The following is a 41,526-nucleotide window of genomic DNA, read 5'->3' on the forward strand; positions in this document are numbered from 1 at the left end:
TCGGAGGCGCCGTCGTCGTGGAGTCGGTGTTCGCTCGCCCGGGCCTCGGCCGCGTGGCGCTCGCCGCGATCACCAACCGCGACCTGCCGGTGGTGATGGGCATCATCGTGTTCACGGCGATCGTCTTCGTGCTGGTCAATCTCGTCGTCGACCTGGCCTACCGGGCGATCGATCCGCGTATCAGCGCGCCGACCACCGCCATTCGGGGCGCGCGATGAGGGCTCTGTCGGGCCGCCGGGTCGGCCTGGTCGCTTCGGTGCTCCTTCTCGTCGTGGTCACGGTGATGGCCGTCGCCCCCTGGGTCTTCACTCCCCTCGATCCGTTGGCCACCGATACCTCCCGGGTGCTGCAGCCTCCGGGCTGGGGCCACCCGTTCGGCACCGACCAGACCGGGCGCGACGTGTTCACCCGCGTCGTCTACGGCGCCTCGTATTCGCTGGGCGTCGGCGCGGGCGCAACCGCGGCGGCCCTGGTTCTGGGCGTCGTGGTCGGCACACTCGTGGGGCTCGCTCCCCGGTTCGTCGACGGCATAGCGATGCGCGGCGTCGAGATCCTCCTCGCCTTCCCTGAGTTCCTCATCGCCCTCTTCGCCATCGCGGTTCTCGGCCCGGGTCCCGTGAACGTGGCCACGGCGGTCGGGGTCGCGGCGCTGCCCGCCTACATCCGGGTCGCGCGGGCCGAGACGCTCGTCGTGCGCCGATCGGGATACGTGGAGGCGGCCCGCGGCCTCGGAGTGCACCCCCTGCGGGTCGCCATCGCTCACGTCGCGCCGAATACGCTGCGGCCGCTGGGCGTCATCGCCACCATCGGCATCGGAACGACGATCGTCGCCGCGGCAGGCCTCAGCTTTCTCGGGTTGGGCCCGCAGGATCCGACTCCCGAGTGGGGGCTGCTGCTCTCGGGCGGACGCAACCTGCTGGCCCAGGCGTGGTGGGTGGCATTCTTTCCCGGCCTACTGATCACGGCGACAGTCGTCTCGGCGACCGTGGTCGGGCGACGCCTGCGCCGGGCAGGCGAGGGGAGGCGACCATGACGGATTCCCGGCAGGTCATACGCGTGGCGGGGCTGACCGTGCGCTTCGGCCAGGCGGTCGTCGTCGATTCCGTATCGCTCGCGGTCTCGGCGGGAGAATGCCTGGCCATCGTGGGGGAGTCGGGTTCGGGAAAGACGCTGACCGCCCGGGCGCTCGTCGGCCTGCTTCCCGACGGCGCAACCGTGAGTTCCGACGAATTGCTGATCGACGGCGTGGATGCCCGGCTCAACTCCGAGGCCGAGTGGCGGCGTCTCCGCGGTGCCCGCGTGGGCTTGGTCAGCCAGGATGCCCTGGTCTCACTCGACCCGCTGCGCCGGGTCGGGCGCGAGGTCGCCGAGGCGCTCGAGATCCACGGCGCACCGGGTTCGGGTGAGCGGATGCTGCGGGCCGGCCTAGACGAGACGGTCACCGCGCTGCTGGGCCGGGTCGCCGTGCCGGAGCCTTCAGAGCGGGCGCGGCAGTACCCGCACGAGCTGTCGGGTGGACTGCGGCAGCGCGCCCTGATCGCATCGGCGCTCGCCGGCGAGCCGGGCATCCTCATCGCCGACGAGCCGACGACGGCGCTCGACGTCACGGTGCAGGCCCAGGTGCTCGGTCTGTTGTCCGCGCTCCGCAGAGATGGGCTGGGGCTCATCGTGATCAGCCACGATCTGGCAGTCGTCGCCGGTATAGCCGACAGGGTAGCCGTGATGCGCAACGGGCGCATCGTGGAAGAAGGCACCACCGCCGAGGTGCTGTCGAATCCGCAGCATGAGTACACGAGAATGCTGCTGGCCGCGGCACCGAAGCTGCCCACCGCTTCATCGTCACCTGTCGATGTCGTCACGGCGGGTGCCGCGATGTCGACCGACCCTGCCGAGACCCGGGTCATCCTCGAGGCACGGGGGCTCGGACGCGACTTCCGTCGCCCCGCCGGGCGCATCCGCACTGCCGTCGACGACGTCTCATTCGAGGTGGGTGCCGGTGCGTCGATCGGTGTCGTCGGCGAATCCGGGTCGGGCAAGACGACCCTTGCCCGCCTGCTCCTCGGTTTCGACGAGCCCGACCGGGGTTCTGTGACCCTCGACGGGCTGCCGTGGAGCGGAGTGCCGGAACGGCGGCGTCGAGCCCGGCGCGGCGACGTCCAGTACATCAGTCAGGATCCGCTCGGCTCGTTCGATCCCCGGTACACGGTGTCGCGCATCGTGACCGAGGGGCTGCGCGGCGGCGCTCGCGGCATGTCTGCCGGCAACCGGGCCACGCGCATCCACAACCTGCTCGACAGCGTGGGCCTGGATGCGGCGCTCGAAGGCAGGCGCCCGCACGAGCTCTCGGGCGGTCAAAGGCAGCGCGTGGCGATCGCCCGGGCACTCGCATCCGAGCCGCGCATCCTGGTCTGCGACGAGCCGGTTTCTGCCTTGGACGTGTCGATCCAGGCGACGATCATCGAGCTTCTCGCAACCCTTCGCCGAGATCGTAAAGTCGCGCTGGTCTTCGTGTCGCACGACCTCGCCGTGGTCGCGCAGCTGTGCGACGAGGTGCTCGTGATGAAGGACGGCCGCATCGTCGAGCGCGGCGCGACAGGCGAGGTGTTCCGGCACCCGCAGCATCCGTTCACACGCACGCTGGTCGCAGCCGTGCCGCGCATGCCCTGAACGCGGCGCAGCGCGCCGAGCGTCGGGTAGAATCGAGCACAGCATGACAGTGATCCGGCAATCACCGGTGAGTCTTCGGAAGAAAGGCACGCGCGAGCGGGCCGAGTAGAGCCGAACGGGTCTGGCCCGTCACAGCCAAAGAACAAGCGGTCGGTCGAGGGGCACATCTTCGAGCGGCAAGCGAGGTGGTACCACGCGGGTCGGAGCGTTTCCGTACCAGGCGTCCTCGTGGAACAGGCAACGAGAAAGCCCGTCCAGGAGAACCATGTCGTACCCCAAAGCTTCCGAAGAGACCCCGTCACGCGACGCGCAGACGTCGAGCGCAGAACAGCAGCACCGCCACGCGGCGCCCGCCATCACGCCGAGCCCGAACTTTCCGGCGATCGAAGAAGAGGTACTCGGCTTCTGGAAGGCCGACGACACATTCCGCGCGTCGATCGAGAACCGAGCGGATGCCGACGAGTGGGTCTTCTACGACGGCCCGCCCTTCGCGAACGGCCTGCCCCACTACGGGCACCTGCTCACCGGCTACGCCAAAGACCTCTTCCCGCGCTTTCAGACCATGCGCGGCAAGAAAGTCGAGCGCCGCTTCGGTTGGGACACCCACGGACTGCCGGCCGAGCTCGAGGCGATGCGCCAGCTCGGCATCACCGAGAAGAGCCAGATCGAAGGCATGGGCATCGGGGTCTTCAACCAGGCGTCCCGCGATTCCGTGCTGCGCTACACCGGCGAATGGCAGCAGTATGTGACCCGGCAGGCGCGCTGGGTCGACTTCGAGAACGACTACAAGACACTCGACATCACGTTCATGGAGAGTGTCATCTGGGCGTTCAAGCAGCTGCACACGAAGGGCCTCGCCTACGAGGGCTTCCGGGTGCTGCCGTACTGCTGGCACGACGAGACGCCTCTGTCGAACCACGAGCTGCGCATGGACGACGACGTCTACACGATGCGCCAGGACCAGACGGTCACCGTCACGTTCCCGCTCACCGGCGTGAAGGCCGAGGCCCTCGGGCTCACGGCGGTTCGCGCACTGGCCTGGACCACGACGCCCTGGACCCTGCCGACCAACCTCGCGCTCGCGGTCGGCCCCAGCATCTCATACGCCGTTGTGCCCGGCGGCCCTCTCGGGGCGGCCGATGTGCACGAAGACAGGCTCGAGGGAGAGTCGCACGAGTACCTCATCGCGAGCGACCTGGTGGGCAACTACGCGAAAGACCTGGGCTACGAATCGGCCGACGAGGCCATCGCCGCCGTCTCCCGCACCCACCTGGGCGCCGAGCTCGAGGGCGTGACCTACGACCGGCTCTGGGACTACTACGCCGACACCGACACGTGGAAAACGCAGAACGCGTGGCGCATCCTCGTGGCCGACTACGTGTCGACCACCGACGGAACGGGCATCGTGCACCAGGCCCCCGCCTACGGTGAGGAGGACCAGAAGATCTGCGAGGCCGCGGGCATCCCTGTCGTGATCTCGGTCGATGAGGGCGCGCGTTTCCTGCCGAGCGTTCCCGACGTCGCGGGCCTGCAGGTCTTCGACGCGAACAAGCCGCTCACGCAGCTGCTGCGCGCCAACGGGCGCCTGCTGCGCCAGGCCAGCTACGAGCACTCCTACCCGCACTGCTGGCGCTGCCGCAACCCGCTGATCTACAAGGCGGTCTCGAGTTGGTTCGTGCGCGTCACCGAGTTCCGCGACCGCATGGAGACGCTGAACCAGGAGATCAACTGGATTCCCGAGAACGTGAAAGACGGACAGTTCGGCAAGTGGGTGTCGAACGCTCGCGACTGGTCGATTTCGCGCAACCGCTACTGGGGATCGCCCATCCCGGTCTGGAAGAGCGACAATCCCGAATACCCGCGGGTGGATGTCTACGGCTCGCTCGACGAGCTGGAGGCCGATTTCGGGGTGAGGCCCACCGACCTGCATCGCCCCTACATCGACGAGCTCACCCGCCCCAACCCCGACGACCCCACCGGGCGGTCCACGATGCGCCGCATCGACGACGTGCTCGACGTGTGGTTCGACTCGGGATCGATGCCGTTCGCCCAGGTGCACTATCCGTTCGAGAACCAGCAGTGGTTCGCCGACCACAACCCGGCCGACTTCATCGTGGAGTACATCGGGCAGACCCGCGGCTGGTTCTACACGCTGCACACCCTCTCGACCGCCCTGTTCGACCGCCCGGCCTTCCGCAACGTCGTGAGCCACGGCATCGTGCTCGGCAGCGACGGGCAGAAGATGTCGAAGAGCCTGCGCAACTACCCCGACGTCTCCGAGGTGCTCGACCGCGACGGCTCGGATGCGATGCGCTGGTTCCTCATGAGTTCGCCCGTTCTGCGCGGCGGCAACCTCGTCGTCACAGAGGAGGCCATCCGCGAGGCCACGAGGCAGGTGCTGCTGCCGCTCTGGAGCACGTATTACTTCTTCACCCTCTACGCCAACACCGCGGGCGAGTCGGGGTACGACGCCCAGCTGCGCACCGATTCCACCGACGTGCTCGATCGCTACCTGCTGGCCAAGACGCGCGAGCTCATCCACGACGTGGCCGCCGACCTCGATGCGTTCGATTCGACGCTCGCCACGGCCAAGCTGCGCGACTTCGCCGACGTGCTCACCAACTGGTACGTGCGTCGCAGCCGCGACCGCTTCTGGTCGGGCATCGACACCGCCGCCTTCGACACCCTCTTCACGGTGCTCGAGACGGTCACCCGGGTCGCCGCCCCGCTGCTGCCACTCATCTCCGAGCGCATCTGGAAGGGACTCACCGGAGAGCGCAGTGTGCATCTCACCGACTGGCCCGACGAGAACCTCTTTCCCGCCGACCCTGCGCTCGTGCACGCCATGGACCAGGTGCGCGAGATCTCATCGACCGTGCTGTCGCTGCGCAAGCAGAGCGGCCTCCGGGTGCGGCTTCCGCTCGCCAACCTCACCATCGTGAGTTCCAACGTCGAGGCGCTGCGCCCGTTCGAGGGCATCCTCGCCGACGAGCTCAACGTCAAGACCGTCACCCTGGTCGAGCAGCAGGCGAACAGCGCCCTCGAGTTCGGCATCACGTCGAAGCTCACGGTGAACGCCCGCGCGGCCGGCCCGCGCCTCGGCAAGCAGGTGCAGCAGGTCATCACGGCCGCCCGCCGAGGCGACTGGTCGGAGAGCAACGGGGTGGTGACCGCCGGAGGCATCGACCTGGTCGACGGCGAATACGAGCTCGTGCTCGAGACGCAGGATGCCGGCGACGGCTCCCACGCGGCCCTCGCGCTGCTGCCGGGCGGCGGATTCGCCCTGCTCGACACCGCGATGACTTCCGAGCTCGAGGCAGAGGGCCTGGCGCGGGACATGATCCGCGCCGTGCAGGATGCCCGCAAGTCGGCCGGCTTCGAGGTGAGCGACAGGATCGTGCTCGACCTCGTGTTCTTCGCCGACGCCGATGCCGACGCGCTGCGTCACGCCTCGACTGTCGATATCGCGGGGGAGACCCTCGCCACGGCGTTCACCATCTCGGGACCCCGTGACACCCCCGGCCTCGACGGGTACCGTGATGATCTGGTGGCCGAGTGGATCGGCAACGCGGTGGCCACCGCCCCCGAGCACGTCGTTCGCATCAACGGCGCCAAATACGCGAACACCGAAGACGTCATCGTCGCGGTGAGCCGACAGTCAGGAATCCGCAATGTCTGATTTTGAATCGCCCGATCCCGAGAAGTCGGGCTACATCGGCCCGCTCGACGATACCGATCCCGACGAGTTCGTCGCGGCGGGCGACGCCGTCTACGCCGCGTTGCTCGAGCGCCTCGGCGAGGCGGCCCCCCAGCCGCGGCTGTCGGCGACCCGTCGAGTCGTCGAGCTGCTCGGCGATCCCCAGCGCGCCTATCCCGTCATTCACATCACGGGCACGAACGGCAAGACCAGCACCAGCCGCATCACGGAAAGCATCCTCCGGGCATACGGCCTGCGCACCGGCCTCTTCACGAGCCCCCACCTCGAGCGTCTCAACGAGCGCATCGTCATCGACGGCGAGCCCATCAGCAACGAGGCGCTCGCGGCGAACTGGGCCGACATCGAGCCGTTCGTGCAGATCGTCGACGGCGAGCTCGAGACGGTGGGCGAGCCGCGCATCACCTTCTTCGAGGCCCTCTCGGTTCTGGCGTTCGCATCGTTCGCCGATGCCCCGGTCGATGTCGCGGTGATCGAGGTCGGCATGGGCGGCGAGTGGGATTCGACGAATGTCGCCGACGGCCAGGTGGCCGTCCTCACCCCGATCTCGCTCGATCACACCAACCGCCTCGGCAACACGGTGGAGGAGATAGCCCGCACGAAGTCGGGCATCATCAAACCCGTCTCGCACGTGGTCACCGCATTGCAGCCCGCCGGGGCGCTCGCCGAACTCCAGCGCGCGGTCGAGCTCACAGAGTCGAGCCTCGCCGTGCAGGGAGATGCGTTCCGCCTGCTCTCCAGCGCAGTCGGCGTCGGCGGTCAGGTCGTGTCGATCCAGGGACTCGCGGGCACCTACTCCGATCTCTTCCTGCCGCTCTACGGCGCGCACCAGGCGCAGAACGCGGCGGTGGCCGTGGCCGCGGTGGAGTCGTTCCTCGGCGGCGGAACGCACGAGCTCGCGGTCGACGTGGTGAATGAGGGCTTCGCCACCGTCACGTCGCCCGGTCGGCTGCAGCTGGTCGGCATCGAGCCCACCGTGCTGGTCGACGCCGCGCACAACCCCGGCGGCGCCGAGGCTCTCGCCGTGGCGATCACCGAATACTTCACCTTCGACAAGGTGGTCGCGGTGCTCGGCATCCTCGCCGACAAAGACGTCGAGGGCATCGTTCGTGCCCTCGAGCCGGTCGTCACCGACTTCGTCGTCACGGATGCGCCGAGCGAGCGGGCCATCGATGCGGATTCCCTGGCGGCGATCGTCGTCGGCATCGTCGGACGCGACCGTGTCGCCGTCGAACCCGAGTTCGAGCGCGCCATGGAGGTGGCCCGCGACAGCGCCGACGAGGCCCAACGCGGCGCCGTGCTGGTGACCGGGTCGATCACGCTCGTGGGCGAGGCCATCACCCTGGCCGCGGCCGAGAAATGGAAGCCGTGACCGACATCCAGAACCCGCAGGCCCAGCCGCCGCGACCGGCCAGGGTCTCGTCTGTGCGCCGCTCGCTGGGCTCGATCGTGCTCGGCTTCGAGAGCGTCGTGATGTTCCTCGCCGCACTCGTCGCGTTCGGGCTCAAGGCTCTGCCGCCTCTTCCCTCCCTCGGTGGGGGAGCGCTCTTGTGCGTCGCGCTGGTCGCCGGCGCGGGGCTGCTGCGCTTTCGCTGGGGCTACGCCTTCGGCTGGGTGCTGCAGGCGGCGATCATTGCATCCGCCTTCCTCGTGCCGGTGATGTGGATCGTCGGCGTGCTGTTCGTGGGCCTGTGGACGTACTGCATGGTCGTCGGAGCACGGATCGACCGCGAGAAAGCCGCTGCGGCGGCCGTTCAACCCTGATGCGTCATCGACGCTCGCTACAGTGAAACCGTACGTTTCCCCTGTCTGGAAGGACACCCCTGTGACCATCACGAGCGAAGAATCCCTCGTACTCATCAAGCCCGACGGCGTGGCCCGCAACCTCACGGGGGAGATCCTCTCCCGCATCGAAGGCAAGGGCTACCAGCTCGTCGACATCAAGCTCATCGAACCCGAGCGCAGCCTGCTCGCGGCCCACTACGCGGAGCACGAAGGCAAGCCGTTCTATGAGCCGCTCCTCGAGTTCATGGAGTCCGGCCCCATCGTCGCGATCCGCGTCGCGGGCAACCGCGTCATCGAAGGCTTCCGCTCACTCGCGGGCACGACCGACCCCACGACGGCCGCGCCGGGCACGATTCGCGGCGACCTCGGGCGCGACTGGGGGCTGAAGGTTCAGCAGAATCTCGTGCACGGCAGCGACTCGCCCGAGTCCGCGCAGCGCGAACTCGCCATCTGGTTCGGCTGATCAGCTGTAGAGAATGATCGTCGTGATGGCGTCGAGGCGCAATTGCGCCATCACGACGATGACGAGGTAGCCGAGCAGCACGAGAATCCAGGTGAACGGGTAAATGCGGGCAAAGATCTGCCGCGACGCGCCCGAGTTGCCGAAGTGGCCCTCTTTCAGATTGAAGACGGTCACATAGAAGAACATCGGGATCATGACGGTCCACACGACCATGCAGTAGGGACAGAGGGTTCCCAGAACGAAGATGCTCTGCGAGATGAGCCAGGCGACGAAGACGATACCGGCCAGGAGCCCCGCATTGAAGCCGATCCAGAACCAGGATGCGAAGCGGGCTCCGGCGAGGATCGCGACGCCGACGATGATCGGCGCGATGAACGCGGCGACGCCGATGATCGGGTTGGGAAACCCGAACAACGAGCCTTGCGCGCTATTCATGTTCGCGCCGCACTGCACGAGCGGCGAGATGTCGCAGCTCGGGTTGTAGTCGGGATTGGCAAGCGTCTCGATCTTCTCGCGGGTGAGGTCGAAGGCGGCGATCCATCCGACGACGCCGGCCACGATCAGGAAGATCGCGAAAATGAAGGGTCTTCTCGTCTTGACCGTCGTATCCACCACGGTCGGATTATCGCACAGCGCTAAATACGCATTCTGAGAATGCATGCGATAATTGGCGTCAGTGCTCCTGGCCGCGTCCGGGGGAACGCCACAGAAGGCTTGTCGGAACGAAAGCAGGTGCAACCACAGTGGGTGCATGCATCGTCCGAACACAGAAGTACAGTCACAGAAGAAGTACACGTAAAGGCAGCCAGAGCCAGAAGTCGCCGGCTGCCCGTGTAAAGGATTGGCGAGATCTTCGTTCACGCGAAGGGCTCGCTCTGGAGAGTACCGACGGGTGGCGCGGCCACCGGCTCGGCAAGGAGTGCACCAGCAATGGTGGAAGACAACAACAACACAGGTTCATCGAACACAGGATCAGGCCCACGCAAACGCCTCTTCGGGGGTCGCAAGTCGGCGAAGAAAGCCGTCGAGGTGCCCGCGGTCGACGACCCGACGGTCGCGCCTTCAGAGGCGGAGCCGCTGCGGCAGTCCCCGGCCGTCGCATCCACCGGCGTGGTGTCACCCGTCGTGTCACCCGCCGTCGTGTCGCCATTCGACGAGGAGCACCCGGGGCTCGCGCCCCTCGAGCCCACGACGCAGCCTGAGGCGCGCGTTCAGGCGCCACTGCTGCGGCCGACCACGTCGCTGATCTTCCAGGCCCCCGACATCCAGCCGCTGCCTCCTCGCGACGACGACGACGACGATGAGCGTGGCGACGACGACGAGCGCCCCGACACCTCTGTGCGGCGTCGTTCTCGTCGACGCTCGGGCGAAGACAGCCGGCCCGGCGACAACGACCCGGCCAATACGGTCGTCAAGGTGCGCACGCCGCGCCCCGAACCCGAACTCATCACCGAGCCCCAGCGAATCAAGGGCTCGACGCGCCTCGAAGCCAAGAAGCAGCGCCGTCGCGACGGTCGGGATGCGGGCCGCCGTCGCCCTGTCGTGACCGAGGCCGAGTTCCTCGCCCGCCGCGAATCCGTCGACCGCGTCATGGTCGTGCGTGCCAAAGACGACAAGATCCAGATCGGCGTGCTCGAAGACGGCGTGCTGGTCGAGCACTACGTCGCCAAGGCGCAGGACGCCTCGCTGATCGGCAACGTGTACCTGGGCAAGGTGCAGAACGTCCTCCCCAGCATGGAGGCGGCGTTCGTCGACATCGGGCGCGGTCGCAACGCGGTGCTGTACTCGGGCGAGGTCGACTAGGAGGCCGCAGCGGCGGAGAACCCGAACGGCGGCAACCAGGCACGCAAGATCGAGTTGGCGCTGAAGCCCGGTGCAACCGTCTTGGTGCAGGTCACGAAAGACCCCGTCGGTCACAAGGGCGCGCGCCTGACCAGCCAGATCTCGCTTCCCGGCCGCTACCTGGTCTACGTGCCGAACGGATCGATGAACGGCATCTCACGCAAGCTTCCCGACGTGGAGCGCTCGCGCCTCAAGAAGATCCTGAAAGAGGTGCTGCCCGAGAACGTCGGCGTGATCGTGCGCACGGCCTCGGAGGGCGCCACAGAAGAGCAGCTGACCCTCGATGTGAGCCGCCTCACCACTCAGTGGTCCGACATCTCGGCCGCCGTGCAGAAACAGCAGTCGCCCGCTCTTCTGCACTCCGAGCCCGACCTGCTCATCAAGATCGTGCGCGACGTCTTCAATGAAGACTTCCAGCGACTCGTCATCTCGGGCGACGACGCGCGCGCCACGATCGAGACCTACCTCGGCCAGGTCGCTCCCGATCTGCTCGACCGGGTCGAGCGATACGAGGGCGACCGCGATGCCTTCGACGAGTTCCGCGTCTCGGAGCAGATCGAGAAGGCTCTCGACCGCAAGGTCTGGCTGCCGTCGGGCGGATCCCTCGTGATCGACCGCACCGAGGCCATGACCGTCGTCGACGTCAACACCGGCAAGTTCGTGGGCTCGGGCGGAAACCTCGAGGAGACCGTCACGAAGAACAACCTCGAGGCCGCCGAGGAGATCGTGCGACAGCTGCGCCTGCGCGATATCGGCGGCATCATCGTGGTCGACTTCATCGACATGGTGCTCGAAACGAACCGCGACCTGGTTCTTCGCCGCATGGTCGAATGCCTCAGCCGCGACCGCACCAAGCACCAGGTCGCCGAGGTCACTTCGCTGGGCCTCGTGCAGATGACCCGCAAGAAGCTGGGTCTCGGTCTGCTCGAGTCGTTCAGCGAGCCCTGCGAGGTCTGCGCCGGCCGCGGCGTCATCGTGCACCACGACCCCGTCGTCAAGCACCGCGGAACCGGCAGTGCGCCCGCGTCGTCGAGCGCGCCGCAGCAGGAGCGTCGCCGCTCGGGCCGCAGCAACGGCACTGGCGGCAATGGCAATGGCGGCAACGGCAATGGAAGCGGCTCGTCGAGCAACGGCAACGGCTTCTCGAGCAGCGCCTCCTCGTCGCAGGGCGTCCCCGCCACCAAGCCCCACGGAATAACCGACGACGCGAAAAACGCACTCGCGAAGATCGCGGCGTCGACCATCGCGACCCACACGGGTGCGGTGAGCGTCATCACCGAGGAGCAGTCCGGCGCAGCCAAGGCCGCCTCACAGTCGATTGCCGAGACACCCGCCGAGACGGCTGCGGGCGTCGAAAGCACGCAGGCAGCACCGGATGCCGCGGCATCCGAGGCGCCCACTTCGACACGCGGCCGCAAGGGAAGCCGCCGTGCGCGTCAGGCCACGCCCGTGGTCGAGGTCGGCGACGCACCGAACGCGTCCGAGATTGTTGCAGCTCCGACGGTCGGTGCGCCGGCGGTCATCGAGCTGCCGGCCATCGAAATCCTCGACATCCCGGTCGCGAAGGCGCATGGCGCGCAGCGTCGCATCTCGAACCACGATGCCGAGGTGCTCCTCGATTCCGTGCTCGGTGCTCTGCCCGAGCCGAAGCAGCCGGGGCAGGGCCGCTCGCGCAGCCGACGGGTGAGCACGGCAGCACTGTCGGCTCCGACGCCCGAGCAGCAGTAGCCCAAGATCAGGGGCCGCTATCGCCCCGAACCGGGGCGGTCGCGGCCTTTGACGCGCAACCCGCTGCGCTCGAGCCTGCGCACGAGGTCGCGGTAGCTCACGGGAAGCGCTCCCGCGGCCACCAGGTCGGCGTGTTTCGACATGGGCACGTCGTAGTGGTCGAGATCGAAGCTGCGCCGGGGCAGACCGGCCGCGCGGGCGAAGTCGTGCAATTCGTCGAGCGACGAGTCGCTGACGAGGTGGCCCCAGACGGTGTCGTGGGCGGGCCAGCTGGGCCAGTCGATCAGCACGGTCATGATTGTGAGTGTACGGCTGCGCGGCGCTTCACAGCGTCGGCTGCTCGACAAGACTTGTACTCTTGTGTTCCGTGACTTCTCCCCGGCTCGACCACCAGAAGCACGCCGAGCACGAGAGTCACGACGCCCACGACGGGCACACCCATTCGGCGTCGGTGACGGGCCGTGGCCTGCTCGTGCGCATCGGTGCGGGCGTCGGCATCGTCGTCGCCCTCTTCGTCGTGCGTGCGCTGGTGCCGGGGCTCGGATGGAGCCTGCCGAACCGCATGCAGGATTTCATCACGCTCTCGATCAGCGTCATCGTCGAGTCGCTGCCCTTCGTTCTGCTGGGCATCGTGCTGGCGGTGATCGTGCAGGTCTGGCTCCCCGCGGGATTCTTCGATCGCATCCTGCCGAAGAGCCCCCTGGCTCGCCGGGCCTGCATCTCGCTCATCGGCATGCTTCTCCCGGTCTGCGAGTGCGGCAACGTGCCCCTGGCTCGCGGCCTCATCATTCGCGGCTTCACGGTGCCCGAGTCCCTGACCTTTCTGCTCGCGGCCCCCATCCTCAACCCGATCACGATCATCACGACCCAGCAGGCTTTCGCGGGCGACCCGATCGTCCTGGTCGCCCGACTCGTGGGCGGATTCGTCATCGCGAACACGATCGGCTGGCTCTACTCCCGGCACCCCAATCCGGATGCCCTGCTGACGCCGGGCTTCGCCCGGGAGTGCGCCGTGGCGCACCAGGAGACCGGCTCGCGCCCCGCGCGGAGCCTCGCGATGTTCGTGCGGGAGACCACGGGAATCATGCCCGCGTTGATCGTCGGCTCGCTCGTGGCCGGCGGCATCCAGACCATCGTGCCGCGCGACGTGCTTGTGGCGCTCGGAAGCAACCCCGTCTGGTCGGTGCTGGCGTTGATGGCCCTCGCCTTCGTAGTGTCGGTCTGCTCCAACGTCGACGCCTTCTTCATTTTGTCGTTCGGAGGAATCTTCTCCACGGGCGCCATCGTCTCGTTTTTGACGTTCGGTCCGATGATCGACGTGAAGATGCTGGCGCTGATGCGCACGACCTTCACGACGAAGACGCTCGTGCAGGTCTCCGTTCTCGTCGGGCTGATGGCCGCGGCACTGGGCCTGGCGGTGAACGTTCTTGTGTGACGGCGTGAGGCAGCGTTGGATCGGCGTGCTGCTCACCCTCGCCGCCTGCGTCGCCACCGTCTGGCTCTGGCTCGACGGCGGCCTGGGGCTCTACGTGCATCCGCGCTATTTCGCCTTCACCGTCGTCGCCGCAGTCGTGGGCATCGTGGTGGTCGTGGCCAGTTTCATCGTGCGTGTGCCGGCCGACGAGGTGGCCGACGGCGGAGTCGGTCGTCGTGCGTGGCGCCGTGCGCTGTCGATCGTCGTCGTCGTGCTCTGCGTGTTCGGTGCGGGTTCGCTGATCCTGCTGCCTCCCGCGACGCTCACTTCGGCCACGGCCGACCAACGCAGCGTGAACGGTGGCACGGTCGTGGGCGCGGGGGCGCAGCAGGCCACCGGCGACACGGCCGACTTCGGGGTCAAGGAGTGGGCGACGGCGCTGCGCCAGAGCACCGACCTGCAGGGCATCGCCGGCAGCCCGGCCACGCTCACGGGCTTCATCAGCGCCGACCCCGACGACCCGCAGAACGTGTTCTTCGTGACGCGCTTCTTCGTGACGTGCTGTGCGGCAGACGCACAGCCCGTGGGGGTCGCCGTGTACCAGCCGGACTGGAAACAGTCGCTGGCCCTCGACGACTGGGTCGAGGTGACCGGGGCGTTCGACCTGAACCCGAGCGTGAAGAGCCGCCAGCCGATGGTGCTCGTGCCCCAGCAGGTCTCCGAGGTCGACGAGCCGAACGATCCCTATGTCTACTGAGTCGCACGTGTCTACTGAGTCGCACGTCGAGGCGCCCGGCCGACGCGCGCCGTTCGGCCGCATCCTCGCGGTCATGATCACGGTGCTGGTGGTGGTCTGTGCGGGCCTCGCCGTTCTGACCCTCGGTCAGGGCCCCCGTCTCGCCCGCGCCGACATCGACACAGACAGCGTGGTGCAGCTCGCCCAGCAGAGGCTGCTGATGCACTCGAACGAAGCCCTGGCCGAGATCGATGCAGACCAGGTCAGCATCTCGCCGGGCGTTCCCCTGCGGGTGGCCACCGATGGCAGCACCCTCTCGGTCACGTTCGACCAACGGCTGCTCTACGACACCGACTACGTGGTGTCGGTGTCCCGGGTCACGAGCCCGTTCCAGGATGCCGACTCGACGTTTGAGTACGCCTTCACCACGGGCTCGCCGCCGGTCTACTACCTGCAGCCGGGCACACCGGATGCGACGGGCCGGGCCGACGACGCGATCGTGCGCACCACGGTCTCGGGCACGGCGCGCGACGTCGTGTACTCGGCCCCGAACATCCAGGATTTCGCCGTCGTGGGGTCGAGCCTCGCGGTCTCGTCAGCGGCCGACGATGGGATGTCTCAGCTCGTGCTGGTCGTGCCCGGCCAGACCGCGGTCGAGACTCTGCCGCTGCCGGCGCGGGGAACGATCACCCAGCTCGGGTCGTCGGTGAAACAGGCGATGCTCGGTTTTCGGTTCACCAGCGAAGACCCGGCGCTCGGCTACTCCGACACCCTGCTGCTGTTCGACCTGCTCGCCAAGCATGCCTCCTTCACCCTCCCCGGCACGGAGATCGGCGAGGCCCTGCGGGTCGAGCAGTGGGAATTCATTCCCGACAGCACGCTGATCGAGACCACCGCCGATGGCGTGCTGTCGATCTACGACTCCGCCCTGCAGCAGGGCGCGGTCATCGGCGACTTCGACAGTCTCGGCGAGGTCGCCCCCGCCGGAACGCAGTCCGTCATCGGCGAGCAGGGAGCGGCTTATGTGCTCGATCTCCTCTCGGGCGAGGTGACGCCGCTCGTGGCCGTCCTTCCCGCGGGGGCGACCTCGATCGGACTTCCCCTCCTCGGGCCCGACGGATCGTCGACCGTCTCGATCGCGACGCTCGACGACCCGGATGGCCCGCCACGGCAGGGGGTCGTGCGGGCAGCGAGCAGCGGGTCGACTGTCGTCTTCGACACGGGCTCTTCGGATGCGCGAATAGTCTCCCTTACCCAGTCTCCGAATGCGCAGTACCTGGCGATCGCGGTTGCCGCGCGCTCCGATGCCGAGACCGCGACCTCGATCGTCGACCGGTCGAGCGGCGCGGTCGTGCGCACGCTCGTGGGCTCTCACGTCACCTGGCCCTAGTCCGGGCCGCGGGCTGTTATGCTGTCGAAAGCGCAAAGACCCCGACCGAACCCTCGGGCAAAGGCGCTCATCACTGTGCTCCGAGTTTGACCGGTGCACGAGCTTGACGTAAAGTTGTCCGTTGGCGCGCGCTTGGCTCAGCCCGCGTGTCAATCGAGTTTTGTGGGCAATTCGCTCTCTAGAGAATAGGTACTGAAGTGGTTTACGCAGTTGTGCGCGCCGGTGGTCGGCAAGAAAAGGTAGAGGTCGGCACGATCGTCACCCTCGACCGCATCAAGGCCGACAAAGACGGCAACATCGAGTTGGCCGCCGTGCTGCTCGTCGACGGTGACAAGATCACCTCCGACGCCGCATCGCTCGCCCAGGTCACCGTCACCGCCGAGGTCCTCGAAGACCTCCGTGGCCCGAAGATTGTCATCCAGAAGTTCAAGAACAAGACCGGGTACAAGAAACGCCAGGGTCATCGTCAAGACCTGACCCGCGTCAAGGTCACCGGAATCAAGTAGGGCAGGAAGAGCTAATGGCACATAAAAAGGGCGCGAGTTCCACTCGCAACGGTCGTGACTCCAACGCACAGCGTCTGGGCGTCAAGCGCTTCGGTGGCCAGGTCGTCGGAGCGGGCGAGATCATCGTCCGCCAGCGCGGCACCCACTTCCACCCCGGCGTCAACGTCGGCCGTGGCGGCGACGACACCCTGTTCGCTCTCGCCGCAGGTTCGGTCGAGTTCGGGCACAAGGGCGGCCGCAAGGTCATCAACATCGTGGCAGGCGAGTAGCACTCTCCTCACGGACACAGATGGCAGGGGCGGGCTTCGGCCCGCTCCTGCCATTCTCATTTTCACTCAAAGAATTGTTTCAACGTTAGGAGAGCAGATGGCGACGTTTGTTGACCATGTGACACTCCACCTCCGCGCGGGCAACGGCGGCAACGGCTGCGTGTCGGTCAAGCGCGAGAAGTTCAAGCCCCTTGCCGGCCCCGACGGCGGAACGGGCGGCAACGGCGGCGACATCGTGCTCGTCGCCGACCCCGGCGTCACCACCCTTCTCGGCTTTCACCGCTCGCCGCACCGTCGCAGCGAGAACGGCGGCCCCGGCATGGGCGACCATCGCAGCGGCACCAATGCCGACGAACTCGTGCTGAGCGTTCCGATCGGAACGCTGGTCAAAGACATCGATGGCACCGAGCTCGCCGACATGACCGACCCCGGCATGCGCGTCGTCATCGCCGAAGCCGGCCAGGGCGGCCTCGGAAACGCCGCCCTGTCGAACACCAAACGCAAGGCTCCGGGCTTCGCGCTGCTCGGAACGCTGGGCTTCGAAGGCGACGTGCGCCTCGAGCTGAAGGTCGTGGCCGATGTCGCCCTCGTCGGCTACCCGTCTGCCGGCAAGTCGAGTCTCGTCGCCGCGCTCTCGGCCGCCAAGCCCAAGATCGCCGACTATCCGTTCACCACGCTGCACCCCAACCTCGGCGTCGTGCAGGCGGGGGAGACCCGCTACACGATCGCCGACGTTCCCGGTCTCATCGAGGGTGCGAGCGAAGGCAAGGGCCTGGGCCTCGAGTTTCTGCGCCACGTCGAACGCTGCACCGCACTGCTGCACGTGCTCGACTGCGCCACGCTCGAGCCCGGTCGCGATCCCATCTCCGACCTCGATATCATCCTCGCCGAACTCGCCGCCTATCCCGTTCCCGATGGGCAGATTCCGCTGCTAGAGCGCCCGCAATTGATCGCGCTGAACAAGATCGACGTGCCGGAGGGGCGCGAACTCGCCGACTTCGTCACGCCCGAGCTCGAGGCCCGCGGCTACCGGGTCTTCGAGATCTCGACCGCGAGCCACGAGGGCCTTCGGCCCCTCTCGTTCGCCCTGGGTCAGCTCGTCGAAGACGGCAGGCAGGCGCTCATCGACGCGCCGCCGAAGCCGCGTCTCGTCATGCGTCCCCGTGCCGTCGACGAGGCCGGGTTCACCGTGCGCGTCGAAGGCGGCTCGGGTGGAAACATCTACCGCGTGCTGGGCACGAAGCCCGAGCGCTGGGTGCAGCAGACAGACTTCACGAACGAAGAGGCCATCGGCTTTCTCGCCGACCGCCTGGCGAAGCTCGGTGTCGAAGACCAGCTGTTCAAGAAGGGCGCCCAGGCGGGTTCGACCGTCATCATCGGACTCGACAACGGCGTCGTGTTCGACTGGGAGCCCACGATGACCTCGACGGCCGAGCTCGTCACCGCCCCGCGCGGTCTCGATCCCCGACTGCTCAAAGACGGCCGCCGCACCAGCAACCAGCGCCGCGAAGAATACTTCGAGCGCATGGACGCCAAGGCCGAGGCCCGGGCCGAGCTCGTGCGCGAGAAAGAGGCGGGGCTCTGGCGCGAAGACAGCGCGGCCGAGGAGTGACCCGCGTCCGGCTCGCCGATCGCGGCGACATCGAGCGCGCGAGACGCATCGTCGTGAAAGTGGGTTCGTCGTCGATCTCCGGCGACAACGCCGGGCAGATCGCCCCGCTGGTCGACGCGCTCGCCACGGCCCACCGGCGCGGCGTCGAGATCATGCTCGTGTCGTCGGGCGCCATTGCCACGGGCATGCCCTACCTGCAGCTCGACTCGCGGCCCACCGACCTCGCGACCCAGCAGGCGGCTGCGGCAGTGGGCCAGAACGTGCTCATCTACCGCTATCAAGACAGCCTCGACCGCTTCGACATCGTCGCGGGGCAGGTGCTGCTCACCGCGGGAGACCTCGAGAACCCCACGCCGCGCTCGAACGCGCAACGCGCCATGGAGCGCCTGCTCGGCCTGCGCATCCTGCCGATCGTGAACGAGAACGATACGGTCGCCACGCACGAGATCCGGTTCGGCGACAACGACAGGCTCGCGTCGCTGGTGGCCGAACTGGTGCAGGCCGACCTGCTGGTGCTGCTCTCCGATGTCGACGCCCTCTACACGCGCCCGCCCCTCGAGCCCGGCGCCATCCTGATCTCGCACGTGCCTTACGGCGATGAGCTCGACGGCGTCGTCGTCGGCGACGTCGGAACGGGGCTCGGCACGGGAGGCGCGACGACGAAGGTGTCGGCCGCACGCTATGCCGCGAGCACCGGCACGGCGGTCATCCTGACCTCGACGCCGCAGGCCGCGCAGGCTCTCGCGGGCGAAGCGGTCGGAACCTGGTTCGACGCGGCCCCAGAGCCGTAAACTGGGCGCTATGCCCTCTTCGACACTGGCCGTCAGCACGTTCACCGACAGACTGGATGCCGCGCGCACGGCTGCGCGCAGCCTCGCCCGGGCGACGAGCGACGTGAAGAACGGCGCCCTGTCGGCCATCGCGCAGCAGTTGCGAGCGAACGCCGCGCGCATCGTCGAGGCCAACGACCTCGACCTGGCGAACGGGCGGGAGAACGGCCTGGCCGTGGGCCTCCTCGACCGGCTCACGCTCGATGTCGCGCGCATCGAGTCGCTTGCCTCGGCAACCCTCGACCTCGTCGTCCTGGTCGACCCCGTGGGCGAGACGGTGCGTGGTCGCTCTCTTCCCAACGGCGTTCGCATCGAGCAGGTGCGCGTGCCCTTCGGCGTCGTGGGTGCGATCTATGAGGCCCGGCCGAACGTCACGATCGACATCGCCGCCCTGGCCATCAAGAGCGGCAATGCGGTGGTGCTCCGGGGCGGATCCGCGGCAGAGAACACCAACCGGGTTCTCGTCGACCTCATCCAGCACGCGCTCGAATCGGTCGGACTGCCCGGTGACGCGGCGCAGACCATCGACGAATTCGGTCGTGAGGGCGCCACCGCGCTCATGACGGCCCGCGGATACATCGACGTGCTGATTCCCCGGGGCAGCGCGGCACTCATCAACAGCGTCGTCACGGAATCGACGGTTCCGGTCATCGAGACCGGGGCCGGCATCGTGCACATCTTCCTCGATGTCAGTGCAGACCTCGAGATGGCGACCTCCATCGTGCACAACTCCAAGGTTCAGCGTCCGAGCGTCTGCAACGCCCTCGAGACCCTGTTGGTGCACGAGGGAGCCGCCGAGCGACTGCTCCCCGGGGTGCTCGGTGCGCTGCGGGCATCCGGTGTCACGATTCACGCCGACGCGCGCACCTGCGCCCTGTTCTCCGACGCGGTCGAGGCGACCGACGACGACTGGGCCACGGAGTACATGACGCTCGACCTCGCCGTGCGGGTCGTCGCCGACGTCGACGAGGCGATGGATCACATCCGCCGGTATTCGACGCACCACACCGAGTCGATCATCACCAACGACCTGGCGAACGCCGAACGGTTTCTTCAGGAGGTCGACTCCGCCGCCGTGATGGTGAACGCCTCGACCCGCTTCACAGACGGCGGCGAGTTCGGGTTCGGGGCCGAGGTCGGCATCTCGACCCAGAAGTTGCACGCTCGCGGCCCGATGGGTCTTCCCGAACTCACGAGCACCAAGTGGCTGGTGCGGGGAGCCGGCCAGGTGCGCTCGTAGCGGTATCCTTGACCGACCGCGTTATTACCTGCGCGCCGCCGACGACGAAAGAGAACCATGTCAGTTGTGACCAGCCTGTTGGCCGAAGCTGAGGCCCACGTCGAGTTGCCGTTTCCGGCCATCGTCTTCGGACTGATCGCCATGGTCATCTTCGCCGCTCTCGCCGCGGTCATGTGGAGCTATCGCGACGTCGCCAATCGTCACCCGCGCAAGTCGGCAGCCTACGCGGCAACCCACGACCCGCACGGCCACGCAGACCGCACCGGCGCAGACCACTAGGCACCGAACAACGTGACCTCCTCGAACGTCCGGCGCGCCCGGATCGGTGTGATGGGTGGTACCTTCGACCCCATTCACCACGGGCACCTCGTGGCCGCCAGCGAGGTGGCCCAGTCGTTCGAACTCGACGAGGTGGTGTTCGTTCCCACCGGCCAGCCCTGGCAGAAGAAGGTGGTCACCCCGGCCGAGCATCGCTATCTGATGACGGTCATCGCAACCGCATCCAACCCGCGGTTCACCGTGAGCCGGGTCGACATCGACCGCGTCGGCGACACCTACACGATCGACACCCTTCGCGACCTGCACGAACAGCGACCCGACGCCGACCTGTTCTTCATCTCAGGCGCCGACGCCATCGCCCAGATTCTGGGGTGGAAGAACGCTCCTGAACTCTGGTCGCTGGCTCACTTCGTGGCGGTTTCGCGGCCCGGACACCCCCTGTCCATTTCCGCTTTGCCGCATGAAGACGTAAGCTATTTGGAAGTTCCGGCTCTAGCGATATCGTCCACTGACATACGCGGCCGGGTGGGCCGGGGATTTCCGGTGTGGTACTTGGTACCCGACGGTGTCGTACAGTACATCACCAAGCACCATCTATATCGGAGTATTGAATGACGTTGTCTCCCGACGAGCAGCCGCTGACTCGGCGCCAGTTGCGCGAACTCGAGCGCACCATGCCGAAGAAAGATCGGCAAGACCCGGCAAAGGTGCACGAAGAGGCCGCGCGTGTCGCTGCCGCGAATGCGGCGAGCGCGACTCCTGAGGCGGCCGCGGTCGACGAGGCCGTCGCGGTCGACGAGGCCGTCGCGGTCGACGAGTCCGTCGCGGTCGACGAGTCCGTCGCGGTCGACGAACCGGTTGCTGTCGACGAACCAGAAATCGACCCGACCCCGGCATCCGAAGCGAACCAGCCCGCTGAAGCGACCCAGGCATCCGATGCGACCGAGGTCGTCGAAGACGCCGTCGTCGTCGATGAGCCCGCCCAGACCCCTCCCGGTTTCGAGCGCGACGACTCGCAGCAGACCCCCTCGCCTGTGGGCGCGCGAGGCGCGTTCGATCCGATCTCGAGCTTCGCACCCGTTGCGGCCGAGTCCCAGCCGATCGTCGAAGAACTCGTCATCGACGACGTGCCGATCGACGACGATCCCGATGACGGCGACGCCGTCACCGAGATCACGGTCGAGTCCCTTCCGAGCGGCCCGATCCTCGCCCCGATTTTTCAGCCGCCGGCCGTCGTTCCCGATGAGCAGCCGCCCGCCACGGTCGACGACGCCGATGCCTCGTTCGACGACCTCATCTCGTCGCGCACGGTCGGATCGACCAACTCCTCGCAGACCAGCGCACTCGTGCTTCCCGCCGTTCCGAGCAGCATAGACATGGGCACGGCCCTCGATGAGACCGGAGAGGTCATCATCACCGGGTCGATCGACCTGCCCCCGAGCATGGGGTCCAACGGGGCGCCCGCGGCCGGCATCGAGTCGAAAGACCTCGACGCACTGCTTGAAATCGGCGAGACCGAGCAGAGCGGCGACGATGTCGCTCCGGTCAGCGCCAGCCGAGCGGTCAGCACGGGGGCGTCGAACAATGCCCTCGTTGCTCCTCCCAAGCGGGGCAGGGCCAATGTGCCCGTCGTCCTCGCGATCACCGCGGGTGTTCTCGCGATCGGTGTCGTGGGCCTTCTGCTCGCCGCCTTCGTCTTCAGGATTTTCTAAACTCAATTGACAGCTTCAGCACGCTCCATCGAGCTCACCCAGATCGCGGCCTCGGCCGCCGATTCGAAGCAGGCGACCGATCTCGTCGCCCTCGACGTGTCGGGCCCTCTTCCGCTTGCCGACGTCTTCTTCCTCGCCTCCGGCCGCAACGAACGCAACGTCGTGGCAATCGGTGAGGAGATCATCGACAGCCTCGCCGAGCAGGGGATCAAGATCCTGCGCCGCGAGGGGCTCTCCGAGGGCCGCTGGGCACTGCTTGACTTCGGAGACCTCGTGGTGCACGTGTTCCACGAAGAAGACCGCATGTACTACTCGCTCGAGCGCCTCTGGAAGGACTGCCCGGTCGTTCCGATCGAGGTCGCGTCGACAGAGGCCAGCGCCTGACGCCGAGGGCTGTCGAACCGCGTCCCGATTTTTCTTCGGCGGGATCCGTGTTGTAAGCTAGGCAAGTTGTTTCGGCCCGGTGCGAAAGCTCGGGCGGAGACATGATCGGGGCTGTGGCGCAGTTGGTAGCGCACCTGCATGGCATGCAGGGGGTCAGGGGTTCGAATCCCCTCAGCTCCACCATAAGAAGATCGCGAGAACCCTGTTCGGAGAGACACTCCAGACGGGGTTCTTCTTCGTTCCATGCTAAAGCGGCGTTTCGATCGAGAGAGGCCCGAGTCGAGGACTGGGGTCCTCGGCTGGCGGCGCCGGCGTCTAGCGGCCACTAATCGGTGCGCGACACATTCCGGGTGAGCAACCGTCCAAGCACGAACTCCCGAATGGCCAGCACGGCGGCTCCTCTGCACCACTCCGCGTTCCCTCCCGAGGCGATCAGCACGGGGGGCGTGTGGGTCAGCGGGTCTCGGTAGTTCGCAAGGGTGCGAACGATCGACTCGTAGGCGATCGTCGCCAGCTGAACCCCTTCGCCACCCAGGATGATCCGTTCTGGGAGGGTGAGGTTGCACACCGCGGCGAGAAGCATGCCCAGGGCTTCTCCGGCTGCCTGAACAATCGGCTCGACGTGTTCATCGTGGGCCGACGCGAGGTCTAGCGCTTCCCCGAAGCTCACCGGACGACCGACAGCCATTGTCGCCTGCGCCGCAATCGCATCCGAACTGATCATCGCCGAGGAGCAACCGCGATGGCCTACCGGACACACCGGGCCGTCAGAGCGAAGGGGCCAGTGCTCGATGGCTCCCGCACCGTAGTCCTCGTTTCGAACGAACTCGTCGTTGCTGACCAGGCCGAAGCCCAGACCGGCGCCGAGGGTCAGCACCGCGAACCGGCGTGCATCGTTGCCGAGACCGAACCAGTGCTCGTACTCGGTGAATGCAGCGACATCGTTGTCGACAAGGGTCGGGATGCCGGATCGTGCCGTGACCATACCTGCGAGGTCGACGTCGGTCCAGTTCAAGAAAGGCGCCCGGCGAACCGTTCCCGTCGAGAGCACGAGACCACCCAGACCGATGCCGACTGCGTCTATGGCAGATTCATCGGCGAAGCAGCCGATCATTTCTGCAATAACAGAGACGACGGCATCCGGATCTCGGCTGGCGAGTTGCTGCGTGCGCATTTGGGTGACTTCTCCTCGCAGGTTGGTGCGAGCGGCGATCAACTCTGTTTCCCTCAGTTTCATCCCTATGAACGAACGCGCGTTCGGGTCAACGTCGAGGAGGCGTTGCGGGCGGCCTACGCGACCGTCGTTGTGCTCTCCGACGTCGATCAGCAGCCCCTGTTCGACTAGTGGGGCGGTGAGACGGCTCAGGGACGCCTGCGACAGATTCAGACGATGGGTCAACGCGGCACGCGATATCGGCCCACGCCGAAGTACCTCGATCGCGACCGGGAGCGAGGCATCGACTCGGGTAGTCCACGTGGGACGATGCTCACTCACAGGGACATCGTCCCATATCGCGGCCTCCCCGCGACCACACGGTCACCGCCACTCGAGCCGATTCTCGCAGTTGACGTGGAAATACATTTGGACTAAAACTATTACAGCGTCCACAGCCGGGCGCTGCGCATTCGACCAATGGAGGTCTATCTTGTTCCGCACCACACCATGGCGGCGAGTCCGCCGAACCGCAGCAATCGCCACAGCGGTCGCCCTCTCTGCAGCAGCACTCACCGCGTGCTCGTCTTCAAGCGGTGCAGAAGACGGCCAGACGTTGAAAGTCTGGTGGTACGAGGCGCAGGGCAACGCCCTCGATGTCTCGTGGAATAAAGCGTTGGAGATCTTCAAGGAGAAGCACCCGGACGTCGATGTTGAATTCGAGCTGAAGACGTTCGAGCAGATCCAGAAGTCTGGACAATTGATATTGCAGTCCAATGACGGCCCCGACGTTCTGGAATACAACAAGGGCAATGCGACTGCAGGCCAGGTCGCACAAGCCGGACTGCTCACCGACCTCAGCGACGTAGCACACGAACGCGGCTGGGATCTGGACAATACCGCCCAGAACGTCGGCCTCTACAGCGACGAAGGGCTGATGGGCTCAGGAAAACGCTACGGAGTCACCAACTACGGTGAATTCGTCGGGGTCTGGTACAACCGAGAACTTTTCGAGCAGTTCAACCTCACCGAGCCGAAATCGCTCGACGAGTTCGAAGACATTCTCCAGACCTTCGTCGACAACGGCATCACCCCGCTCTCTCTGGGCTCCAGCGACTACTTCGGGGTGCATCTGCTTTATGAGCTGGCACTTGAGAGCATGAGTGCCGAGGATCTGGCGGCGTATCAGCAGTTCGATGGAGCCGTCGATTGGGATATCTGGGTCAAGGCCGCTACCACCTACCAGGAGTGGGTGGACAAGGGATACATCTCGACGGATTCGACCGGCATCACGGCGCAGGATGCCGGAAACGCGTTCATCGCCGGTACGTTTCCGATGATGTTCACGGGAACGTGGTGGTCCGGCGACCTTGCCGACCCGGTGGAAGATGGCACTGTCGGCCAGTTCCTGTTTCCCGGTACGTCATACGCTCCCGGATCGGGTGGCAACATCTGGGTAATCCCTGCGAAGGCAAAGAACAAGACCCTGGCTGCAGACTTCATCGAGATCACCCAAAGCGATGAAGTTCAGGATCTCCTCGGTGAAAACGGCGGGCTTCCGGTGAATGCCGACCGCTCCAAGATCACGTCGCCGATCGGTCAGCTGGAGCTCGGCCTGTTCGATCAGGTTTTGGCCGCCCCTGACGGCGGCCTCGCCCTCTACCCGGACTTCCCTGTTCCGGGTCTCTACGACGTACTCGTGGCCCAGAGCTCTGACCTGGTTCAGGGGAATGCGTCACCCCGACAAGCGGTGGACGCGATCAGGGCCGCCTACGAACAGGGTGCGCCTCAGTAGGCAGCCGACCGCCACATCTTTCGAATCGACCTCTCGGTGGCGGCGACTTACATCGCCGCCACCTGATCGGACAAACTCATGAGCACTAACACAACCGCCAAAAGCTTCAAGGCGTCCAGGTCGAAGCAGCAGGTCGAGAGAACAGCCGGCTACTGGATCTACCTCGTCCCTGGGCTGGTCGGCTTCGCGGCGGTCCTTCTTCTTCCTTTCGGAATGAACCTGTATTACAGCTTCACCGACTGGAACGGTATCGGCGCACCGGTATTCACGGGGCTGGACAACTACGTAGAGCTGGCCGGTGACCCCAACTTCTGGTCGTCGTTTCTGCATAGCGTCGCGTTCATCATTGCGATGGCCATCATCCCCACGGGACTAGGCGTGCTGATCGCCGCTGTCCTCTTCGATTACATCGCACCCCGATTCGGAACTCGAACCTCGAGCATCCTCCGCGCTTTGTTCTACCTGCCCCAGATCCTTCCGATCGCGGTCGCGGGCGTGTTGTGGAACTGGATGTACCAGCCGGACTACGGAATCCTCAATACCCTGCTCCGCGACGTGGGTCTCGGCGGACTCGCGCAGAACTGGCTGGGCAGCAGCAACACCGCCATCTACGCAGTGATGAACGTACTCGTCTGGCTTCAGATCGGTTACACCGTGGTGATCTTCATGGCCGGCCTCTCGCGCGTCGACCCCGCCCTGTATGAGGCAGCCGAACTCGATGGCGCGGGCTGGTTCCGACGCTTCCGTTCCATCACCCTCAACCAGCTGCGCCCTGAGATCGCGGTGGTGTTGATCACAACGTCGGTTGCCGCCCTGAAGGTGTTCGCTCCGATCTACGTTCTGACAAAGGGCGGCCCGGGCACGAGCACCATCGTGCCGGCGTACTTCTCGTTCACGAACTTCTTCACCACGAGCCGGGTCGGCTACGGATCTGCGGTTGCGTCTGTCTTGGCCGTCCTCATCGTGATCATCACATTCGTCCTCCTGCGCATACAGACCAGAACCACGGAAGGTTTCCAAGAATGAGCCTCGATACCGTACCTGTCATTCCCGCCGCGGCAGGAAGCCCGATCGACATGCCCCGCAGCGACGTATTGGCGAAGCGTAGGCGTGGCCGGAATCGGAACCGGAGGGGGCTCAGCGGCTGGGTAGTACTGGTCGTGACCCTGGTCGCCGCGATCTTGATGATTTTTCCGTTCTGGATTGCGATCATCAACGCGTTCAAGCCCGCCGCCGACTACGTCGCCAACGGTCCCATCTCCGTTCCCACCCAACTCGACTTCAGCGCTATGGTCAGCTTCTGGACGGGGGTCGATTTCACCAACAAGCTGCTCAACAGCGTCATCCTCAGCAGCAGCGTCGCGGTCATAGCGGTAGCGATCAGCCTGCTCAGCGCGTTCGCCATCGGCATAGGTCGGGTTAAAGGGCGGGTCGTAGTCCTCGCGCTCTTCATGGTTGCATTCGCCATACCGCAGGAAGCGCTGATCTACCCGCTCTTCTACCTGTTCCAGGGGTTGAATCTGTACGATAACCTGTGGGGCGTCGTGATCATCATGGCTGTGCTTCAGAGCGCATTCGGAACGTACATGCTCTCGTCTGTACTGGGCAGCTTTCCCACCGAAATCCTCGAGGCAGCCCGCCTCGACGGAGCCACTCGATTCCAGATCCTCCGCCTTGTCGTTTTTCCGCTGACCCGGCCCACCATGGCAGTTCTCGTCACGTTCTTCTTCATCTGGACGTGGAACGAATTCTTCATACCCCTGATCCTTCTCCCTTCGGACTCCAACCAGACCGTGTCCGTTGCCATGGGGGTGTTGAATGGGCAGTGGACAAGCAGCCCCACCTCGCTCGCTGCCGCGTCTCTGGCCGGAATGATCCCCGCCCTGGTGTTCTTCCTCGTGTTCCAGCGCACGCTCATGCGCGGCGTCAACCTCGGATCGGTGAAATAGTGACCCTCTCGCGCACTCGCACGAACGGCGAAAGAATTCCGGACTCGGAGTGGTGGAAGACCGCGGTCGTCTATCAGGTCTACCCCCGTAGCTTCGCAGACTCCGACGGAGACGGAATCGGAGACCTGCGCGGGATCATCGACCACCTCGATCACCTGGTCGACCTCGGTGTCGACATCGTCTGGCTCTCGCCGGTCTACTCGTCACCGCACGACGACAACGGCTACGACATCTCGGACTACTACGCCGTCGACCCTGCATTCGGAACCCTCGACGACCTCGACGCACTGATCGCGGCGCTCCACCGCCGTGGAATCAAGCTCGTCATGGACCTCGTCGTGAACCACACCTCAGACGAACATCCCTGGTTCATCGAATCGCGCTCAGGCGCCAACAGTGCCAAACGCGATTGGTACTGGTGGCGGAATGCCCGCAGTGACGGCAGGCCGCCCAACGACTGGGGATCCCTCTTCTCCGGATCGGCCTGGGAATGGGATGAAGCCTCCTCGCAGTATTACCTGCACCTGTTCTCGCGAAAGCAGCCCGACCTGAACTGGGAGAACCCGGACGTTCGCGCAGCCGTCTATCAAATGATGAATTGGTGGCTGGATCGCGGCATCGATGGATTCCGGATGGATGTCATCAACTTCATTTCGAAGGAGACCGCGCTTCCTGATGGATGTCCGCGCCCGGGATCGGTCTGGACGGATGGATCTCCGTACTACGCGAGCGGACCCCGCATACACGAATACCTGCACGACATGCGGCGCAACGTCTTCGAGGGCCGGGCTGCTCAGCTGATCACGGTGGGAGAGATGCCCGAGGTGACTCCCGAGCAGGCTTCCCTGTTCACAGACCCGGCGAGAGGGGAGCTGGATATGGTTTTCCAGTTCGAGCACGTCGCCCTCGATCATGGCGAAGGCGGCAAGTTCACTCGAAAGCCACTTGACCTGGTCGAGCTGAAACACTCTTTCGCGCGGTGGCAGCATGCGCTGTCAGCCACGGGATGGAACAGTCTCTACTGGAACAACCACGATCAGCCCCGGGTCGTCAGCAGGTTCGGTAATGACAGCGACCACTGGTACGAATCGGCGACCGCACTCGCGACCGTATTGCACTTCCAACGCGGCACGCCGTACATCTACCAGGGCGAAGAGCTCGGCATGACCAACATGCCGTTCGTGAACATCGACGAGTTCCGAGACATCGAAAGCCTCAACTACTTCTCCGCAGCCGGCGGAAGCGACAGTAGCGAGGCCGGCGAGGCTCTCGTCGGCCTCGCTGCCGGGGGGCGGGACAATGCGCGCACCCCCATGCAATGGACTGCCGGCCCTGAGGCGGGGTTCACAACGGGTACTCCCTGGATCGCCGTCAACCCCAACCACACGTGGCTCAACGCCGCTGAGCAACGTACCGCCTCCGATTCGGTGTTCGCCTGGTATCGCACATTGATCCGCCTTCGCCACGACGATCCGGTCATCGTTCGGGGCGATTTCGATCTGCTTCTCCCTGATCACGAGAAGATTTTCGCGTACACCCGCACGCACCCCGAATTCGGTAAGTTGCTCGTGGTCGCGAACTGCGCGAACGATCCGAGCAGGCTGCCGGAAGGCCTTCTGCAAGAATGGGGACACGCGCATGCCTTGCTCGGTAATTATCCTGGCGATGTGGGGCTCAGGTCGGTTCTGAACCCGTGGCAGGTGGTAGTCCTGCGATCCGAAACACAGGGGAAGTGACGACGTGATGCGCGCATGGCTATGGCGGAGATCGCACACGAGCGAGACCGCTCTGTCCCTATAATTCGACGTATGCTCCGAGGGATGATTCGCGCGTCCCATCCCGGGCCCGCGGTCGCCGTCACCCTGGTCACAATCATCCTGGCGATCGGAATCGGCGTCGATCCTCTGCGGGTCGCGCTGGTGGGCGCCGCAATGCTGGCAGGTCAGTTGTCGATCGGGTGGAGCAACGATTGGATCGACGCCGACCGTGATACGGCGGTGGCCCGCTCGGACAAGCCAATCGCATCCGGTCTTGTCACTCGCCGCGCGGTGCGCGCCGCAGCCCTCGCCGCCGCGGTGGTGGCCGTGCCGCTATCGCTGCTCCTCGGGCCGCTGGCCGCCGTCGTGAACGTCGTGGGCATCGCATCGGGCTGGAGCTACAACGCGTGGCTCAAGCGCACGCCGGCCTCGGGCGTTCCCTACCTCGTGACGTTCGGAACTCTTCCCCTGTTCGTCGCGCTGTCGCTGGCCGAACCCCGCGCCGCGGTCTGGTGGGCGATCGCCGTGGGGGCACTGCTCGGGTTCGGAGCGCACTTCGCGAACGTGCTGCCCGACCTCGACGACGACGCGCGCACCGGAGTGCGCGGGCTGCCCCACATGCTGGGACGCCGAATGTCGGGGGTCATCGCGTTCGCGTCGCTCGCTGCGGCGTCGCTCGTCGCATCCATCGGCATCGCCGTATCGTCGCCGAGCCTCAGCGTCGTCGCCGCCGCGGGTCTTTTCGTGGGAATCGCCGTCGCGGCTCTGGGGATCGTACTGGCCCTCACCAGACCGCCCACGCGGCTGCTGTTTCAGCTCATCATCGCCAGCGCCGTGGTCGACGTGGTTCTGCTTGCGACGGCCGGATCGGCTATCGTCGCGGGCTGATCAGTACCAGTGCGGCGACTTGCCGTTCCAGAACGCCAAGGCGTTGCACGGCGAGCCGTACCTGCCGCTGATGTAGTTGAGCCCCCAGGTGATCTGGGTCGCGGCGTTGGTCGGCCAGTCGGGAGCCACGTCGCTCATCTTGTTCGCGGGCAACGACTGAGGAATGCCGTAGGCGCCGCTGTCGGTGTTGTAGGCATTCACCCGCCAGCCCGATTCGCCGTTCCACAGAGTGACGAGGCATCCGTACTGGTCGCTTCCCCAGCTGTAATTGCCCAGAACCGACGACGCGTAGGCCTTGGCCTCTGCGGGCGATGCCACCGATGACGAGTCCGGCACCCATGAGCTGCCGTCGCCGCCTGCTCCGTTGGCCGCCGCGGTGGCTGCCGCCTCCGCCTCGGCGGCGGCTTTGCGCGCGGCTTCCTCTGCGGCCTTCGCGAGGCCATCACGGTAACCCTGCTCGGCGGCCGCGGTCGTGTTCTTCAGTGACGCGAGCTGTTCGTAGAGGGTGGCGCTGTGCGCCTTCTCTTCTCTGACCTGGGCGTCGACCGCCGCTTGGGCGTCTTCTGCCGCCTCGAGCGCGGTTTCGGCCTCGGTCGCCAGACGATCGCGCTCGGCGAGGGCGGCATCGGCCTGGGCGCGCAGCGACGCCGCCGTGTTCGCCGCGATCTCGGCGGCATCGCGCAGGCCGACGGTCTGTCGGGTCAGCTGGCTCATCGTGCCCAGCTTGTAGAGAAGCTCGTCGCTCTTGTCGCCGTTCAGCAGCAGGTTGACGGCGCCGTTGTCGCCGCCCGACTTGTAGAGCTGGGCCGCGATCTGTCCCACCTGCGTCTTCGTCGTCTGTGCTGTGGCGGCCGCCTCGGTCGCCCGCGTCACGAGGTCGTCGGCCGAGGTCTGGGCGGCATCCCGGTTATAGGTGGCGACGAGATATTCCTCGCCGCGTTTCAGGGCCTCGTTGCTCAACGTGACGGCCGTGGCCTCGAGCTCGTCGAGCAGCCCGGAGATCCTGTCGGCCTCCGCCTGGGCGGACGCCTCGTTCTGCTTGGCCGCCTGCACGTCGTCCCACGACGGGTAGTCGGCGGTGCGCAGGGGGCCGGCGACGGCGCCCGTCAGCGGCACGGCGACGAGCGCGGTGACCGTTGCGAGCACTCCGAACAATCGCAGAACAGGATGGGCCATGATTTCAAGGGTAGGCGAGCCCCCTGTGAATCCCGGGATGAGCGGGGTTACGAGAAGATCGGGTCGCGGGTGCGGCTGCGCTTGAGTTCGAAGAAGCCGTCGTACGACGCCACGGCGACCACACCGTCCCAGAGGGCGAGCGCCTCATCGCCGTGCGGGGCGGGCGAGATGACGGGGCCGAAGAATGCCACGCCGTTCACTGCGATGATCGGGGTTCCGACCTCGTCGCCGACGAGGTCGATGCCGCTGTGATGCGATGCGCGAAGCTCGGCCTCGAACTCGAACCGGCCATCGGCATCCGCAAGCGCCCGGTCGGCGATCGACGCGTCGAGGCCTGCCTCGGCGAGCGACTCGGCGACGACGGCCTCGACGTCGGTCGCCCGCTGGTCGTGGTGGATGCGCGTGCCGAGCGCGTCGTAGAGCGGCTTGAGCGTCGCCTCGCCGCGCAGGGCCTCGGCCGCGGCGACGACCCTGGCGTAGCGCAGCGCGCGGGGAAACGACGCCCGGTAGGACTCGTCGACGTCGGTGTTCTCGTTGAGGATCGCGAGGCTCATGATGTGCCAGTGCACATCGAGGTCGCGGTGGCCTGCGACCTCGTCGAGCCATCGGCTGGCCATCCATGCCCAGGGGCACGTGGGGTCGAACCAGAAATCTACGCGCGTGTCATCGTTCGTCATCGTGCCATTCTCTCAATTGTGCGTCGGCAGGGAATAATGCGAGAGGTACATGCATTTGTATCGAAGTGGGTTCGCTCCCGCTTCCTTCTACTCCGACGAAAAGAGAAATCATGACCGACACGATCACCATCCCGGGTTACAAGGCCGGCACCTGGACCATCGACCCCTCGCACTCCGAGGTCTCGTTCAGTGTTCGCCACCTGCTCATCAGCAAGGTCAAGGGCACGTTCGAGAAGTTCGACGCCACGTTCACCACGGGCGAGAACCCCCTCGACTCGACCGTCACGGCCACGGCTGAGGTCGCCTCGATCAACACGAAAGACGAGAACCGCGACGGCCACCTGCGCACCAACGACTTCTTCGACGCCCCCACGCACCCCGAGTTGACCTTCGTGTCGACCGGCATCCGTCACGAAGGCGGCGACTTCCTCGTCGACGGCGACCTCACGATCAAGGGCGTCACCAAGCCGGTCACGTTCGACCTCGAGTTCGGCGGTTTCCAAGACGACCTGTACGGCAACTACAAGGCTGGACTGACCGCGACCGCCAAGATCAACCGCAACGACTTCGGTGTGAACTGGAACGCGCCGCTCGAGACCGGCGGAGTGCTCGTCGGCGATGAGGTCACCATCACGATCGACCTGCAGGCTGCACTGCAGAAGTAGTTCGGTCTCGGCGGCTCAACCGCATGTCGAAGCCGCCGCCCGGAATCACCGGTCGGCGGCTTCGCTGTTTTCGGGCTTCGGCCTGCGCCCGGGATTGTTCACGACGCGCTGCAGGAATGCGCTGAGCATGTACGCGAGGAACGCCCAAGGCCCGATGAATGCGGCAAGGACGACGACCAGCGAACCGAGCACTACCGCGATGACGCCGTTCACGCGGTACTTCCGACGTGTCTCCTCTGTCAGTCCCTCCACGAGTTTGTGTCTCGATTCGGCCGCGTACTCCCATTGCACCACCCCTATGGCCACCACGAACAGGAAGTTGATCGGCAGGGCCAGGCGGCCGACGAGGAACTCGGAGTATCCGCTGTTGAGGCTCGTCGTGAAGGGGATCAGCACGACCCCGAGCAGTCGCACGGTGTTGAGGATGGTCAGGGCGGTGTCTGTGCGTTCCAGGTACTCGAACTGCCTGACATGGATCGACCAGAGAAAGCACAGCAGCAGGAAGCTGACGACGAAGGAGAGCAGGTTCTGCTGCAGCCCCAGCAGGTCGTGCCAGAGCTGGTCGTTGGTCTTGGCCCTGCTGAAGCCATCGATCGTGAGGTCGAGCACGAGCAGGGTGGCGGCGATCGAGAAGACGCCGTCGGTGAATGCCTCGACCCGTCGCGTGGAGATCGGCTGCCGCGAGGCCGAAGGGATGTCCGCTGCCATGCACCGACTCTAGCGGCGACGGCTTCCCAAGCCGAGGGCCTCCAGGCTCTCGCGGGGCCGTTCGATGTGCGCGAAGTGCCCGCAGTCGCCGATCTCTGCGAGGGTGGCGCGGGGAATGACGCGGAGGAGGCCGGTGAGGTCGGCCGACGGCACGAACGAATCCGCGTCTCCGCGGATGGCCCAGACGTCGCAGTGGATGCCTGCCCAGCGCTGCAACGGACCGTAGCCGCGGGTCGCCTCGGCGGCACGCACGAAACTGTCGGGGCGCACCTCGTCGGCCAGCGCGTCGACGACGGAACGCGGCATGCGCAGCGGGTGCCGAAAAAGCGGACTCACGGCGAGGCGCAGCAACCCGGCGAGCCGTACGGCCCGCACCGCCCGAATGCCTCGGTCGCCGCCCATCCGAAGCAGCCGGAAGACGGCCAGCAGCAGGGTGAAGCCGGGAATCGCGGAGAACGAGCGCACAGGGTGCTCGACGCTGGCGAGCACGGAGAAGGTCGTGGCCGACACCAGGCGCACGGCCACGACCTGCTGCGGCCTGGTGGCGGCGAGGTGCAGCGCGATGAACGCGCCGAGTGAGTGGCCCGTGATGTCGGCTCGCTCGTAGCCGAGGTGGGTGTGCACGATCTGCCACACGACGTCGGCCAGGGCATCGAGCGTGAGACGAGACCGGATGGCCGGGCCCGGCGATGCTCCCCAGCCCGGCAGGTCGATGGCCACGACATCGGCGAGGGGTTCTCCGGCTGCGCGGGCGGACTCGATCAGCGGAGTCCACGTCGTCCACGATCCGGCCGCGCCGTGCAACAGCAGGGTTGCAATCGGCCCGGTCCGCGTCGACGTCCGATGCACGCGTACGGGCCCGAGCTCGGTATCGATCGTCATCGGCACGAGTCCTGAGGATGCCGGGTCGTCGTCGAGGCCGTAGGGGGCGTATGGCGGTGCGGCGCCGGTCGGGGTGTCTGCGGCGGTGGTCGTGTCGGTCATGTCGATGGTTATTCGTTTCGAGCGGCCCCGTCGGTTTGCCGGTCGGGCACGGCGACGCTCTCGGGCTCAGGAGTCGGCGACCGTCGCCTCACCCGGCGTGAGTCCGAGGTAGCGGGCGTAGGCCGACGCGGCCTTCGTGTAGCGCGCCGTTGTGGTTGCCGCCATCGGCGCGAAGGCAGTGGCCGCGACGTCGACGGATCCGCGACGGATCGTGCGTCTCCAGGTCGCCACGATCTGCCCGTTCGACACGACCATCGGAAGAAAGATGCCGTTCGAGCCGGGTACGACCCGGTCGCTGTGCTCGGGCGGCAGCACGGCGTCGCGGTCGCCGTAGCCCAGGAGGTATTCGTCGAAGCCCGGCAGCAGCAGCAGCGCCGGCACCGCCGGCTCGTCGACCTGGCGGGCACCCAGGTAGTACACGGTGTCGTCGACGACGATCTGGCGCAGCCGATCGCCCGCGCCCTCGATCGCCCTCCGCGCCTCGGGCACCAGAATCTTGCTCCACCACAGCAGGTCTTTCACCGTTGCCGGCCCATGCGAGGTGAAGTAGCGCACGGCCAACTCGGTCAAGGCCTCGTCGGGGGAGAGCCGGCGGGGGTCGGGAATCCACTCGTCGGCCAGCACGATGTCTTGGCCCGAGGCTCCCATCGGCCCGAAGCAGATGAGGCCCGTGTGGGCCAGGTACCAGATGATGTGCCCGCCGCGCTGGTGGCCGGTGGCGATCCCGGATGCGTCGAGCTCGGCCAACAGGGCCGCCCGCGACAGGCGCCCTCCGCCGCGCAGGGCACCGCGCACGATGTCGGCGGCACGGACGAACACGGCGTCGTCGAGGCCGAGGCCTGCGTGCCTCGTCGTCGCACCTCGCAGGATTCTGTCGCGAGTGAGGGCGAGCATCCAGCCGAGATCGGCCGCGGGAGTCACGTGCAGGGTTCCTCGAAACGGCCACGAGCGCACGATCGTGCCCTCGTTGAACGCCTGGTCGACGTCGGCGAGGGTCGTGCCCGGGCTGCGCACGGCCAAGGCCCACTGCGCCGACGAGAGATCTTGAGCCTGGGTCGCAAGCATGGATTGCGCCACCTCGGCCGGGGAGGCGACCGTGCTTCTCACCAGGTTCTGGCTGGCCAGCCGGAGGCTCGCGATTCTGGTGCGGTCTGTGCGTCGCATCTGCCTATTCTGCGCCCGGTCGAAAAAATCGTCGTGCGAAATCACGACGCTTCGCGCGCGTGGCCCTGCTGCGTTTGCTGCCACTGCGCCCACAGGGCTTTCAGATCCCATGCATTGCTCGCCTCGATCGACACCCCGCGTTCGCCTGTTCGCCGCGTCTTTCCCTGGATCACCATCAGCTTCGTGCCGAAGAGAAGCGGCCCCGCGCGGTCTTGCGCCTCCTCGAAGAAGGTCGAGTCGGAGCATCCCGAGCCGTCGTCGAGGCTGATGAACACCACGCGCTTGCCGCTGCGCATCGGGGGCGTCTGAGTGGCGACACGAATGCCGGCCACCAGCACGGTTGTGCCGTTCCAGCAGCCGAGGAGCTCGCTCGCGGGAAGCACTCCCAGTTCGTCGAGCAGGGGACGGTAGCTCTCGATCACGTGCTCGCTGACCTCCATCTGCAGCACGTCGAGCTCGGTAGACACGCGCTCGAGCATGCTCGGTTCGGGATTGCCCCCGGTCAGTTGCTCTCTGTCGTCGACGAAGATCGGCAGCGTGGGCTGAGTGGTGCGGGTCGATGGGCGCTTGCCTCGGGCGATCAGCTCGCGCACGCGCGCCATCACGTCTCCGCGGGTGGCCTGCGGCCCACCGAACGCTGATGACGCGTCGTCTGTCGCGAGCGAATCGAGCGCCCCGACCAGGCCGAGCCGGGTGAGCAGGGCGCGTGAGGGAGCCGCGCGCTGGTAGAAGTCGCCGATGCCCACGTAGGGCTGGTTTGTCAGGATGCGCTCGAGTTCGGCCGACGTGATGCCGTGCACATCGGTGAGCGACAGCCGGATGCCGAGGATAACGTCGTCGGGGTCGGCGAGCACCCCGTGCGGTCGGGGCGGCTCGATGCGCTCGACGCGGTAGACGTCGCGTGAGACGCTGACGTCGAGCGGCAAGATGGGCACGCCCATGCGCCGGGCCTCGGCGAGCAGCAGCCGGCGCGGGTACATTCCCGGATCGTGGGTGAGGAGCGCCGCCACGAACTCGGCCGGGTAGTGGGTCTTCAGCCACGCGCTCTGGAACGTCGGCAGCGCGAAGGCGGCGCCGTGCGCCTTGCAGAAGCCGAAAGAGCCGAAGCCTTTCAGAACGGTCCAGATGCGCTCGATCGCGGCGTCGTCGTAACGGCGCCGCCCCGTCTCGAGGTCGATGTTCGCGGCGGTCGCGCTGCGGAATCGTTCTTCGACCCGCGCGTCGGGATTCTCGATCGTGCGCCTCAGCTCGTCGCCCTCGGCGAGCGAGACCTGCATGCAGGCCGCGAAGATGCGCAGAATCTGCTCGTGGTAGATGACGACGCCGTAGGTGCTCTCGAGAAACGGCCGAAACGACGGGTGCAGGTACTGGGGCTGCGCGAAGCCGTGTTTCACGTCGAGAAACGGCGCCACCATGTTGCCCTTCATGGGGCCGGGCCTGAACAGCGAGATGTCGGCGATGAGGTCTTCGAACTCGGTCGGCTGCATCTTGCCGATGAGTTCGCGCTGGCCCGGGCTCTCGATCTGGAACATGCCGAGGGTGCGGGTGGTGCGGATCGCCTCGAAGGTGGCCTCGTCGTCGAGGGGGATCTCGTCGAGTTCGACGATGCCGTCGGCGCTGACGTAGCGCGCGTCGACGGGCAGGCCGCCGGCGTGTGCTGCGCGGCGGCCGTGGATGCGCTGGATCTCGGACACCGCGTAGGCGAGCGAGCTCTGCATGCGCACCCCGAGCACATCGAGTTTGAGCAGCCCCGCGTCGTCCATGTCGTGCTTGTCGTACTGGCTCATCGGCAGGCCCATTCCGCTGGGTTGCACCGGGGTGGTATTGAGCAGCTCGTCGTTGCCGAGGATCACCCCGCACGGATGCATGCTGATGTGGCGGGGAAGCCGGTCGAGTCGCTCGGTGAGGTCGACCAGCATGTCGATCTGAGCGTCGTTCTTGACCAGCGCGGCGATCTCGCGGAGCTCGGGCTTCTCGGTGAGCACCTGGCGAAAGTCTCGGGCGTTGAAGCGCCACAGATTCGTGGCGACGAGGTCGATCTGCGCGTCGTCGAGTCCGAGCGCGAGGCCCGCGTCACGCGCCGCCCCGCGGGCCCTGTAAGTGTTCTGCATCGACATGAGACTGACCCGGTTCGCGCCGAAGCGCTCGAAGATGGCCCGATAGATGTCGTGCCTCTTCGCCGACTCGACGTCGATGTCGATGTCGGGCAGCGTCGATCTCTTGTTGCCGAGAAAACGCTCGAACAGTAGGTCATGCCTCGCCGGGTCGACGTTGGAGATGCGCAGCAGGTAGTTGACCAGGCTGCCCGCGCCGGAGCCGCGTGCCTGGTTGCGCACCTTCATGGATCGCATCAGCGTGGCCACCTCGGCGACGGTCAGGAAGTAGCTCGCGTAACCGAATCGCCTGATGGTGTCGATCTCGTCGTCGAGGCGACGCCGCAGCGATTCGAGGTCGCTCGAGCGCGCGTCGGCGTAGCGCTCGAGCAGCCCGGATTCGCTGCGCCGGCGCAGCTCGACGACGGGATCGCCGTCGATGCCGAGAACGGCCTGCGAGGGAATCTTGGGCTGGCGCCACCCGAGGTCTGACCCGGGATCGAGCCGGCAGGAATCGGCCAGCCGTTCAGTGGCCGACAGCAGGTGCTCGGCGGCCGAACGGGGAAGGGCGGAGTGGTCGACGACAAGGAAGGCGAGTTTTCTCATGGCATCCGCAGATTTGAGCCAGGCCTGGGCGTTGGGCTGCGGTTGGAAGGCGCCGAGCGGGCGGAGCCGGTCTGCCGCGTCGAGTACGTCGCCCGTGACGGCGTCGTCGGAACGCAGATAGCGAACGGCGTTGCTGAGCACGGCGGGCACGCCGACGGTGTCGGCCAACTCGAGCATGCGGGCGGCATGACGGATGCTCGCGCGGTCGCCCGGCTCGGTGAGGTGACAGACGATCTCGACGGCGACCGCGCCGGGCAGCTGGCGTTTCCACTCGGCCAGCAGCGACGCGGCCAGAGCGAGGTCTGCCGAGGCGACAGCGTGTGCCACGTCGGAGTCGGGGCCCAGCAGCACCGTCGCGACGGGGCCGGACTCGCCGAGGATGAACCCGCTCGGCCGAGAGCGCTGCACGCCGACGTCGTTCGGATGCCGGGGCATGCCGTCGGCCGCAGGGCTGTGGGCGGCGCTGATCAGCCGGCACAGCGCGGCCCACCCCTCGCCCGAGTTCTGGCCGTGCGCCAGCACCGTGATGCGCGCGGGCGGCGAGAGAGTGGGGGTCGCAGAAGCGAGCGCCGAGGCGGGCGCCGGCCGGGCGGCCCGTGACACGCCCGCAGACGCGCCCGCCGACGCGCGCTGCGTTCTGTCGGGCAGCAGGGCGAGGTCGACCCCCACGACCGCATCGATGCCGGCGGCCAGGCAGGCTCGCACGTGGCGGATGGCGCCGTACAGGCCGTCGCGGTCGGTGATGGCCGCGACGAGCGCGCCGTCGTGCACGGCTGCAGCGACGAGTGCCTCGGGCTGCGACGTTCCGAAGTGCGCCGAGTAGGCCGATGCGACGTGCAGGTGTGTGAACCGGCTCATGGCGTCAGGCGAAGAGTTGTGCGTCGAGCACGTCGTCGGATGCTCGGGACAGCCGCCATCCGCCTGTGGCGGCATGCACGCCGAGATCGAACGTTCCGTCGATGCGCGGTGTGCCGGTGGTGAGCGGCACGGCGTCCACCCTCCACATCTCGCGGTCTACCAGGCCGTCGCCCGTGCCGCGGGGGGCCCGCTCGTCGAGTTGCCACCAGAAGCGTCGTGCGAACCACCGTTCGGGTGAGCTCGTGACCCCGTAGAAGACCCCTCGCCACTCGAAGCGGATGGGGGAGCCGTCGTCGGACAACTCGACGCTGATGGGTTCTTCGATGTTCATGGCCGCTCTCCGATCGGGAGACATTCGAATATATCTTCTATATTCGAAGTGTACGAAGCGGCACTGACATGCGCCAGTCGACCCGGTGTGGCGGCGGTCGAGGAAGGGCGGCTACAGCACGCCCGCGTCGACGAGCTGCTTCGCCAGGCCGGCGCCGTCGGGGGAGTAGACCCAGGTCGCGCCCGTACGCTCGGCGTGCACCTCGTCGTTCGAACGCCCGCCGGCGAGCACCGCCTCGCTGGGCGACAGCTGCCGGATGGCGACCGCTGCGATGCTGTCGGGAAAGTCGATGGCGAATTCGGAGTAGATCTCTTCGTCGTGCTGGCCGTCGTCGCCGATCAGCAGCCATCTCACCTCGGGAAACTCGCGGGCGAGTCGACGCAGGTTCTCTCGCTTGTGCTCCCGCCCGCTGCGGAACCAGCGGTCGTGCGTCGGCCCCCAGTCGGTGAGCAGCAGCGGCCCCGCGGGATAGAGGTTGCGCGAGAGGAACCGGGTGAGCGTGGGGGCGACGTTCCAGGCACCGGTCGACAGGTACACGACGGGCGAACCGGCGTGCTCTGTGGTGAGTCGCTCGAGCAGTACCGCCATGCCGGGTGTCGGAACCCGCGCGTGCTCATCGAGCACGAAGGTGTTCCACGCGGCGAGAAGGGGCCGGGGCAGCGCCGTGACCATGACCGTGTCGTCGATGTCGCTCACGACGCCGAACCGGGCGGCCGGGTCGAGGATGAAGACGGGGGCGTCGATCGTATCTCCGCCCTCTATCGCGAGCGACACCGTCTGCCACCCGGGTTCCAGGGCGACCTCGATGACGGCGTCGACGACCCCGCCGCGATCGGCCGTGACCGCATGCGAGCGTCCTCCGGCCTCGACGACGACGGACGCGTTGCCGAACGGCACGCTCGTGAAGCTGCGCCATCCGCGCACGCTCTCGTGGTGTTTCCGCGCCCGGCGATCCTCCCTCGACCCGGAACGCACGGGCCGGGTGAGCAGCACCCGTGCGAGCACGCGCACCCAGGTCGCTCCGCCGTATCCGGCATACGGAATGATCGTGGGCACCTGGCCGTGAGCCTGCGCCCTCTTCTGGCGGAACTCGTGCACCGCGTCTTCGAGGCGGGCCGCGCGGTGCATGATGACCTCGGCGCCCTGCTTGGCCGTGAGAGTCTTATCCGGTTTCCGCACACCCCAGTCTTGCACGCATCCGATCTCGGCGAGGGGGCTGGCGGTCTCGGCGTCAACCGATCGGCAGCACGAGCTCGGGGGAGTTGTTGCCGACCGTGCCGACCGCCGCCCCGACCGTGTGAAACACCAGGTCGTCGGCGAGCTCCTCCGCGGCCAGCGAGATCTCGGCGAGGAGACGCGCGTCTCCAATGGTGCGAGGATCGAGCCAGTCCTCCATGAGGCCGGGCTCGAGGAACACCGGCATCCTCTCGTGCACCGAGGCCAGTGGGCCCGCGCCCGCCCGGGTGAGGATCGTCGTCGACAGCAGCCAGCGTGCGGGATCGTCGGCCGATGCGGTGGGATTGCGCCACCACTCGTACAGCCCGGCGAAGAGGATGGGCTCGTCGTCGCCGGCCGAGACGTACTGCGGCGTCTTGCTGCCATCGGGCGCGACCAGCCATTCGTAGTAGCCCGAGGCCGGGATCGCCGCGCGCCGTGCGATGACGGCCTCGCGAAAGGCCGGTTTCTCGGCGGCCGTCTCGATCCGCGCGTTGAAGAGGGGCGCGGATGCCTTGGGTTCGGTGGCGAAACCGGGCACGAGTCCCCAGCGGGCCGACTCGAGCCGCCTCAGCACGGCGGGTGCGTCGGGATCGGTCGCCGCGTCGCGGTTGACCGCATCGATGATCACGGGGACGCGCTGCGTCGGAGCCGCATTCCACGATGGGTCGGGCAGGTTGTCGCCCTCGACGTCGACGTCGAACAGGGCGACGAGTTCGGAGGATGCCCGGGAGACGACGAAACGACCACACATGTCTTCCATTGTGCCGCCCCCGAGCAACTAGGATGAGCAACACGTCCCCTGGTGAAAGGATCGACACCGTGCCCGCGAACAACGTCTCTGAAGACACCCGATCCGACGCAGTGCAGGTGCGAAACGAACCCATCCAGGCTCGCAGCTCCGACCGCATCGCCGCACTGCTCGACGCCGCCGC

General features: G+C 66.6%; 37 protein-coding genes, 1 tRNA gene and 1 pseudogene. 27 read left to right on the forward strand and 12 right to left on the reverse strand.

Annotation, left to right across the window (positions count from 1 at the left end; genetic code table 11):
* The 7 genes from ACE5CZ_RS00005 to ndk all read left to right on the forward strand — a co-directional run.
* The coding region (locus tag ACE5CZ_RS00005) for an ABC transporter permease subunit (protein WP_374945300.1) at positions 1-218 on the forward strand (218 nt) is incomplete at its 5' end.
* Positions 215-1,033: an ABC transporter permease gene (locus ACE5CZ_RS00010; RefSeq protein ID WP_374945301.1), complete on the forward strand. Its 819-nt coding sequence runs from the start codon at positions 215-217 to the stop codon at positions 1,031-1,033. The genes ACE5CZ_RS00005 and ACE5CZ_RS00010, both read left to right, overlap by 4 nt.
* The gene (locus tag ACE5CZ_RS00015; protein WP_374945302.1) at positions 1,030-2,667 is read left to right on the forward strand and encodes a dipeptide ABC transporter ATP-binding protein; all 1,638 of its coding nucleotides are present in this window, start codon (positions 1,030-1,032) and stop codon (positions 2,665-2,667) included. The genes ACE5CZ_RS00010 and ACE5CZ_RS00015 overlap by 4 nt, the downstream gene beginning before the upstream one ends.
* Positions 2,668-2,932: 265 nt before the next feature.
* Complete coding sequence (gene ileS / locus ACE5CZ_RS00020; protein WP_374945303.1) at positions 2,933-6,346, forward strand: isoleucine--tRNA ligase; 3,414 nt, start codon at positions 2,933-2,935, stop codon at positions 6,344-6,346.
* A complete protein-coding gene (locus ACE5CZ_RS00025) occupies positions 6,339-7,754 on the forward strand; it encodes a bifunctional folylpolyglutamate synthase/dihydrofolate synthase (RefSeq protein ID WP_374945304.1) in 1,416 nt (471 codons plus the stop codon). The genes ileS and ACE5CZ_RS00025 overlap by 8 nt, the downstream gene beginning before the upstream one ends.
* On the forward strand, positions 7,751-8,146 hold the full coding sequence (locus ACE5CZ_RS00030; RefSeq protein WP_374945305.1) for a DUF4233 domain-containing protein: 396 nt from the start codon (positions 7,751-7,753) through the stop codon (positions 8,144-8,146). Before ACE5CZ_RS00025 ends, ACE5CZ_RS00030 begins: the two co-directional genes overlap by 4 nt.
* A 67-nt stretch (positions 8,147-8,213) precedes the next feature.
* Positions 8,214-8,630 (forward strand): nucleoside-diphosphate kinase, encoded by a 417-nt coding sequence (ndk, locus tag ACE5CZ_RS00035; protein ID WP_374945334.1) that lies wholly within the window; start codon positions 8,214-8,216, stop codon positions 8,628-8,630.
* On the opposite strand, the gene ACE5CZ_RS00040 is transcribed toward ndk, so the two are convergent.
* Positions 8,631-9,245 carry a vitamin K epoxide reductase family protein gene (locus ACE5CZ_RS00040; RefSeq protein ID WP_374945306.1) on the reverse strand — a complete coding sequence of 205 codons (615 nt, stop codon included), beginning with the start codon at positions 9,243-9,245 and terminating at the stop codon, positions 8,631-8,633.
* A 315-nt stretch (positions 9,246-9,560) separates the two neighbouring features.
* Between ACE5CZ_RS00040 and ACE5CZ_RS00045 the strand changes: the two are divergent.
* Positions 9,561-12,200, forward strand: a pseudogene (locus ACE5CZ_RS00045) (Rne/Rng family ribonuclease).
* A gap of 17 nt (positions 12,201-12,217) precedes the next feature.
* Here the strand turns inward: ACE5CZ_RS00045 and ACE5CZ_RS00050 are convergent.
* Positions 12,218-12,496 carry a DUF4031 domain-containing protein gene (locus ACE5CZ_RS00050; protein WP_374945307.1) on the reverse strand — a complete coding sequence of 93 codons (279 nt, stop codon included), beginning with the start codon at positions 12,494-12,496 and terminating at the stop codon, positions 12,218-12,220.
* Positions 12,497-12,567: 71 nt separating this feature from the next.
* On the opposite strand from ACE5CZ_RS00050, the gene ACE5CZ_RS00055 reads away from it, so the two are divergent.
* The 13 genes from ACE5CZ_RS00055 to ACE5CZ_RS00115 all read left to right on the forward strand — a co-directional run bounded on the left by ACE5CZ_RS00055 (position 12,568) and on the right by ACE5CZ_RS00115 (position 22,755).
* On the forward strand, positions 12,568-13,635 hold the full coding sequence (locus tag ACE5CZ_RS00055) for a permease (protein WP_374945308.1): 1,068 nt from the start codon (positions 12,568-12,570) through the stop codon (positions 13,633-13,635).
* Between the two features lie 4 nt (positions 13,636-13,639).
* A complete protein-coding gene (locus ACE5CZ_RS00060) occupies positions 13,640-14,371 on the forward strand; it encodes a TIGR03943 family protein (RefSeq protein ID WP_374945309.1) in 732 nt (243 codons plus the stop codon).
* 7 nt (positions 14,372-14,378) lie between these two features.
* Positions 14,379-15,740 carry a hypothetical protein gene (locus ACE5CZ_RS00065; RefSeq protein ID WP_374945310.1) on the forward strand — a complete coding sequence of 454 codons (1,362 nt, stop codon included), beginning with the start codon at positions 14,379-14,381 and terminating at the stop codon, positions 15,738-15,740.
* A gap of 197 nt (positions 15,741-15,937) precedes the next feature.
* A complete protein-coding gene (gene rplU, locus ACE5CZ_RS00070) occupies positions 15,938-16,246 on the forward strand; it encodes a 50S ribosomal protein L21 (RefSeq protein WP_374945311.1) in 309 nt (102 codons plus the stop codon).
* Between the two features lie 14 nt (positions 16,247-16,260).
* Complete coding sequence (rpmA, locus tag ACE5CZ_RS00075) at positions 16,261-16,515, forward strand: 50S ribosomal protein L27 (protein WP_044442950.1); 255 nt, start codon at positions 16,261-16,263, stop codon at positions 16,513-16,515.
* A gap of 97 nt (positions 16,516-16,612) precedes the next feature.
* On the forward strand, positions 16,613-18,127 hold the full coding sequence (obgE, locus tag ACE5CZ_RS00080; RefSeq protein WP_374945312.1) for a GTPase ObgE: 1,515 nt from the start codon (positions 16,613-16,615) through the stop codon (positions 18,125-18,127).
* Positions 18,124-18,918 carry a glutamate 5-kinase gene (gene proB, locus ACE5CZ_RS00085; protein ID WP_374945313.1) on the forward strand — a complete coding sequence of 265 codons (795 nt, stop codon included), beginning with the start codon at positions 18,124-18,126 and terminating at the stop codon, positions 18,916-18,918. Before obgE ends, proB begins: the two co-directional genes overlap by 4 nt.
* Positions 18,919-18,928: 10 nt before the next feature.
* On the forward strand, positions 18,929-20,197 hold the full coding sequence (locus tag ACE5CZ_RS00090; RefSeq protein ID WP_374945314.1) for a glutamate-5-semialdehyde dehydrogenase: 1,269 nt from the start codon (positions 18,929-18,931) through the stop codon (positions 20,195-20,197).
* A 57-nt stretch (positions 20,198-20,254) separates the two neighbouring features.
* A complete protein-coding gene (locus ACE5CZ_RS00095) occupies positions 20,255-20,476 on the forward strand; it encodes a hypothetical protein (protein ID WP_374945315.1) in 222 nt (73 codons plus the stop codon).
* Positions 20,477-20,488: 12 nt separating this feature from the next.
* Positions 20,489-21,091, forward strand: coding sequence for a nicotinate-nucleotide adenylyltransferase (nadD, locus tag ACE5CZ_RS00100; protein WP_374945316.1), 603 nt, complete (start codon positions 20,489-20,491; stop codon positions 21,089-21,091).
* Positions 21,088-22,188: a hypothetical protein gene (locus tag ACE5CZ_RS00105; RefSeq protein WP_374945317.1), complete on the forward strand. Its 1,101-nt coding sequence runs from the start codon at positions 21,088-21,090 to the stop codon at positions 22,186-22,188. The genes nadD and ACE5CZ_RS00105 overlap by 4 nt, the downstream gene beginning before the upstream one ends.
* Before the next feature lie 6 nt (positions 22,189-22,194).
* Positions 22,195-22,572: a ribosome silencing factor gene (rsfS, locus tag ACE5CZ_RS00110; RefSeq protein WP_374945318.1), complete on the forward strand. Its 378-nt coding sequence runs from the start codon at positions 22,195-22,197 to the stop codon at positions 22,570-22,572.
* A gap of 107 nt (positions 22,573-22,679) precedes the next feature.
* Positions 22,680-22,755 (forward strand) — tRNA-Ala (locus ACE5CZ_RS00115).
* 142 nt (positions 22,756-22,897) lie between these two features.
* Here the strand turns inward: ACE5CZ_RS00115 and ACE5CZ_RS00120 are convergent.
* Positions 22,898-23,809, reverse strand: a complete 912-nt coding sequence (locus ACE5CZ_RS00120) for an ROK family protein (RefSeq protein WP_374945319.1) — start codon at positions 23,807-23,809, stop codon at positions 22,898-22,900.
* Positions 23,810-24,218: 409 nt separating this feature from the next.
* Between ACE5CZ_RS00120 and ACE5CZ_RS00125 the strand changes: the two genes are divergently transcribed.
* From ACE5CZ_RS00125 to ACE5CZ_RS00145, 5 genes are all read left to right on the forward strand, one after another.
* Positions 24,219-25,520, forward strand: a complete 1,302-nt coding sequence (locus tag ACE5CZ_RS00125) for an ABC transporter substrate-binding protein (protein WP_374945320.1) — start codon at positions 24,219-24,221, stop codon at positions 25,518-25,520.
* A gap of 78 nt (positions 25,521-25,598) precedes the next feature.
* The gene (locus ACE5CZ_RS00130) at positions 25,599-26,546 is read left to right on the forward strand and encodes a carbohydrate ABC transporter permease (protein WP_374945321.1); all 948 of its coding nucleotides are present in this window, start codon (positions 25,599-25,601) and stop codon (positions 26,544-26,546) included.
* Positions 26,543-27,469, forward strand: a complete 927-nt coding sequence (locus tag ACE5CZ_RS00135) for a carbohydrate ABC transporter permease (RefSeq protein ID WP_374945322.1) — start codon at positions 26,543-26,545, stop codon at positions 27,467-27,469. The genes ACE5CZ_RS00130 and ACE5CZ_RS00135 overlap by 4 nt, the downstream gene beginning before the upstream one ends.
* Positions 27,469-29,205, forward strand: coding sequence for an alpha-glucosidase (locus ACE5CZ_RS00140; RefSeq protein ID WP_374945323.1), 1,737 nt, complete (start codon positions 27,469-27,471; stop codon positions 29,203-29,205). The genes ACE5CZ_RS00135 and ACE5CZ_RS00140 overlap by 1 nt, the downstream gene beginning before the upstream one ends.
* 84 nt (positions 29,206-29,289) lie before the next feature.
* Positions 29,290-30,114, forward strand: coding sequence for a UbiA family prenyltransferase (locus tag ACE5CZ_RS00145; protein ID WP_374945324.1), 825 nt, complete (start codon positions 29,290-29,292; stop codon positions 30,112-30,114).
* Here the strand turns inward: ACE5CZ_RS00145 and ACE5CZ_RS00150 are convergent, their stop codons facing one another.
* Positions 30,115-31,290: a coiled-coil domain-containing protein gene (locus ACE5CZ_RS00150; RefSeq protein WP_374945325.1), complete on the reverse strand. Its 1,176-nt coding sequence runs from the start codon at positions 31,288-31,290 to the stop codon at positions 30,115-30,117. It abuts the gene before it with no gap.
* Positions 31,291-31,337: 47 nt separating this feature from the next.
* Entirely contained in the window at positions 31,338-31,967 is a 630-nt protein-coding gene (locus tag ACE5CZ_RS00155; RefSeq protein WP_374945326.1) for a DsbA family protein, read from the reverse strand.
* Between the two features lie 110 nt (positions 31,968-32,077).
* Between ACE5CZ_RS00155 and ACE5CZ_RS00160 the strand changes: the two genes are divergently transcribed.
* On the forward strand, positions 32,078-32,632 hold the full coding sequence (locus ACE5CZ_RS00160) for a YceI family protein (RefSeq protein WP_374945327.1): 555 nt from the start codon (positions 32,078-32,080) through the stop codon (positions 32,630-32,632).
* A 45-nt stretch (positions 32,633-32,677) separates the two neighbouring features.
* Here the strand turns inward: ACE5CZ_RS00160 and ACE5CZ_RS00165 are convergent, their stop codons facing one another.
* The 7 genes from ACE5CZ_RS00165 to ACE5CZ_RS00195 all read right to left on the reverse strand — a co-directional run bounded on the left by ACE5CZ_RS00165 (position 32,678) and on the right by ACE5CZ_RS00195 (position 41,345).
* Complete coding sequence (locus ACE5CZ_RS00165) at positions 32,678-33,340, reverse strand: TMEM175 family protein (RefSeq protein ID WP_374945328.1); 663 nt, start codon at positions 33,338-33,340, stop codon at positions 32,678-32,680.
* A 9-nt stretch (positions 33,341-33,349) separates the two neighbouring features.
* The gene (locus tag ACE5CZ_RS00170) at positions 33,350-34,324 is read right to left on the reverse strand and encodes an alpha/beta fold hydrolase (protein ID WP_374945329.1); all 975 of its coding nucleotides are present in this window, start codon (positions 34,322-34,324) and stop codon (positions 33,350-33,352) included.
* Between the two features lie 66 nt (positions 34,325-34,390).
* Positions 34,391-35,488, reverse strand: a complete 1,098-nt coding sequence (locus ACE5CZ_RS00175; protein ID WP_374945330.1) for a winged helix DNA-binding domain-containing protein — start codon at positions 35,486-35,488, stop codon at positions 34,391-34,393.
* Positions 35,489-35,529: 41 nt separating this feature from the next.
* Complete coding sequence (locus ACE5CZ_RS00180) at positions 35,530-39,045, reverse strand: DNA polymerase III subunit alpha (protein WP_374945331.1); 3,516 nt, start codon at positions 39,043-39,045, stop codon at positions 35,530-35,532.
* 4 nt (positions 39,046-39,049) lie between these two features.
* Positions 39,050-39,376 carry a DUF6504 family protein gene (locus ACE5CZ_RS00185; RefSeq protein ID WP_374945332.1) on the reverse strand — a complete coding sequence of 109 codons (327 nt, stop codon included), beginning with the start codon at positions 39,374-39,376 and terminating at the stop codon, positions 39,050-39,052.
* A 111-nt stretch (positions 39,377-39,487) separates the two neighbouring features.
* Positions 39,488-40,504, reverse strand: coding sequence for an App1 family protein (locus ACE5CZ_RS00190; protein ID WP_374945335.1), 1,017 nt, complete (start codon positions 40,502-40,504; stop codon positions 39,488-39,490).
* Positions 40,505-40,607: 103 nt separating this feature from the next.
* Positions 40,608-41,345 carry an SOS response-associated peptidase gene (locus tag ACE5CZ_RS00195; protein WP_374945333.1) on the reverse strand — a complete coding sequence of 246 codons (738 nt, stop codon included), beginning with the start codon at positions 41,343-41,345 and terminating at the stop codon, positions 40,608-40,610.
* Positions 41,346-41,526 lie beyond the last annotated feature (181 nt).

This window comes from Agreia sp. (genome assembly GCF_964263775.1).
In the GTDB taxonomy this organism is placed as follows: Bacteria; Actinomycetota; Actinomycetes; order Actinomycetales; family Microbacteriaceae; genus Agreia.

Excerpts from the sequence above, each read along its gene's own strand:
- ACE5CZ_RS00160 (WP_374945327.1), top strand. The coding sequence starts at position 32,078 with ATGACCGACACGATCACCATCCCGGGTTACAAGGCCGGCACCTGGACC.
- ACE5CZ_RS00135 (WP_374945322.1), top strand. The coding sequence starts at position 26,543 with ATGAGCCTCGATACCGTACCTGTCATTCCCGCCGCGGCAGGAAGCCCG.
- ACE5CZ_RS00050 (WP_374945307.1), bottom strand. The coding sequence starts at position 12,496 with ATGACCGTGCTGATCGACTGGCCCAGCTGGCCCGCCCACGACACCGTC.
- ACE5CZ_RS00090 (WP_374945314.1), top strand. The coding sequence starts at position 18,929 with ATGCCCTCTTCGACACTGGCCGTCAGCACGTTCACCGACAGACTGGAT.
- ACE5CZ_RS00025 (WP_374945304.1), top strand. The coding sequence starts at position 6,339 with ATGTCTGATTTTGAATCGCCCGATCCCGAGAAGTCGGGCTACATCGGC.
- ACE5CZ_RS00165 (WP_374945328.1), bottom strand. The coding sequence starts at position 33,340 with ATGGCAGCGGACATCCCTTCGGCCTCGCGGCAGCCGATCTCCACGCGA.
- obgE (WP_374945312.1), top strand. The coding sequence starts at position 16,613 with ATGGCGACGTTTGTTGACCATGTGACACTCCACCTCCGCGCGGGCAAC.
- ACE5CZ_RS00010 (WP_374945301.1), top strand. The coding sequence starts at position 215 with ATGAGGGCTCTGTCGGGCCGCCGGGTCGGCCTGGTCGCTTCGGTGCTC.
- ACE5CZ_RS00180 (WP_374945331.1), bottom strand. The coding sequence starts at position 39,045 with ATGAGCCGGTTCACACACCTGCACGTCGCATCGGCCTACTCGGCGCAC.
- ACE5CZ_RS00195 (WP_374945333.1), bottom strand. The coding sequence starts at position 41,345 with ATGTGTGGTCGTTTCGTCGTCTCCCGGGCATCCTCCGAACTCGTCGCC.
- ACE5CZ_RS00130 (WP_374945321.1), top strand. The coding sequence starts at position 25,599 with ATGAGCACTAACACAACCGCCAAAAGCTTCAAGGCGTCCAGGTCGAAG.
- ACE5CZ_RS00145 (WP_374945324.1), top strand. The coding sequence starts at position 29,290 with ATGATTCGCGCGTCCCATCCCGGGCCCGCGGTCGCCGTCACCCTGGTC.
- ACE5CZ_RS00185 (WP_374945332.1), bottom strand. The coding sequence starts at position 39,376 with ATGAACATCGAAGAACCCATCAGCGTCGAGTTGTCCGACGACGGCTCC.
- ACE5CZ_RS00175 (WP_374945330.1), bottom strand. The coding sequence starts at position 35,488 with ATGCGACGCACAGACCGCACCAGAATCGCGAGCCTCCGGCTGGCCAGC.
- ileS (WP_374945303.1), top strand. The coding sequence starts at position 2,933 with ATGTCGTACCCCAAAGCTTCCGAAGAGACCCCGTCACGCGACGCGCAG.
- ACE5CZ_RS00155 (WP_374945326.1), bottom strand. The coding sequence starts at position 31,967 with ATGACGAACGATGACACGCGCGTAGATTTCTGGTTCGACCCCACGTGC.
- ACE5CZ_RS00170 (WP_374945329.1), bottom strand. The coding sequence starts at position 34,324 with ATGACCGACACGACCACCGCCGCAGACACCCCGACCGGCGCCGCACCG.
- rpmA (WP_044442950.1), top strand. The coding sequence starts at position 16,261 with ATGGCACATAAAAAGGGCGCGAGTTCCACTCGCAACGGTCGTGACTCC.
- ACE5CZ_RS00095 (WP_374945315.1), top strand. The coding sequence starts at position 20,255 with ATGTCAGTTGTGACCAGCCTGTTGGCCGAAGCTGAGGCCCACGTCGAG.
- ACE5CZ_RS00120 (WP_374945319.1), bottom strand. The coding sequence starts at position 23,809 with ATGAAACTGAGGGAAACAGAGTTGATCGCCGCTCGCACCAACCTGCGA.
- ACE5CZ_RS00105 (WP_374945317.1), top strand. The coding sequence starts at position 21,088 with ATGACGTTGTCTCCCGACGAGCAGCCGCTGACTCGGCGCCAGTTGCGC.
- ACE5CZ_RS00190 (WP_374945335.1), bottom strand. The coding sequence starts at position 40,504 with ATGCACCGCGCGGCCCGCCTCGAAGACGCGGTGCACGAGTTCCGCCAG.
- ACE5CZ_RS00015 (WP_374945302.1), top strand. The coding sequence starts at position 1,030 with ATGACGGATTCCCGGCAGGTCATACGCGTGGCGGGGCTGACCGTGCGC.
- ACE5CZ_RS00150 (WP_374945325.1), bottom strand. The coding sequence starts at position 31,290 with ATGGCCCATCCTGTTCTGCGATTGTTCGGAGTGCTCGCAACGGTCACC.